General features: G+C 46.7%; 34 protein-coding genes and 2 pseudogenes (1 of these 36 cut by a window edge). 12 read left to right on the top strand and 24 right to left on the bottom strand.

Annotation, left to right across the window (positions count from 1 at the left end):
• On the bottom strand, window positions 1-902 hold the 5' portion of the coding sequence (locus tag NC997_RS20895) for a valine--pyruvate transaminase (protein WP_190525553.1). It extends 376 nt beyond the left edge of the window; only the first 902 of its 1278 coding nucleotides appear in the window; its start codon is at window positions 900-902; its stop codon lies beyond the left edge, outside the window.
• A gap of 468 nt (window positions 903-1370) precedes the next feature.
• Between NC997_RS20895 and glgP the strand changes: the two genes are divergently transcribed.
• The 6 genes from glgP (at window position 1371) to NC997_RS20925 (ending at window position 9462) form a co-directional block, all read left to right on the top strand.
• Window positions 1371-3566, top strand: coding sequence for an alpha-glucan family phosphorylase (gene glgP / locus NC997_RS20900; RefSeq protein ID WP_190525554.1), 2196 nt, complete (start codon window positions 1371-1373; stop codon window positions 3564-3566).
• 154 nt (window positions 3567-3720) lie between these two features.
• Complete coding sequence (locus NC997_RS20905; RefSeq protein ID WP_190525555.1) at window positions 3721-4557, top strand: Tab2/Atab2 family RNA-binding protein; 837 nt, start codon at window positions 3721-3723, stop codon at window positions 4555-4557.
• A 289-nt stretch (window positions 4558-4846) separates the two neighbouring features.
• Window positions 4847-5302, top strand: coding sequence for a pentapeptide repeat-containing protein (locus tag NC997_RS20910; RefSeq protein WP_190432405.1), 456 nt, complete (start codon window positions 4847-4849; stop codon window positions 5300-5302).
• A gap of 642 nt (window positions 5303-5944) precedes the next feature.
• Window positions 5945-7021, top strand: coding sequence for a GDP-mannose 4,6-dehydratase (locus NC997_RS20915; RefSeq protein ID WP_190525556.1), 1077 nt, complete (start codon window positions 5945-5947; stop codon window positions 7019-7021).
• Window positions 7022-7093: 72 nt separating this feature from the next.
• Entirely contained in the window at window positions 7094-7576 is a 483-nt protein-coding gene (locus NC997_RS20920) for a WbuC family cupin fold metalloprotein (RefSeq protein WP_190525557.1), read from the top strand.
• 296 nt (window positions 7577-7872) lie between these two features.
• Window positions 7873-9462, top strand: a complete 1590-nt coding sequence (locus NC997_RS20925) for a cytochrome P450 (RefSeq protein ID WP_190525558.1) — start codon at window positions 7873-7875, stop codon at window positions 9460-9462.
• 150 nt (window positions 9463-9612) lie between these two features.
• Here NC997_RS20925 and NC997_RS20930 read toward each other — a convergent pair whose 3' ends face one another.
• From NC997_RS20930 to NC997_RS20940, 3 genes are all read right to left on the bottom strand, one after another.
• Window positions 9613-10008: an SH3 domain-containing protein gene (locus NC997_RS20930; RefSeq protein ID WP_190525559.1), complete on the bottom strand. Its 396-nt coding sequence runs from the start codon at window positions 10006-10008 to the stop codon at window positions 9613-9615.
• Window positions 10009-10181: 173 nt separating this feature from the next.
• Complete coding sequence (locus NC997_RS20935; RefSeq protein ID WP_190525560.1) at window positions 10182-10385, bottom strand: hypothetical protein; 204 nt, start codon at window positions 10383-10385, stop codon at window positions 10182-10184.
• 84 nt (window positions 10386-10469) lie between these two features.
• Complete coding sequence (locus NC997_RS20940; RefSeq protein ID WP_190525561.1) at window positions 10470-10625, bottom strand: hypothetical protein; 156 nt, start codon at window positions 10623-10625, stop codon at window positions 10470-10472.
• A gap of 4 nt (window positions 10626-10629) precedes the next feature.
• Between NC997_RS20940 and NC997_RS20945 the strand changes: the two genes are divergently transcribed.
• Window positions 10630-11502, top strand: a complete 873-nt coding sequence (locus tag NC997_RS20945; protein ID WP_190525562.1) for an S-methyl-5'-thioadenosine phosphorylase — start codon at window positions 10630-10632, stop codon at window positions 11500-11502.
• A gap of 27 nt (window positions 11503-11529) precedes the next feature.
• On the opposite strand, the gene NC997_RS20950 is transcribed toward NC997_RS20945, so the two are convergent.
• The 16 genes from NC997_RS20950 to NC997_RS21025 all read right to left on the bottom strand — a co-directional run bounded on the left by NC997_RS20950 (window position 11530) and on the right by NC997_RS21025 (window position 43262).
• On the bottom strand, window positions 11530-22719 hold the full coding sequence (locus NC997_RS20950; RefSeq protein WP_190525563.1) for a CHAT domain-containing protein: 11190 nt from the start codon (window positions 22717-22719) through the stop codon (window positions 11530-11532).
• A gap of 808 nt (window positions 22720-23527) precedes the next feature.
• A complete protein-coding gene (atpC, locus tag NC997_RS20955) occupies window positions 23528-23944 on the bottom strand; it encodes an ATP synthase F1 subunit epsilon (RefSeq protein WP_190428339.1) in 417 nt (138 codons plus the stop codon).
• 98 nt (window positions 23945-24042) lie between these two features.
• On the bottom strand, window positions 24043-25491 hold the full coding sequence (atpD, locus tag NC997_RS20960; RefSeq protein ID WP_190411654.1) for a F0F1 ATP synthase subunit beta: 1449 nt from the start codon (window positions 25489-25491) through the stop codon (window positions 24043-24045).
• Window positions 25492-25936: 445 nt separating this feature from the next.
• Window positions 25937-26755 (bottom strand): choice-of-anchor L domain-containing protein, encoded by an 819-nt coding sequence (locus NC997_RS20965; protein WP_190525564.1) that lies wholly within the window; start codon window positions 26753-26755, stop codon window positions 25937-25939.
• A 519-nt stretch (window positions 26756-27274) separates the two neighbouring features.
• Window positions 27275-27499: a hypothetical protein gene (locus tag NC997_RS20970; protein WP_348257823.1), complete on the bottom strand. Its 225-nt coding sequence runs from the start codon at window positions 27497-27499 to the stop codon at window positions 27275-27277.
• Window positions 27500-27671: 172 nt separating this feature from the next.
• Entirely contained in the window at window positions 27672-28490 is an 819-nt protein-coding gene (locus NC997_RS20975; RefSeq protein WP_190525566.1) for a choice-of-anchor L domain-containing protein, read from the bottom strand.
• A 1103-nt stretch (window positions 28491-29593) separates the two neighbouring features.
• Window positions 29594-30433, bottom strand: coding sequence for a choice-of-anchor L domain-containing protein (locus NC997_RS20980; RefSeq protein ID WP_190525567.1), 840 nt, complete (start codon window positions 30431-30433; stop codon window positions 29594-29596).
• A 1262-nt stretch (window positions 30434-31695) separates the two neighbouring features.
• Window positions 31696-32379, bottom strand: a complete 684-nt coding sequence (locus NC997_RS20985; RefSeq protein WP_199306081.1) for a hypothetical protein — start codon at window positions 32377-32379, stop codon at window positions 31696-31698.
• 1631 nt (window positions 32380-34010) lie between these two features.
• Window positions 34011-35582, bottom strand: coding sequence for a PKD domain-containing protein (locus tag NC997_RS20990; RefSeq protein WP_190525569.1), 1572 nt, complete (start codon window positions 35580-35582; stop codon window positions 34011-34013).
• 351 nt (window positions 35583-35933) lie between these two features.
• On the bottom strand, window positions 35934-36059 hold the full coding sequence (locus NC997_RS20995; RefSeq protein ID WP_277881791.1) for a hypothetical protein: 126 nt from the start codon (window positions 36057-36059) through the stop codon (window positions 35934-35936).
• A 60-nt stretch (window positions 36060-36119) separates the two neighbouring features.
• Window positions 36120-36407 (bottom strand): cell division topological specificity factor MinE, encoded by a 288-nt coding sequence (gene minE, locus NC997_RS21000; protein WP_190426276.1) that lies wholly within the window; start codon window positions 36405-36407, stop codon window positions 36120-36122.
• 20 nt (window positions 36408-36427) lie between these two features.
• Window positions 36428-37234, bottom strand: a complete 807-nt coding sequence (minD, locus tag NC997_RS21005; protein WP_190411646.1) for a septum site-determining protein MinD — start codon at window positions 37232-37234, stop codon at window positions 36428-36430.
• Between the two features lie 298 nt (window positions 37235-37532).
• Window positions 37533-38333: a septum site-determining protein MinC gene (gene minC, locus NC997_RS21010; RefSeq protein ID WP_190432437.1), complete on the bottom strand. Its 801-nt coding sequence runs from the start codon at window positions 38331-38333 to the stop codon at window positions 37533-37535.
• Window positions 38334-38458: 125 nt separating this feature from the next.
• Window positions 38459-39784, bottom strand: coding sequence for a four-carbon acid sugar kinase family protein (locus tag NC997_RS21015; RefSeq protein ID WP_190525570.1), 1326 nt, complete (start codon window positions 39782-39784; stop codon window positions 38459-38461).
• A gap of 472 nt (window positions 39785-40256) precedes the next feature.
• Window positions 40257-42470 (bottom strand): phosphoketolase, encoded by a 2214-nt coding sequence (locus tag NC997_RS21020; RefSeq protein ID WP_190525571.1) that lies wholly within the window; start codon window positions 42468-42470, stop codon window positions 40257-40259.
• Between the two features lie 357 nt (window positions 42471-42827).
• Window positions 42828-43262, bottom strand: coding sequence for an ATP-binding protein (locus NC997_RS21025; RefSeq protein WP_190411642.1), 435 nt, complete (start codon window positions 43260-43262; stop codon window positions 42828-42830).
• Window positions 43263-43735: 473 nt separating this feature from the next.
• Here NC997_RS21025 and NC997_RS21030 point away from each other — a divergent pair, with 473 nt between their 5' ends.
• Window positions 43736-44875, top strand: a complete 1140-nt coding sequence (locus NC997_RS21030; protein ID WP_190411641.1) for a SpoIIE family protein phosphatase — start codon at window positions 43736-43738, stop codon at window positions 44873-44875.
• Window positions 44876-44945: 70 nt separating this feature from the next.
• Here the strand turns inward: NC997_RS21030 and NC997_RS21035 are convergent, their stop codons facing one another.
• Window positions 44946-45266: an STAS domain-containing protein gene (locus tag NC997_RS21035; protein WP_190411640.1), complete on the bottom strand. Its 321-nt coding sequence runs from the start codon at window positions 45264-45266 to the stop codon at window positions 44946-44948.
• A 416-nt stretch (window positions 45267-45682) separates the two neighbouring features.
• On the opposite strand from NC997_RS21035, the gene crtO reads away from it, so the two are divergent.
• Complete coding sequence (gene crtO, locus NC997_RS21040; RefSeq protein WP_190430098.1) at window positions 45683-47377, top strand: beta-carotene ketolase CrtO; 1695 nt, start codon at window positions 45683-45685, stop codon at window positions 47375-47377.
• 47 nt (window positions 47378-47424) lie between these two features.
• On the opposite strand, the gene NC997_RS21045 is transcribed toward crtO, so the two are convergent.
• Complete coding sequence (locus NC997_RS21045; protein WP_190525572.1) at window positions 47425-49944, bottom strand: GAF domain-containing protein; 2520 nt, start codon at window positions 49942-49944, stop codon at window positions 47425-47427.
• Between the two features lie 442 nt (window positions 49945-50386).
• On the opposite strand from NC997_RS21045, the gene NC997_RS21050 reads away from it, so the two are divergent.
• Window positions 50387-51514 (top strand): saccharopine dehydrogenase NADP-binding domain-containing protein, encoded by a 1128-nt coding sequence (locus NC997_RS21050; protein WP_190525573.1) that lies wholly within the window; start codon window positions 50387-50389, stop codon window positions 51512-51514.
• Between the two features lie 137 nt (window positions 51515-51651).
• Entirely contained in the window at window positions 51652-52011 is a 360-nt protein-coding gene (locus NC997_RS21055) for a hypothetical protein (RefSeq protein WP_190430095.1), read from the top strand.
• Window positions 52012-52239: 228 nt separating this feature from the next.
• Here the strand turns inward: NC997_RS21055 and NC997_RS21060 are convergent, their stop codons facing one another.
• On the bottom strand, window positions 52240-52728 hold the full coding sequence (locus NC997_RS21060) for a hypothetical protein (protein WP_190525574.1): 489 nt from the start codon (window positions 52726-52728) through the stop codon (window positions 52240-52242).
• Window positions 52729-52780: 52 nt separating this feature from the next.
• Window positions 52781-54457: pseudogene (locus NC997_RS21065) on the bottom strand (efflux RND transporter permease subunit); the annotation flags it as partial.
• 78 nt (window positions 54458-54535) lie between these two features.
• Here NC997_RS21065 and NC997_RS21070 point away from each other — a divergent pair.
• Window positions 54536-54687: pseudogene (locus NC997_RS21070) on the top strand (IS701 family transposase); the annotation flags it as partial.

Here is a 54687-nt window from a genome sequence, read left to right on the forward strand (position 1 = left end):
GTTTCAATCGCACGGGCAGCGATCGCTTGTCCATACCGAGATGAATGAATACACATATTCGTCTGGAAACACTCCAGCGCCTGAATCCACTTTTCCTCCCCAATCGCAATCCCAATCCTTTCTCCGGGTAGCCCCGCTTTCGATAAGCTCATGCAGTGCAGGATGTTCTCTCCAAATACCGGCGTCATCTCGGTAAAATTTAACGCCGGAAACGGAGGTGCATACGCAGAATCGATTAAGACTGGCACATCATAAGGCGCAGCCAAATCGGCAATTTTTTTCACCTCGTCATCCGTGAGGACGTTGCCGGTTGGGTTACAAGGACGCGAGAATAACACGCAGCCCGTATCTTCTGTAATCTTCAGTTTGCTGAAGTCCGGACGATATTTGAAACTGTGGGCAGCGGCATCAATGTCCAAAGCGGGTTTATAGGCAAATAAGGCTTCTGGGGTTAAAGTCAGACCCCCATAACCCGTGTAATCTGGACTCAGCGGCAGGATAATTTGCTTTAATTTACCGCTTGTGGTGTAGCCCCCAAAGGCATTCGCGGCAAAGAAATAAAGCGTTTGACTGCCGGGGGTAATCAAAATATTGCGATGAGTCAGATTTAGCCCGTAGCGGCGATTAAAATCATTTTTTACCGCTTCGATTAACGGCTCATAGCCTTGAGAGTCACCATAGCGACAAACTACATTCCCGTAATTTGAGTTAGCGAGCAATTCTTCGGTGTAATCCCGCCATAACTGCTCTACTTCTGGCAAAATCACTGGATTCCCAGGACTTAAATTAATATATTCCTGTCCAATACCTGCTTGCAGAGTTTCCTTAATATCCTTCATAATTGCCCGCACCCCAGTGAGGTGGGACATACAATCGCCAAATTGAGTCAGGGCAGGATTCATAAGCTAAAGCGACTTTGAAAATTGAGAGTTTAACAACCGGGGTGCCGAGTCAGTTGAGGCTTTTTCCCCCTTAGTTAATTTAATGAATCGTTGGTACTCTAACCAATTTAACTGTAATTTTCATGACTAATTGGCACAACTACAGCCAGTCTAGGGTTGAGAAAGTCGCAAAACCGGCTGTTTAGATTAGGCACGGTTTGGGCGTTGTCTGATAAAACTTAACAAAACCATAATCTTCCTTAGATTACTTGACTAATTTTTGGGGGAAAAATGTAAAGAGTGTAAAAAAACACAGTTTATATAGGAAATCCTGTAAAGCTATAAATCGGGCTGGATAGCAGGATGTTTTTAGGCTCTTAGCGCCTCTACTTTTTTTAGCTAAAAGCCAAACAACCCGTAGAAGATAACACGCTCCCTATCCAGACGAACGTCAAGAGCAAGCCTGTCAAGTGTAGTGCAACGGAATTTATGACAACAATTGAAACGCTGCGTGCGAAGCTACCGTTTCCTCTCAAGCGATTGGCAGACCTGGCATATAACTATTGGTGGAGTTGGACGAGCGATCGCACTTCTCTATTTCAGAACATTAATCCTGATGAATGGCACCGCTGCGGACATAACGCTGTCGCCATCTTAGAATCAGCTTCTTTAGTGCGCCTCACCCAGCTCGCTCAAGACCCCGCTTATATCAAACGGGTGAATTCACTTGTCGAGCAATTTGACAAGTACATGAACGAAAAAAATGCTTGGGCGTCTCGCGTCGCGCCGCAAATTTCCCCACAGCGACCTGTCGCCTATTTTTGTGCGGAATTTGGCATCCACGAATCCCTCCCTATCTACTCCGGCGGTTTGGGAATTTTAGCCGGAGATCACCTGAAGTCCGCCTCTGATTTAGGCGTGCCGATGGTCGCGGTAGGGCTTTGTTATCGCCAAGGTTATTTCCGTCAACGGTTGAATAGTGGCGGTTGGCAGGAAGAAAACTACGTTAACAATCCCTTTGACCAGATGCCCCTGGAGTTGCTCAAAAACCAGCAAGGGGAACCCATCACCATTGAGATGGAAATCCGGCAACGGATTGTCAAAGCCCAAATTTGGCTGGCGCGAGTCGGTCGCGTCAATCTTTACCTACTAGATACCGACCGACACGACAACGATCCGATTGACCGCTGGCTGACAGGGCACCTGTACGGCGGCAACCAAGAAACACGCATCGCCCAGGAAGTCGTGCTGGGAATTGGCGGCGTTCGGGCGCTGACAGCATTGGGGATTACTCCGTCGGTGTGTCATCTGAACGAAGGTCATGCGGCATTCTGCACCCTAGAGATTGCGCGACAAGAAATTCAGCGTACCGGCAAGTCTTTCTATGATATCGAGGGATTGGTGCGCGATCGCTGCGTTTTCACCACCCACACCCCCGTTCCCGCAGGTCACGATGTCTTCTCCTCAGACCTGATGGATTCCTACTTCGCCCACTACTGGCCTACATTGGGTCTGTCGCGCGAACAGTTCCTCTCCTTAGGGGCACGCCGACTGGGCGACCCTTGGGAACCCTTCGGCATGACCGTCTTAGCTTTGCGGATGTGTCGCACTGCCAACGGCGTCAGCGAACTGCACGGTCAGGTTTCCCGCAAGATGTGGAACATTCTCTATCCCGACCGTAGCGAAGAGAAAGTACCCATTGGTCACATTACCAATGGTGTCCATGCGCGTACCTGGACAGCACCCCTCATGGGCGACCTATATTCCAAGTACCTGGGTGAAGATTGGTCAACCCGCATGGCTGACAAACAGATGTGGGCAAAGGTGGACGGAATTCCTGACGAGGAAATCTGGTGGCGGCACCAAGTTCTCAAAGAGTGCCTGATTGCTCATACCCGTTCTAAAGTGAAATTGGCACGGATTAGTCGCGGTGAAGAGCAATTCCGCATTGATGCCGCCGACAAGCTGCTAGACCCCAACGTGCTGACGATCGGATTTGCACGACGCTTCAGCCCTTACAAGCGGGGTGATTTGCTGCTGCGGGAAGCCGAACGCGCCTTGAGGATATTTGGAAATTCCCAACGACCCGTGCAAATTGTCTTTGCCGGAAAAGCGCACCCCCACGACGAAGAAGGCAAGCGGATTATCCAGCGGTTAATGGAGTGGTGCAAGCACCCAGACATTCTCAACCGAGTTGCCTTAGTTGAAGATTACGACATCTACACGGGTCAACATTTGGTGCAAGGTGTTGATGTTTGGTTGAACAACCCGCGTCGCCCTCTAGAAGCCTCCGGTACGAGTGGGCAAAAAGTCTGCTTCAACGGCGGCATTAATTGCAGTGTCCTCGATGGCTGGTGGTGCGAAGGCTATCAAGAAGGACAAGATGGTAAGGGAAGCAATGGCTGGGCAATCGGTGAAGATGCCCACACCAGCGACCAAGAGTTGCAAGACCGGATTGATTCGGAATCTCTCTACCACCTACTAGAAGAGGAAATCGTTCCTCTCTACTATGACCAAGATGAGAAGGGAGTTCCTCATCGCTGGATTCAAATGATGAAGGCGTCGATTAAGACAAATTCGCCGCTATTCAACACTGACCGAATGATTGCCGACTACGTGACTCAGGTGTACGCGCCGGGAACTTCCGTAGGCACTGAACCAATTCTGGCGAGTGCGCTGGCGTAGCAAATTTGTAGGGGCAAACGGCGCGCCCCTACATTAGGTATGAATTGACTCGATTTTGAGCTAAAAGTAGGGTGGGCAGTGCCCACCTGCTTTTTTTTGAACCGCAAAGAAGCAAACCGCAAAGAAGCAAAGGACGCAAAGGAACAGAGAACAGATGAATCGGGTTTGGCAAGCTGATTTTTATCGGCGTCCTCTCAAAGATGAAAAAGGGCAGGTGTTGTGGGAATTGTTGCTTTGCGACGCCACACGCAGCTTTAGTTATGACGCTTTTTGTCCTCAATCTGAAGCGAATGCTAGCTGGCTGGTTTCTCAGTTGCAGCAAGCAGCGGGTGGAAATCTGCCGCATCTCATCCAAGTGTTTCGTCCCCAGTCCTTGAGTTTGATTCAGGCAGCGGCGCAACAACTGGGTATTCAGGTGGAAGCGACTCGACGCACTGGGGCGCTGAAGGAATATTTGCAACAGAAGGCGAAACTATATCCCAATCTCGATAACTATACCTACACTGGCGAACTCCCATCGCTGGACAAACCGCCGCCAGTCCCATTGCCAGAAAACCTTTGGGGAGAACAATGGCGATTTGCCACGCTTCCGGCGGTTGCTGTGGTGGAGGCTTTTGCAGAACGCCCGATTCCGATTCTGGAGATGCCAGAATTTCTCTTGCCGATTAATCTGGGTTTAGCGTCTACGGTGCCAGTCCCCGGTGTGGTTATTTACGGTGGGCGGCAATCGATGCGTTTGGCGCGTTGGCTACAAGAAGCGCGTCCCGTGTCTCTTAATTACATTGCGGGTGCGCCGGATGGGTTGATATTAGAAGCGGGATTGGTTGACCGCTGGATTGTTGCCACTTTTGAGGATAAAGAAGTTACGGCAGCAGCTAAAGCTTATCAACAGCGCCAGCAGCAGAGTCGCGGATTGCACTTTTTGCTGGTGCAACCGGATGAGTCGGGGATGACGTATAGCGGCTTTTGGCTGTTACGAGGAGAGGATTGAGGTTCTTTCTCTACCAAAAGATAGATTAAAAGCAGATTGATGCGATTTAATGCGATCGCGCCTTGCACCCGGTACACTCAACCCAGATTGAAGATGCAAGAGCGGTAGAAATTCATCGCATCTTATCCCAATTAAGCACTATCGCAATCCTGCTAACGAGTGATTAAATCCTATGTTCTCTATCACAAGTTATATGTGGCATCAATCAATGTCTACCACAGAATCTTAGTGAGATAATAAAGGTGTGAGGAAGAAAACGGAACAACCTTTTTGATAAAGGGGGAGTATTATGAAACTCAAGCTATTCGCGACACTAACATTACTCGCTCCACTATTTTTAACTATGCCAGTGAAAGCGGAGAATCCGCTACACGTAAAACAGCTATTGTCAACGAGGGAATGTGTTCGGTGCGATTTATCAGGAGCCAATCTCAGCGGCGCACATTTGATTGGTGCGGACTTGAGAGAAGCCAATTTGCAAGGCGCTAACCTGACGAATGCAAACCTCGAAGGTGCCGATCTGACGAAGGCAAACTTGACAGCAGCTAATTTAACATCAGCTTTTGTAACGAATGCCAATTTTCAGCAAGCCAATCTCAACGCCGTGAATTTTACGAACGCTAAAATTTATGACGCTAATGTGTATGGGGCATCAATGGATGACCTGATTCTCACGGATGCTGAAATATTTAACACCGGAATCGGTATTGGTGGGGAAGATGCCGATATTCCTCGTTGGGACTAGATGGTGCTGATTAGCGCTTAGGATTTTACGGAGAATTGGGGAAGTCCAATAGATTTAAAACGAGCGGCTTCCCTATTTTCGCCATCAATTAAATTTATCTTCTGAGTATCTATTAATATCAGTATTTGAGTACCCAACCCTTGAGAGGTTTAACCACCTCCGGTGTCGCTCCAGGTTGTGATTTTACGCTTTCAGAGATTTGAACCTAGTTACCTTGTCTTCGCACCGCCTGAACAATATCGCTTCTATTGAGTTTGGCGATCGCTTGCGATGTAGTGCTGGGTCTTTTTCGGATATTGAGATTATTGTCGTTAATACAATGAACAGATGCCTTTGTTTTGTGCAAAGGCTCAAGCTTATATAAACAGCATCAGCAGGGTCGGGATTACATTTTTTACTTGTGCAACCTAATTGATGGTGGGATGACTTAGAGCAGCTTTTGGCTATTGGCAAGGGAAGATGGAAACTCCGAAGCCTTCAAAAACTAAGATTTTAAGCAGCTTTCAAGAAATTCTGCAATTTCTGGTTAAAGTTTTTGTTCGCCTATGGCTCATCTCATCAGTGCGCTCATCAGGGCGATCGCAAAATCCATAAAAAACTAATTCTCTCGCGAAAAAGTAGTGTGCATCACACTTTAGATAGATGTGCAAACTGTATATTAGTGCAGGTTTAGTTCTAAATTTAGGTGCATCAGTGATTGATATTCTGCGCGGTCATCGAGTGTTAGTAACCGGAGCTTCCGGTTTTATGGGTTCTTGGTTGACTGAGTGCTTATTAGAGCAGGGCGCGATGGTGACGACTATACTGGCTGACTGGAACCCGGACAGTCATTTTGTGCGTAGCGGAATCGTTCATCGTGTCAAAAACGTTGTCGGGTCAATCGAAGATTACGATTTACTTGAAAAGGTGATTGGCGACCACGGCATTGATACAGTGTTTCACTTAGCAGCAGTGTCGGTAGAAGGTTTGGCGTTTGAGAAACCTCGACTGGCATTTGAGATAAACATTCGTGGCACATACAACATATTGGAAGCCTGTCGCGTCCGTTCAGATTTAGTGCGGCGGGTGATAGTGGCATCGAGTGACAAAGCCTACGGTGATAGTCCCGTCTTACCCTATACAGAAGATATGCCAACGCTGGGCAGACATCCTTACGATGTCTCTAAAAGCTGCGCTGACCTAATTGCTCGAAGCTACTATCACAGCTACGGATTGCCTGTGGCTATAGGGCGGTTTGGTAATATCTACGGCGGTGGGGATTTAAACTGGAGCCGACTGATCCCAAATACGATTCGACGGCTACTGAGCAATGAAAGCCCTCTGGTTCGTATGCCCGAAATAGGGAATTTTATGCGGGACTTTTTATATGTCAAAGATGCAGCCTATGCCTATATTGCAATGTTTGAAGGGCTAGCTCGTCCAGAAGTTCATGGAGAGGCTTTCAACTTCGCAATGGGTGGTAGTTGGACGGTGCTAGAAATAGTGCAAAAGCTCCAGCAACTGATGAATTGCGAACACATAGAGCCTGTAATTATGAATCAAAGCCACGGGGAAATTTGGCACCAGCAGGTATCGGCAGAAAAGGCGCAAAAAATGCTTGGGTGGAGTCCCCGATATTCTTTTGATAAAGGACTAGCTGAAACAATTGAGTGGTATCTGGAGTATTTATCACCTTCAATGGTGGGCAATATTCCATCTTCAGTAATATTAAGTGTCTAGTTGCTCGGAAATATTTTTACCCTACCTTCTGACCAGACTTCTAAGTCTGGTCAGAAACTTCCTTGGAAAAAAATGTTTAAACGTCTCGACCAAAATTTAATAGACACAGTAGCCCAACAAGCATCCAGTAGCGATCGCTTACGACAAAGCTACAACTTCCACACCTTAGAAGAAAAAGTTCAGCGATCCCTGATTTGTCTACAACCAGGGACTTATGTGCGCCCCCATCGCCATAAACGGGTAGGTCTCAATGGATTCGAGCTGTGCCTGATTTTGCAGGGAGCTGTAGGAATGCTTTTATTTAACGAGCAAGGCGCAATTATTCACCAAGAACAGATTAGTGCCGATGGAAAAACTTCTGGGATTGAATTACTGGAAGGAACTTACCATACACTAATCGCTTTATTGCCAAATACTGTAATTTTTGAAGTTAAAGAAGGGCCTTACGATTCCACTACCGATAAAGAATTTCTTTCATGTTTCCCTTTGGAAGGAACGATAGCGGCTCAGAAACTGGTGCAAACCTGGCATAGTTACTTTGTTAGCCCAATATAATTCACTCCATACCATGCCTGTCTTGTGATGTTTTTGACTTGGAGCGGGGTACATTGATTATTTGTTCTTCATAACTCCCTGCTTTGAGCGATCGCTATTGTTTAAGCATGGATTCTTTGGTTTTTATTGATTAATTTATTGTTGGGAAGTCCCAAATCAATCGAGCGCAATCGCCGATATCTGCCCAGTTTCCCGCGCTTCATATCTGTCAAGTTTTTTGCCTTTCTCTAACCGTCGAACTCACGTTAAGTTAGTATCTGGGTAATCTGTAGTTTTTTGTGGACAAAGGCGGATTCATGCTTCAAGACATTACTACTGAGATTGCTTATTTCGACTCACTTCCATATTTAGCCACAGTCTTAGGCATTACTAGCATAGCGGGAATAATTGGGTGGCGCTGGTGGAAACAAAATAACACATACAAATCGCTGCGATCGCTCCCTTCACCTCCTCAACACTGGCTGTTAGGAAATCTTCCTCAACTATTAGCAGCAGTGAAACAGAAGAAATTATTCCAGCAAATGTTTGATTGGAGTCAAGAGCTAGGCCCAATGTATGTTATATGGAAGGTCAATCAGCCTGCTGTTATTTTAAGTAAAGCAAAAGTTATCGAAGATACCATTGTCAATGGGATGAAAGATGGTAGCTTAATCAGGTCGGAGCAATTACGCAAAGCTTGGAACGATGTCAGTGGTCCGATTCTATTAGGAGAAACTGGGGCTGAGTGGCAGTGGCGACGCAAAGCTTGGAATCCCGAATTCAGTTCTACCAGCCTCACGAAATATGCAGAAATTATTAGCGAGGCTTGCGAGCAAGTAATTGCTACATTGAAGGAAGTACCGCCATCAAAAGAAGTTCAGGTAGATCCTCTGTTTGTAGAACTTACAATGAGAGTGATTTCTTGTCTAGTGCTGGGAATTCCAGTGGATAGAAAGAGCGCTACTCCTGAAGGACCGCCCCTGGAAGTTTCCAAAGTGTACGAAGCGATGTCTGTTGTAGGCTATCGGTTCCTACGACAAGCTACTGGCGAGAAGATATGGATGAAATATTTGCCCTCTAAAAATTCACAAGATTATTGGGCAGCAAGGCGATATTTAGAGGAATTCTTAACTCCCCGTGTAGACTTAGCTTTACGGTTTAGAGAACAAAACAAGACCGATTTACCACAGGTAAGTTCTTGGTTCTCCGAATCAATGTTAGTCAAAATCGCTGCCAAAGAACCAAAATACAATCGCGACACATTAATAGCAGAATGTGTTGAACTCTTAATCGCTGGTACTGATACAACAGCCCATACTTTATCCTTTGCAGTAGGAGAGTTGAGCTTCAATAAAAGGGTTTTTCAGCAAGCACAAGACATCGTTGACCAAGTTTGGCAAAGCAAAGGCTTGATAAATACCGAAAGCCTCAAGGAATTGGCTTATATTAGCGCAATTATTAAGGAGACCTTGCGCCTTTATTCCGTAGCCTCAGGCTCGACTTCATTGGAGGCTCAACGCGACACCCTCATTGAGGGTAAAGTGATTCCTCGCGGTACAAAAATATCCTGGTCAATGCTTGCTGCGGGAAGAGATCCAGAAATCTATGCTAATCCAGAGGAATTTCTGCCAGAACGTTGGTTAGATAAAAGTAAGGAAAATAGTTCGCTGCCAATGATAGACTTTGGCTCAGGACCTCATCGTTGCTTGGGGGAGCATTTATCCATGCTCGAAGGAACGATGATGCTAGCATTATTGCTCCGCAACTTTGACTGGGAGTTAGTTAAGGGCCGTTCTTCTCTGGAACAATTACAGCAAAACCTGTTAATTTATCCGTCTGATAAAATGCCAGTGCGCTTTAAATTGAGAAATTCGCTTCCACAACAAAAACCTATATCCAAGGTTTGAATCAAACTGTTTCCAGTAGAGCGAAAAGTTTTGCCAACGCTAAAGAATATTAGTGTATGGGGTAGTGCTAAAAAATTAATTCATCATTACTTTTTTAGCACTATCCCATATTAGTTTAATTCAATAGAACGGAGAATTAAGTGGTATTTTTTATGTCCGCCATCGATCGAATTGATCTTCCGAGCATCCATTGATATAAGTATTGAGAACCCAACCCTTCAGAGGTTTAACCACCTCCGGAGTCACTCCGGGTTGTGAGGTTACTCTTCCAGAGATTTGAACCCAGCTACCCTGTTTTCGCACTGCCCGAACTGTATCGCCTCTATTGAGTTTAGCGACTACATTGGATTGAGTACTGGGGGCACTGCGGATATTGACATTATTTCCATTAATAAATGAACATACGCCTTGGTTTTGTGCAGGTCTCGATTGAGCCTGTAACGTTGGTGTAGATGCATTTGCCTTTGTTTGGGCGATTAGCTGCAAGCCAGTGGTATAGAAACATAGCAGTGCGATCGCTGTCAGAGAATTTCTCGAATTGCTCATGTTTATTGATAAGTATGTCTGCACTGATGTAAACTCAGTCTCACCTTAACTGACTCGATTCCAAATAACAGATTTGTTGATATTTATTTAAATTTTTTAAATACTACCCACCCCGCAAGCTTGCTACTTTGAGCGAGTTGATATAAATAAAGTCAAAAGTCAACCCTTCTTAATTAATCCACTACTTTCAGCAATCCTTGCTTCAGTGCATCAAACACCCGATTAATTAGCAGGTGTTCTGCTTCACTTAGGGTTTCCTGCGATAGGAATGTTGACATCAATAGACGTTGATCGGTACGAGAAATTTGGCGAAAGACAAAGATTCGCTCAACAATTTGTTGAACGGGGATTGTGGGTAAACTAGCTGAAGCTGGCATTGTTCTCTAGCAACTTTATGTAATACTGCTGCGAATCCTGCTGAACGAGATTTTGAGGACATATAAAGATATTGTAATATTTCTTTACAATCCTGCGCGATCGCTATCTTCCAGAGAATGTAACAATTCCTTCATAATTTGGTGATTCTCATCATTGACAAATCGGATACAAATCCGGCTGCCTATCCAAACACTCCCAAATATCCCGTAAAATAGCGTGGCGTTGTAGCAAGAAGGCAAAAAAATGACTCAGGCTCGGATTGGGATTATTGGTGGCAGCGGTCTCTACAAGATGGAGGCTCTCAAAGATGTGGAAGAGATGCAAATCTCCACGCCTTTTGGCTTCCCCTCTGATGCCTTGATATTGGGAACTTTGGAAGGAACGCGGGTGGCTTTCCTGGCACGTCACGGTCGCAATCACACGCTGTTGCCTTCTGAGTTGCCGTTTCGAGCCAATATCTACGCCATGAAGCAGCTAGGCGTCGAGTACCTGATCTCTGCATCGGCGGTAGGTTCTCTCAAAGAAGAAGCGAAACCTTTAGATATGGTAGTGCCGGATCAATTTATTGACCGCACCAAGAATCGAGTTTCTACCTTTTTTGGGGAAGGGATTGTGGCTCATATTGCGTTTGCCGATCCCGTGTGCAATCAATTGGCTGGAGTTGTAGCAGATGCGATCGCATCTTTAAACTTACCCGATGTCACGCTCCATCGCGGTGGCACTTATGTTTGTATGGAAGGGCCAGCATTTTCTACAAAAGCTGAATCCCATCTTTACCGCAGTTGGGGTGCCACAATTATTGGCATGACTAATTTACCAGAGGCGAAGTTAGCCAGAGAAGCAGAAATTGCTTATGCAACCTTAGCATTAGTAACCGATTACGATTGTTGGCACCCCGATCACGATAGCGTAACGGTAGAAATGGTGATTGCCAATCTGCAACGCAATGCAACCAATGCTCAAAAGGTGATTCAAGAAACTGTCCGGCGTCTGAGTGAAAATCCGCCAGTTTCTGATGCTCACTCTGCCTTAAAATATGCGATACTCACGCGGCTGGAGAACGTTCCGGCAGCAACGAAGGAGAAAATGGAGTTGCTGTTGAAGAAGTATTTGTAGTCAACGTTTTTTTTATGCATTGACCTTCTACCAAGGACTACCAATCATTGTGAAAGCTGACCAGAAATAAGGATGCTTTAGGTCTTTATCTCCGATTGATGCAAGAGAGGAAGGTAGAGGCATATTGCCATCAGAAGTATGCAGTTTTCCCCCTTCTAATCGCACCTTTCCCTTTAACATTGCTAGCTGTGCCTGTCGCAAAGCTTCTGCCTTGATAGGGGCTTTTTTCAATTCTTTGTAGAAATCTGTCATTAGCCCCAATGTGCCTTCATCGCTGACGTACCAAAGACTTGCCAGCGCTGACTTCACGCCTGCTTGCACGGCAAACCCGGCAAAGCCCAACTCGGCTTCTTCATTTCCCAGTGCGGAACGACAGGCACTCAGCACTAATAACTCTACCGCTGGTTTATTCCAGCCCAACTGACGCACTTGATCCAATCTCAATTGAGTGTCCCACAGCTGAATATAGGAGTTGCCGAGTGCCCCTGACTTAAATTCTGCATGAGTTGCGAGGTGGATAATTTCGTAGGGTGTAGAAGTGCGTTGTGCTTTTAAATTCTTGAGAGTGAAAGCTTCGTTGAGGAAGGATTTACCCTGCCATAGTTTAGAAGTAATCATCGACAATTCTACCGGCACAGCAGGCAAGGGATTTTGCGTTTTGTTGGTAAAGCGGTCGGCACCCATTGCCAGGACTTTGGCGTTTTTAATACTAGCGTAGCGGGTATCGGTGAGGCTGAGGCTGGGCATTAGACCGATGCTATATTTCTCGATTAAAAACTGTTGACCGTCGTGGAGGGCGGCGATAGGAAGCGATCGCAAGCCTGCATCCATAATGAAGACTAGATTCTGGATACCTTGGGCTTCTAATTCGTCCTTAATGGGTGCAATTAGCCACTGATACAGTTGTTCGGCGGGGGCACGATAGTCGTCATTCAGTTTATTTTTATTGGTAATGGCGTTTCGCAACTTTCCAGCGACTTTCAGGATTTGCGATCGCGAAGCGGATGCGCCAAGCGTTCCTCGCTTACTGCCAGGTACGCGCACCCGTTTGGTTTTCCCCTCTCCTGTTACCAAAATTAGCTCTAGTCGCTCATCGTCTTTGTTAATTTGAGTTTTTTGGCTACTAGAAACTTGATCCGGTGCAAAGACTGCATAAACAAATGCTGATTTGATGCTCGTCTGCTTCTCGATTTGGCTCAATAGGTTGGCGGCTGCTTTCGGATTGGTGATATTTCCCGTTTGCCCCAGATGTTGGTCAAATTTAGAGGTGATTGTGCTATCCAGGTCGCTCGTAGTATCAACCGTTACGTCAGAGACGCTAGTAGGCGTATTCAGAGGCATCGCGCCGAAGTAGGGAAGCAGGTTGTCTCCCGGACGGCGGGGAGTAATTTGAATATTGCCTTGGCGGTAAGGGCCAGGAAATTCTTTAGAGGGCAAAATCGTACTCAGGAACCCGGTTCCGGTGGTGAGAGCGCCAGCCGTCCCGTTTTCTGTCGCATCTCCTACCACGAAGGGAGTAAAGGAGGAACCGCCTCCGTGGGAAATCATAATCGCGCCGTCCCCAGCGCCTCCAATTGTGGAAATGCTGGTCGCAAATGGGTTTTTGGAATCGGTGAAAGTGCCTGTAGCGCGGAAGAACCGATCGGTTGTAATTTTAACAACGCCTCCGAAGGCGCTCCCTCCACTTTGGGCATTGATGGAGACAACTTGAATGTCATCAATTGGCTTTTTGTTGAGTTCGATCAGCGGGTTCGCCAAGGTGACATTTCCACCTTTCCCGAAGCTGGAACTAGAGTCGATAACTCCAGCAGTGATGATGCCTTGAGCGGAAACTTCAATATCCCCACCGCCTGCTGTTCCTTGGGAGAGCAAATTGCCGCTTTGAATGGCTGCTGCATCGCTTAGGAGAGCGTGAAGCGGAGCTATCGCCGTTAGGCGAATCGCGCCGCCGGTGCCATTGGTAGAAGATGTGTCAATATTTGCCGTGGTGATGCTACCTGGAGCCGCAACGGTGACGGCACCCCCGCCGGTTGTACCTTTGGAGGTCAAATTTGCAGCGGTAATGGCTCCGTTTTTGCTAGTAAGTGCGATCGCGCCGCCTTTGCCTTGTTCGGAAGCAGAGTCGATATTGCCAGCAGTGATGTTGTCTTGAGCGGAGACGGTGATGGGAGAACCGGAAGTTTTCACATTTCCCGTCTGTACGGCTGCGTTTTGGCTGGTAAGCGCGATCGCATTTCCAGCACCTTTAGTCGCTGTTGCGTCTAGATCCAGAGTCGTGATGCTGTCATTGGCGATAACTGTAATTCCCCCAGAATCCGTATCGCCTTTGGATATCAAACTTCCCGTTTGTATCGCGCCTTGTTTGCTATTGAGAGCGATCGCGCCGCCAGCACCCGTTGCAGAAGAGGAGTCCAAGGCTGCGGTATTAATGGCTCCCGTGTCGCTGGTAAGGCTAATTCCCCCACCCTTAGAGCTGATATTGTTAGTGGTGATTTTTTGATTGGCGGTGAGATTAACCTTGCCACCGGATGAATCTAAAGTGCCGTTACTAGCGATCGCGCCAGAGCTACTATTTAGAGCAATTTCCCCACCTTTAGAAGTGATATTCGCTGCGGTGACGCCAGTCTTACCATTTAGATTAACGTTGCCGCCGGATGAATCTAAAGTGCCGTTACTAGCGATCGCGCCAGAGCTACTATTTAGAGCAATTTCCCCACCTTTGGAAGTAATATTAGCTGCGGTGACGCCTTGATTGGCAGTGAGATTAACCTTGCCACCGGATGAATCTAAAGTGCCATTACTAGCGATCGCACCTTGAGTGCTATTGAGGCTAATTTCCCCACCTTTGGAAGTAATATTAGCTGCGGTGACGCCTTGATTGGCAGTGAGATTAACCTTGCCACCGGATGAATCTAAAGTGCCATTACTAGCGATCGCACCTTGAGTGCTATTGAGGCTAATTTCCCCACCTTTGGAAGTAATATTGGCTGCGGTAACGCCTTGATTGGCGGTGAGATTAACCTTGCCGCCAGATGAATCTAAAGTGCCATTACTAGCGATCGCACCTTGAGCGCTATTGAGGTTAATTTCCCCACCTTTGGAAGTAATATTGCTAGCGCTGACTCCGCCATTACCATTTAGATTTACCTTGCCACCATTAGTGTTGAGACTGCCTCCCGCCTGAATATTATTGGCGGTAATATTTACACCAGCTGGCTTAGTTGTCGTCATGTCACCCGCCAGCGTCGTAGTGCTACCAGATAATTGCGTCAGACTGTCTGCAACAATTGTCGAAAGGGCGGTCACATCGGTAGCATTCTCAATTAAGATTGCGCCTAACCCTTTACCTTCTCCCGCACCCACCGTTTTGCCGAAGAAGATGTTGCCGGTGCCTGCGATCATCTTTAGGTCATTATATTCGCCCTTTTCGCTATCCAGAGTGCCATTGAAAGAAATGTTACCCGCACCCAAAGCACCTGTATTCAGGAAAGTATCATCCATCAGGGTGACATCACCGTTAAAAATGATGTTGCCTTCCAAAGTTGTAATGATACCTGATAAGAATGTCTGCTTGGCGTTGACAGTCAGTTCCTGGTATACATCGGCGCTGTTGCCTTTTAAGGTTGCATTTTCGCCACCGATAATCACAACGCCCAAGTCATTATTGATAGTCAAATACTTCAAAAGATACGGACTACCGACGTTCCCTTTAAAAATTGCTTGACCTGCACCCGGATTGAGCGTCAGTCCCTGTCCCTGCTTGTTATTAGGTGGTTGTTGAGCGCTAACATTGCCTTCAAAGATGATGTTACCACCGCCGCTTGCAAGTGCAATATCGGTCTGAAGCTCCACAGTTTTGCCGAGTTGACCGAGGGTAATGTCTTGCCCCTGGGTGGAAATGTTTGCCCCCAAGTTGGTTGTTGCACCGTTGAGAGCGATCGCGGCATCATCCACTCCCTGAATTGTCCCGTTGACGTTAATCGTGCCATTCGGAGACTGAATTTTCACCGGATCGTCGAAGGTGACAGCATTGACATCAATCGTCCCAGTTCCGCTGTCACTACCAATGATGATGGGCTTAAAGCCACCCAAGGCATTAATATCTTTTTGGGTGATATCCAGCGCCGGTGTTTCTTCAAATCCGCCAATTGCGATCGCTTGATTGGGTTTTGCAGGCTGAAGCTGAACGGTACCGCCGCCAACGATTGTATTGTCTCCCCCGTCAAAGTTAATTTCAGCAGCTGTCAAATTGAGATTTCCGGTCAGATTGGCAGTGCTTTTAAATGCGACCAATGCTGCATTACTCACAGTCAAATTGCTGAGTGCAGCGCTTTTTCCCACCCAATTATTAAAGATAACGTTGCCAGTACCTGCTGCTAGATTCAGATTCTGACTTCCATTGACAGTGTTGCCGAAGCTGATATCACCTACTCCCGCACCTGTGTTGAGAGAGACTGCGCCGGTTAGGTTCACCGCACCGCTGAAGCTAATAGTGTCGTTGGTGGTAGTAATATCCCCAGCGGTAATGACTCCTCCCGTGCCACCTTGACTGAAGGCTCCATCGAGGTTCATATCTGCGGCAGCATCAATTGTCAGCGTTCCAGTATTGTTGATACTGACGCCACCATTATTCGTCGTGGTAACTGGGTTTTTGAAAACAACGTTTTGGGCACTGTTAATGGTTACAGAACCGAATTTGCTGCTACCTCCGACCGCATCTGTAAAATTGATGTTGCCAGTACCGGCAGTCAAAGTTAGGTCGTGACTGCCATTCAAGGTGTTGCCAAAGCTAATATCGCCTGCACCCGTTTGTAGGGAGATAGAACCTGTAAGATTTACGCCTTGGTTAAATTGAATGCTGCTAGCAGTGATATTTCCTGCGGTGGAAACGCTACCCGTGCCATTTTGCACAAAGGCTCCGCTTAAGGTCATCTTTGTACCCGAAGCAATCTTCAGCACATCACTGTTGGTGAGGGTAAGATTGCCTCCGTCTGTGGTACTAATGCCTGAATTAAGAGTCGTTGCACCGCCGATGAGATGAATCGATGCATTACTTGTTATTCCCGGCGATGTTCCTTGCACCGTCAGCGCCCCTGTGCCCGCTTGAATGGTTACAGCATCTTTGAAGGTTGCCGAATCTACAATGATGTCTTGGCTTCCGCTGGCATTGCCAATGGTGATGCTGCTAAATCCGTCATGTAAAGCAGCTAGGTCGGTATCGTTGATATTTAGAGAAGCATCTTGATCGAAACCAATTGCGATCGCTTTCCCCACCGTTGCTGTCTGAAGTGTCAGATTTCCCGTGCCAGCAACCGAATCCGTTCCACCCAAAAAGTCAATTTCATCCCCCTTTAGGATGATATCCCCGGTCAACAGGACATTATTCCCATAGCTTTGACTATTAGCAGTGGTCACGTTGCCGTTGAGCTTGGTTGCCCCACCAACTCCAGTGGTAGATAGGCTAGTAGTATTGACAGTGCTGCTAAAGGTAGTGATTCCGGTGCTATTTGCTACTAAGTTTCCGAGTGCAGTTGTACCGCCTACGGTGTTGCTGAAGGTGATGTCACCGCTACCAGCGTTTAAGATGAGATTTTGCTTGCCATCAACTGTATTGTTGAAAGCGATCGCACCATTGCTAGCGCTGGTATCAAAATTGACATGATCGCTTAAGCTAACGCCTTGGTTAAACTGAATGCCGCTAGCGGTAATATTTCCACCCGCAGACACTTTACCCGTGCCGTTTTGCAAGAAGGCTCCCGCCAGATTCATGTCTGCGGCAGGGTCAATCGTCAGTTGTCCGCTGTTCTTGATAGTGATGCCGCCACTCTCAGTATTGATGGCACCATTGAGGTTAAAAACGTTACCAGTTAGATTGATACTGTAGGCCGTTATAGGACTGTAAGTACCGCTGCCAGCATTTTGAGTCAGGCTAGCGGCGTTGATAGCAGCAGTGGCGTTGACATTGCCGCTTTCAATTTTCAGGTTGCCTAAAGGGGTAACAGTGCCAAGGTTGTCCTTGAAGTTGATACTGCCACTGCCTGCTTTCAGGGTGAGATTGTGCTTGCCATCAATTGTGCTGTTGAAGGCGATCGCGCCATTACTGCCACTGGTATTAAAAGAGACGCTATCAGTTAAACTAACGCCTTGGTCAAACTGAATACTGCTAGCGGTAATATCTCCACCCGTAACAACATTACCCGTGCCATTCTGCACAAACTTTCCCGCCAAATTCATGTCGGCGGCAGGTGCAATGGTCAGCAAACCGCTGTTAGTAATCGTAACGCCCCCACCCGTGGTCTTGATAGCATCGTTGAGGTTAAAAATGTTGCCCTTCAGGTTAATATCACCCGCAGCGTTCAGCGTACTGTAGGTGGTGGTGCCAGTCGTCGGTGTGACAGCTCCCTGAGTAATGCTAGTTGCTGTAATTGCCCCAGCTTGTACGTCGCTAGCACTGTTAATTTTAAAATTGCCCAGTCCGGAAGCATTGCTCAGCGTAATATTTCCCGTACCTGCGCTCAGTTCTAAGTCTTTGCCACCGCCTGTAATGGCTCCGGTGAAAGCAATATCACCGGAGCCAGTTCCAGTATTAAGTTTGACACCTCCGGTTAGGGTGACATTTCCACTAAAGCTGATGCCGGATTCTGCTTGAATATCACCAGCAGTGGAAACAGTTCCAGACCCCATTTGCTGAAACGCTCCTCCTAAGTTCATGTCTGCGTCAGCAGCAATCGTCAGTTTCTGGCTGTTATTGATAGTGATGCCGCCACTGGTGGTATTGATGGCACCGTTGAGGTTAAAAATATTACCAGTTAGCTGAATGTCGCTGGCAGTTATCGCACTGTAAGTACCGTTGCCAGCTTTTTGAGTAAGGCTAGCGGCGTTGATCGCAGCATCGGCGTTGACATTGCCGCTGTTGATGGTGAGGTTGCCGAGAGGTGTGGTAGTACCGACGGCATTTTTGAATTGGATGGTGCCGTTCCCTGCCTCTAAAGTCAGGTTTTGACCACCTGGGTTTGTCCCGTTCAGGGTGCTATTAAAGGTGATATTACCCGTCCCTGTACCCGTTTTGAAAGCGATGTCCGCTCCAGTAAGAGTGACTGCACTTGTAAAGCTGATGCCCTTTTCGGCGGTAATATTGCTTGCAGTAGCGACCGATCCGGAGCCATTTTGCACGAAGGCTCCCCCCAAATTTATGTCTGCATTAGGGGCAATTGTCAGCTTGCCACCGTTGGTAATCGTCAAATTATTGATTACAGATAGCGGTAGCGGTAGCGGTGCAGTGATATCTACAGTCCCTTTACTAATAAAGGTGAGATTCTCGGTAAGCGGGTTGAGAAGTGTCCCGATCTGGATGCTGGTGGTATTGGTAGCATCCCCGATAATCAAATTACTAGCTGTAATATTTTTCAGTTGATCGAGGGTGAAGTTAATTCCTTCGACACCAATTCCTACACCAATCGTCTTGCCTGACGTACCGGGTTTCAGGGTGACACCCGCAGCGTTGATTGATGGAGCTAGATTGATGGTGTTAGCGCCAATGGTCAAGTTGCCAATTGGGGTGCCACTACTACCTACTGCACCACCCAAGTCCACCTTACCCGTGCCTGCGATCAGTTCTAGGTTTTTACCGCTGCCTACTACTGTTTGAGAAAAGTTAATGTCACCCGCACCAGTGTCAAGTTTGACGTTATCTGTAAGAGTAACAGCACCTTTGAAGCTGATATTGCTACTGGTAGTGGTAATGTTGCCTGCTGTGGAGACTGCCCCCGTCCCAGTTTGGCTGAAGCCTCCGGCAAGATTCATGTCTGCGTTTGCCGCAACGGTCAAATTGCCACTGTTGTTAATGGTGACAGTGCCATTGGAGGTAGTTGTGACAGGGCTGTTGAAGATAAATTTAGTGCCACTTAAGTGAATCCCAGTGACGGTATTTGTCTTCAATTCTCCATTAAAGGTGGTGGTGCCTGTGCCTGCTGTTTGGGTAATGCTGGCGGCAGCAATCGCTTTTGTCTCTACATCTTTGGCGCTGGTGAAAGTGAGGTTGCCTATCGGGGTATCACTACCCACTGCACCATCAAGCTTAATGTTACCCGTGCCTGCGGTTAGGGACAGGTCTTGGGCACCGTCAACCTTGCCACTAATGCTGATACTGCCGTTACTAGAACCTGTGGTAAGGGAAACATCGCTACCCACCGACACATTCCCTTTGATGGTTAGATCGCCAGTATTAGTAGCAATATTTGTATTAATTGCGACGCCATTTTTGGAATCCACACTTAAGGCCTTGAAAGTGGAGGCGGTCTTGTCAAAGGTGACTGTGCTATTCACCCCAGTAGCATTCAGCGCCAGTGGGCCAATGTTGTTGCTGTTGCCGGCTGAGATGCCATTGACGGTGATGTTGCCACTGGTAGCGATCGCTAAATTCTTGGCTGTAATATTTTCAAGCTGCTCACCTGTGATAGTTGCGCCGCTGCTTACTGCATTGCTCAAGCTAAGGCTTTTGTCCTTGGCATCCAAACTGGTTTTGCCACCGCCGCTGTTGACCTTCCCAAACAAGTCAAAGTCAGTTGCTGTGATAGCAAGGTCGCCATTGGTTGTTGACAGGGTTGCGCCAGAGGCAATCTCAAACTGACCTGCGCCAGCGTCCAGCGTCGTCATGCCGTTGGTAGTAAAGTTGGCCTTCAGCTCAATTTTATTTTTAGCTGTGAGCGTAGCCGTACTGCCAACGCTCACAGCTGCGCTGTTGCTAATATCCCCAGTTGTGGCAGTGACCTCTAGTTTGCCACCAATGCTGGAAGCTGCCAGCTTAACTCCTGTGGCATTTTTGATGGTAACATCACCCGTTCCTGTCGTGTTGAGCGCGATCGCACCTGTAAGTGTTAATTGATCCAGGTTTATGTCAGCATCCGCTTCGCTCGTTTTAAAGCTGCCTGTGCCGCTTATTTTAACAGTATCGCTGTCGGTAATATCCCCACTTGTGGTAGTAACACTCAAGTTGCCAGTGATGTCCAAACTACCCAGATCAAGTGTTCCATTATTGGTTAGGAAAACATCATTTGATACTGAAGTTCCTGCCAGTTTCTCAATCTTTGTAGAGAGGGGATTTGTTGCCTCTCCTACTGATCCTTTTGCATTTAGTATTAGTTTTCCAGTTCCGCCGATAGTAATATCTGTGCCTGTTACCGCACTCGTTATTGCTCCAGTATTGAGGGTCAAGGTTTTGTCAGCATCTACAATCAGACCCTCAATGAAGGTTAATGCCCCACCATTCAGGGTCAAGTTAAACTCTTCGCTACTCAGATTAATCGTCCCCGAACCGCCACTAGAACCGATGCTAATCGCACCTGTTGCTCCAAGTTGACCAATTGTTACGGTACCGGAGGAATTGAGGCGGTTAGTCAGTTCATTGGTGTTCAGATTGAATGTGCCAGTAGCACCATTTCCTATGCCGATCGTGGAAGTCGGATGGGTTGATTGGAAGGTGATATCTCCAGCACCTGCATTAATCAGCGAGCCATCATTGAGATCAACATCAGTGGCTGTAATTAAAACATTACCGTTATTTGTTTTGATGGTAGCGTTGTTAATAACTTGACCCGAACCCGTTACTGTGCCACTTGAATCATTAGCACTTAGGTTGACTGAACCACCGTTGGTCGTAATATTTTTATTAACTGTAATGTTGTTGCCAGCTTGAGCAGTTAACCCAACCTTATCAGTAGTAATCTTGACTTCCGCATCAAAAGTAATATCATTTTTGGCTTGCAAGGTGACATTAGAAGTCGCACCATTGATCAAAGCTACGTTTAATTTTGTGCTATTTGTGCCGATATCGGCGTCAGCAAACTGATCGACTTTATCTAAAGTAGCAGTATCAAAACCTGCATTCACAACGGTTATATTTGTCGGATCGAGCAACAAGGTTCCGATATTACCGTTTGGTGCCAGAGTGTTAACATTCCCCTGAAAGTCTAGAAATTTAAATCCTGAAACTTCGACAAAGCCACCATTTCCACCTTGAGTGCCGCCACGGGCTGTAATATTGCCGTAGAAACGGGTTGTCTCATCTGCCCAAACAATTACCTTACCGCCGTTGCCGTTGAGGAGGGCATCTGCGGCAATCAGAGAGTCGCTACTGACGTAGGTGCGAGATGCATTGGGTACGGTGCCCTTCCCTTGATAATCGCCGCCAATTCGCACTGTGCCGCCGCCGAGGGTGCCGGAAGCATTAATGTTGGCACCCACCAATCCCACTTTATTGCCGACAATTTGGACGGTGCCTCCGGTTTGTCCTGGGGCAGTGTTTGAGGTATTCAGGGAACCAGAAGCAATTACAGTACCTGTATCTGTGGGTATCGCCGTGCCGGAACCTGTTAAATAAACCGTGCCGTCAGCGGCGACAGTCATTTTCGTGGCTCCCACATCCCCAGCACCTGTCAACATCTGAGGTAAGGAGGCAATCGGAAGCTTCCAGTCATTCGGTTGATTGCCTGCTGCTGCTAGGGGTTGAATTTCTACACTCAGTAAACTTCCTGCCTGAGAAATGCGTACTACGCTCTCACCAGGCACTGCTGCCACCGTGATATTACCTCCCGGTGCTGACAATTGCCCGGTACTGACTACGGTGCCACCGAGTAAGGTTAAATTCTGTCCGGCGTTGACTGCCAAGTTTCCAGCATTTGCGATCGCTCCCGGCTGACTCATTGCGAAGGCAAAGCCGTTGGGCGTACCCACTAAAGCGTTATAGTCGTTGGCACCCGTGGCGCTGAACCAATTGCTCCCAAAGCCAATGCCGTTAGCAGTGGTGGCGGTGAAGGAGGCAGGCACATTTAGGCTGGCTCCTGCGCCAAAGATAATGCCTGCGGGGTTCATCAAGAACAGGTTTGAATTCCCACCCGTAACCTGGATGAGACCGTTAATTACTGAGGCATTTCCCCCATTGACACGACCCAGGATGTTTTGAATGGATGGGTTTGAGAGGAAGTTGCCTATCTCGTTTTGATTCAGCCCAAACTGAGTGAAGCTGTGGAAGAGATTCGAGCCATTACTAGAAAGGGTGCCGCCACTAATGTCAATCTGGTTTCCATTCTGGTTAACCAGAGTATTCGTGTCATTGGGAGCCGGAATGATTGACTGTGCTGAGGTGGATGTGGCACCTACAGAACCCCCATACAACAACAGGGCTAACAGGGCACCGATTCTGCTGGTAAATACTGACATCAATCTCTTCCTTAGGGGTGATGAAAAATTTGCGGCAACTCTACAGTCCCCAATTTTTCTGGGTCACTCCGTAATATCACAGCTTTGATGAAGGAATGATTAATTAGATATTGAATACTTTAAAGAGTTGATAAAGATGGGTATTTTGCTTTAGGAAATTTTCATAAAGCTGGCTATTTTTGCTTTGGTTTTTATAGGCTGCTTGTTGAATTCATTGCAACTGAAGCCTTTTTGAGACCTGCCTCAACTTTGCATTTTTTAACTTTCGACAGGTAGCAGGATTAATATTCGACCATTCAGCAGCAAACCTGATTTTTTAGACAAAGCAGGCTAGTGGTTAATCATTTTTCGTCAAAAGCAGATGTGGAAGTGTAAAAATAATTATTAATTAGTAAAAATATTTGTGTATTTATTTATAGTATTTTTTAGCCGAAATATACATTATGAATTGGCTCGATCATTTAAGCGTGAACAGATGGAAAGATTCTCAGGTATGGGAATATTTTATAAATATTGTTTTTTATGGCTAATTGTTCATTGATTAGCAATCTTGCCATTAGCTGTCCCAAATTAGTTGCAGATGAATTGAGAAGTGGGATACATCTGTAAAGACATGACAGTCAAAAAGTCCCTACCGAACGTTAGAGCTGCACTATATTCCACCCAACTGACAAACGCTCTAAATTTCTCAAGCAAGCGATCGCTTCGCTGAGTGCAATACTCATGATTGTTAACCTCTCCCAAACGAAAAACTTCTCCCGTTGAGTTACAGGAGAAGCTTTTCAGAAGACTTGAGTGTTGACAGATTTTAGGCTTGAACCATGCCACCAGCAGCTTGAAAACGAGCGCGGGCACGTCTGAGGGCTTGAGTTGCCTGAATTTGCTCTTGACGGGAACCACCACCCTCAACCTGATTAAGCCTCGCCTCAGCTTCGGTATAAGCAGCACGGGCTTGTTCCCGATCGATTTTGTCGCCGCGCTCGGCACCGTTAACCAGAATGGTTACTTCATTCTCATCCACTTCTGCAAAGCCACCCATGAGGGCGATGGGCACCCAATCTTTACCAGAACGGACACGCATGACACCGATATCCAGTGCGGTCAATAAAGGAGCATGACCGCTGAGGATACCGAGTTGACCTGTAGTGCTAGGCAGAATTACTTCTTCAGCACTAGAATCCCAGACAGTTCTGTCGGGAGAAACAACGCGAACAGTTAAAGCCATAATTTGTGAGTTGTCAGTTGTTAGTTGGTCATTGGTCATTGGTCATTAGTCATTAGCCAGTGAAAAAAGGCTAATGACTAATGGCAAATGCCTATGGACTAGCTTTTGATTTTTTCAGCTTTAGCGATCGCTTCTTCAATATTGCCGACCATGTAGAAAGCCTGCTCTGGCAATGAATCCAGCTCTCCAGACAGAATCTTCTTGAAACCGTTGATTGTTTCTTGCAGATTCACGTATTTCCCTGGAGAGCCGGTGAAGACTTCTGCCACGAAGAACGGCTGAGACAAGAAACGCTCAATCTTACGCGCACGAGCCACCGTTAAGCGGTCATCTTCAGACAATTCATCCAGACCCAGAATGGCGATGATGTCTTGCAGCTCTTTGTAGCGCTGTAGCGTTGCCTGAACTTCACGAGCAATCGCGTAGTGTTCCTCACCAACAACACTGGGTTGCAACATGGTGGAAGTGGAATCTAGCGGGTCAACAGCGGGATAAATTCCCTTCGCTGCTAAGCCACGAGACAACACAGTGGTTCCGTCCAAGTGAGCAAAGGTGGTTGCTGGCGCGGGGTCGGTCAAGTCGTCGGCTGGTACGTAGACGGCCTGAATTGAGGTAATCGAACCTTCGGTGGTGGAGGTGATTCGCTCTTGCAGGTCGCCCATATCTGTTGCCAGAGTCGGCTGATATCCCACAGCAGAAGGCATCCGTCCCAGTAGCGCTGATACTTCCGAACCCGCTTGCACAAACCGGAAGATGTTGTCGATAAACAGCAGCACGTCTTGCTTACTGACATCGCGGAAATACTCAGCCATTGTCAGTGCGGCTAAGCCTACGCGCATTCTCGCTCCGGGTGGCTCGTTCATCTGACCGTAGACTAGAGCGATTTTCGATTCGCTGAGGTTATCTTCTTTGATAACCCCAGATTCTTTCATTTCGTTGTAGAGGTCATTTCCCTCGCGGGTACGCTCTCCCACACCGCCGAACACAGACACACCACCGTGATTGATCGCGATGTTGTTGATCAGTTCCATCATAATGACGGTTTTACCAACACCAGCACCGCCGAATAAACCAATCTTGCCACCACGGCGATAAGGAGCCAGCAGGTCTAACACCTTGATTCCGGTTTCAAACACCGATGGCTTCGTTTCCAAGTCAGTGAACTTGGGAGCCGGACGGTGGATGGGGAAGGTTTCTTCAGTATTGACTGGCCCTTTATTGTCTACGGGTTCGCCAAGAACGTTGAAAATCCGACCCAGAGTGGCAGGGCCAACGGGTACGGTAATGGCAGCGCCGGTGTCTACTACTTCCATGCCGCGCACCAAACCATCGGTGGAACTCATGGAAACAGCACGCACTTGGTTGTCACCCAAAAGTTGCTGCACTTCGCAGGTTACGGACACGTCCTGTCCGGCTTCGTTTTTGCCTTCAACTTTTAAGGCATTGTAAATCTGCGGCATTTTGCCGCTGGGAAACTCCGCATCGATAACGGGACCGATGATTTGGGTAATACGCCCTACGTTTGTCTTGTCTGTGGTGGCTACCATGCTTGTGCCTATGTTGTGAATCTATCTGTATAGATACGGGAAAACAGTCTTAACATTTAGCAATGCCATTTTCCAGAGTACCACTGAAAGGATGCCGAATCTGTCTGGCGGCTTGAGTTGATCCCCATATAGGAATATAGGATGCGATCGCGCTCATGCGAAGCGAGGCGTTAGCCTAGCGCAGAAAAAGTCAGTTCGCTCTTTCGTGTTCTGAATCGAGAGAGAGTACCGTATCATCTTTGGATTTCTGCCAGTGGCGGAGATTGCTCTAATTGTTGAATCAGTAGCCAGATGACGGCACCAAGAGCAAGTTAGTAGCCATAAAAAAATGGCTGTGCCTCCTGAAAGACACAGCACTATCAAAAATTATGCTTCGGATCTAAGGTCTTACTCTTGTGCCTGAGATAGGCAAACCACCTAAACTATCTTTGCCATCCCAGCCAAATTAAGCTTTTAGTGCTTTTTGCTTGTGGCGACGGCTCATCAAAGTCATACCACCGACACTCAGCAAGCCGAGCATTAAGCTGGGTTCTGGAACATCCTGCGGAGGCGCTACGACTCCCACAGACTTACCTTTAATGAACACAGCGGAATCGAATGAAGTATCTCCTACATCCTTAATCTTGATGCTAAGAGTGTTCTTGGCGTTTTTGTTCAGCAAACCTTCAAACGTCAAGGTTTTGGTGTAACCATCTAACTCAGTACCAAGACTCCCTAGGGGATTGTTAATGTAGTCGGCATGATAAGGACCAGCCGCATTGGGAACAAGGTTGTTAATCGTGACGGTTTTGCCATCGGTCAACTTCGCTAGGTTGACGCCATTGAGCAACAGTTCAAAAGAGTCGTTGTACGCAGAACCACCCCACTCTACGAACTCTTCCGAGCCGAAGACATATTGGAAGAACAGCTTCTCTACTGAAGCGCCAGCATCAAAGCTAATATCGAGCTGAGCCAACGTTCCAGAACCTGAAGTACCTTCAGAATCATTAGGACCGACTACATCGGTGACATTCCCGGTACTCAAGACGATGCCGTCTTTCAAACCGAAGGGGTCGTCACTGAAAAGACCAAAAGCATCAGTATTGCCTGTGGCATTGACCGAAAAGTTACTCAATCCAGTCGTATCGCCCAACAGAGCATTCAGCAAAGCATTCGTATTGTTGTTTGGAGTTACCGTGAATGCCATTGCTGAATTCCCAAACATCGTCAGGGCAGCAGTAACACCAATAGCGGCTGAAGCAGAGATTTTACTAATAAGATTCATGGTTCGTCTCATACAAGATAGATGCTGACAGTGAAAATACCCAGGCGTTCGCAGCTTTTTTATAAACAGAAGCTGTAACTACTTAGAAAGTTTGTTCCTTAGGCTTACTTTTACTACAGGTACAAGTATGCGTATTTCGTAAAAGCTACTGATTAATTTTGATAATTCTTCAGCGCTTATACAAATGTATATTCGGCTCAAAATGTCAATAAGTGAATCTTATAAAGTTGGAGAAAGACGAACTGTAGAAATTACTTAGGCTTTAATGTTGTTTTTGCTTACCAGCTATCAAGGCATGAAAGCCTTTTCAGGTAAGGTGTCTGCTCATCAATATTTATCCGCAGCTTTACAGAAAACTTACAATTATAAAATAACTTACAAGGGAAGAATAGTTGCGGAATTTCTTATCCAATAAAGCTTTAATAGTAATTTGCTGCTGAAAAATAAATGAAGATTCTATGAAGCTCTAAGTTGACAAGTACGTAAATTTACTTAAAAAGTATTACGTAGAACAGGTTTTTATTGGCTGCAATCTGCCTGCAAGAGCTTGGCTTCATCGTCGGGCGATCGCTTGTAAGGCATTCTTAGGCAAGACGCGATCGCGTACAGCTCTTTGGGTATGAAAACAGCGAAGCGAGGCGTTAGCCTAGCGCTGAAAGAGTCAATTCGCTCTCTTATATACTCAATCGAGAGAGAATACCGTCTCACCTTTGGGTTTCTGCCAGCAGCGGAGATTGCCCTCATCGTTGAATCAGTAACGAGATCACAGCAGCAAGAGCAAGTTAGTAGCCATAAAAAAAATCGCTGTGCCTTCTGTAAAGACACAGCGCTGTCAAAACTTATGCTTCGGATTTAAGGTCTTATTCTTACGCCTGAGATAAGTGCTTAAGCATCTATCTTTGCCATTCCAGTCAGATTAAGCCTTCAGTGCTTTTTGCTTATTGCGACGGCTCATCAAAGTCATACCACCGACGCTCAGCAAGCCGAGCATTAAGCTGGGTTCCGGAACATCCTTCGGAGGCGCTACGACTCCCACAGAATTCCCTTTAATGAACACTGCGGAATCTAATGCACTATCTCCTACATCCTGAATCTTGATACTGAGAGTGTTCTTGGCGTTTTTGTTGAGCAAACCTTCAAACGTCAAGGTTTTGGTGTAACCATCTAACTGAGTGCCAGGACTCCCTGCGGGATTGTTAATGTAGTCGGCGTTATAAGGACCGTTAGGATTGGGAACGAGGTTGTTGATCGTGACTGTGTTCCCATCGGTCAACTTCGCTAGGTTGACACCATTGAGCAACAGTTCAAACGAGTCGTTGAATGAGGAACCACCGTACTCTACGAACTCTTCCGAGCCGAAGACATACTGGAAGAACAGCTTCTCTACGGTCGCGCCAGCGTCAAAGCTAATATCGAGCTGAGCCAAGGTTCCGGCACCTGAAGTACCTGTAGAATCATTAGGACCCACTACATTGCTGACATCCCCGGTACTCAAGACGATGCCGTCTTTCAAACCGAAGGGGTCATCATTGAAAAGACCAAAAGCATCAGTATTGCCTGTGGCATTGACCGAAAAGTTACTCAATCCAGTCGTATCGCCCAATAGGGCATTCAGCAAAGCATTCGTATTGTTGTTTGGAGTTACTGTGAATGCCATTGCTGAATTCCCAAACATTGTCAGGGCAGCAGTAACACCAATAGCGGCTGAAGCAGAGATTTTACTAATAAGATTCATGGTTTGTCTCACACAAGAATTAGATGTTGCCAGGGAAAATACCCTGGTGTGCGAACTGACAAGTCAGCGCTTCGCTATCGCAGCTTTTCTATTAACAGAAGCTGCAAATACTTAGGAACTTCAGTATTTAATCGGCCTTTCGTTCCAGTGCAAATTTATTGCTGTATCTACTGTGTCATTCAGAAAACCGCATTGCCAGTACGATTGCCTAAAATTCATCAAAAAAACATACCCTTAGCCGGTAGAAATTTTGACGGTTAGTAGCTATCAATGGGCAAATTACTTACGCTGCAACTATTTCATCTGTCCTAAGGCTTACCTTTACTAAAGCTTAAAGTATGAAATTTCCGTAAAGGCTAGTCCTTATTCCTGATATTTCTTCAGTATCAAGATAAGTATTTATTTGATCCCAGATGTCAATCAGTAAATTCCTAGAAAATGAGAAAAAAGGCTCTGTAGAATTTACTTAGGTTTTAATCTTGCTTTTATCTTTCAGTCATCAAGGCATGAAACGTGCGTTCCATCTAGCAGAGAGTCATCAATCGCTTATTGGTCGCTTTACAGAAAACTTACAATCAGAAAATCAACTGTAAGGGAAAATATTTGCCGAGTGTCCTATCAAATCAAGCTTTAACACTAATTCTTCACGAAACACTAAATGAAGATTTGATAAAGCTTAAAATTGCAGAGTACGTGAAATTACTTAAGCATTATTACGTAAAAAATAGGTTCTAATTGCTCACAATGTCTCCGTAAGACCTTGGCTTCATCGTTAGGCGATCGCTTGTAAGGCATTCTTAGGCAGGACGCAATCGCACCTTTGAGTGAGGCAAGTGAATTCAGAGCGATCGCTTGATAATAGACACTCTCACTCCGAGTGTCGTATCATCTTTGGGTTCCTACCAGCGCTAGCGATCGCCCTAATCGTTGAATCAGTATCAAGATGACGGCACCAAGAGCCAGTGAGTAGCCATAAAAAAAGCTGTGCCTCCTAAAAGACACAGCTAGCTAGCAGTCAAAATTGGGTTTTGCGTTAAAGGTCGTACTCTTATGCCTAAGATAGGCACTCAACCACCTGAACTATCTTTGCCATCCCAGCCGGATTAAGCCTTCAGTGCTTTTTGCTTGTGGCGACGGCTCATCAAGGTCATACCACCAACGCTCAGCAAGCCAAGCATTAAGCTGGGTTCAGGAACATCCTTCGGAGGCGCTACGACTCCCACAGATTTCCCTTTGATGAACACTGCGGAATCGTATATACCATCACCGACATCCTTAATCTTGATGCTGAGAGTGTTCGTAGCGTTTTTGTTCACTAAACCTTCAAAGGTCAAGGTTTTAGTGTAGCCATCTAATTGAGTGCTAGCGCTCCCTTGGGGATTGTTAATGTAGTCGGCGTGATAAGGACCGTTGGGATTGGGAACAAGGTTGTTAATCGTGACGGTTTTGCCATCGTTCAACTTCGCTAGGTTGACGCCATTGAGCAGAAGTTCAAAAGAGTCGTTGAACGAGGAGCCACCCCACTCTACGAACTCTTCCGAGCCGAAGACATATTGGAAGAACAGCTTGTCTACGGTCGCGCCAGCGTCAAAGCTGATATCCAGTTGAGCCAAGTCACCAGCACTGCCACCGCTTCCCAAATCCGTACCCTTCGATGAAGTATTATTGGGACCGACTACATCGATGACTTTTCCGGTACTTAAAACAATACCCTGATTCAAACCGAAGGGGTCGTCACTGAAAAGACCAAAAGCCGCAGCATTGCCTGTGGCATTGATCGAAAAGTTACTCAGTCCCGTCGTGTCACCCAACAAAGCATTCAGCAAACTATTCGTATTGCTGTTTTGAGTCACTGTGAATGCCATTGCTGAATTCCCAAGCAAAGCGAGAGCAGCAGTAACACTAACGGCGGTTGAGGCAGCGATTTTAGCAAGAAGATTCATGGTTTGTCTCACACAAGTTAGAGTTGGCAGTAAAAATTGACTGGGGTGAAGATGGCAGTTTTTCTATTTATGGAAGCTGCAAATAAGTAGGAACTTATAGTAGTTAACTAACCTTGGCTTCCCCGGATTTCTTTTCTGTATCTAATTTGCCATCCTCAAAAAGAAATTGCTAGTCCGTTTGTCTAATATTCATCAAAAAAATATGCACGTAGGTAGTTACGTTGCGGATTGCTTAACTATGTTTATCTACGCCAAATAGCTTACGGAGTAAGCTATCTATTCATAAATAAACTTATTTTTGTAAGCAAGCGTATACAAAGTTCCAGTAAAGAGAAAATGTTTGCCAAAACATTCCCCCCTTTCTTTAGGAAGTAGTTATTTGTAGCAAAATCCAAGGGCGTAAATTTTCGGATTATTCAGTAAAAACACGCTATAGAAAACTTAAACAATTCAATTTCTATCTTTTCTGGAGGCATTCAAAAATCTAAATTACTTACGCATTACGGATGCCACCATTAATATTTATTTGTTGTTTTATGCCAAAAATTACATAAAACAAGTTAACAGCTATAAGGAAGAATCTGTCCCATGCCTTACTCAATAAAGCTTTGAGACAAATTAAAAGCTTAAAGACGAGAGACCATTTATGTGAAACTTCAGCTTTGCTTTTAAGTGAAATTAAGTAAGTAAGATTTCTAATGCCAGGAATTTGTCCGGAATACATTCGCTTCATCGTAGGGCGATCGCTTGTAAGGCATTTTAGGCAAGACGCGATCGCACTGGTGAATGAGCCTCTAGCGCGATAGCGAAGCGCTGACTTGTCAGTTCGCACCTTTGGGTGAGGCAAGTGAATTCAGAGCGATCGCTCCTTTGTGTCCTCAATCAAGAGAGAGTACCGTATCGTTTGTGGATTTCTGCCAGTGGCGGATATTGCCCTCATCGTTGAATCAGTAACGAGATGACGGCACCAAGAGCAAGTTAATAGCCGTAAAAAAATCGCTGTGCCTTCAACGCTCGACAAGCCAAGGATTAAGCTGGGTTCAAGAACATCCTTCGGAGGCTGTACGATTCCCAGAGACTTCCCCTTAATACAGCGGAAGGCAATACACGCTGCGATCGCTATCCTTCATGCAGCGATGGATGCGATCGCTGTGATAGGGACACTCAAATTCAACATCCCTTCTCAAAAAAACTGCCGTGTCTCCGGATGGAAGACACAGCAGTTCTCAATATTGGTTTTATATTCACTTAGGACTGTTTTCCTATTTGTGTTGCCGTTTCCGCAATAGCCACGAAATGGAACCTAACGCACCAAACGCTAACAGACCCAATCCAAAAGAGGATTCAGGAACAACAGCAACTGTACGGGATGCGAGACGGAACTCAGCCATGCCAAACCCATGAGCAGCACCGTTCGAGAGATCAGTAATTTTGATGGTGGAAAGCAAATCTCCCTCAGTGGCGTAGAACCCAAAATACTTAGCACCTGACAAACCACTGACTTTCTGCAACAGGGTGGTCGAGGTACCATTCATACCCGTTACGGCGATGTCGAATAAGCCAAAGAGGTTTGGCTCCACATATAAATCAAATGCACTAATACCGCCAGGCAGTGTAATCGTCGTGGTTAAGACATTCCAGCCGCTAAAATATACCTCCCCGGTGTAGCCATGACTCCAGGTTGTCCAACCGGAATTAATATTTATTTTCTGAACCTGGGGGCTGAAGGTCAAATTGCCCAACGGCGACGAGAGAGTCGAGAGAATCGAAAACTCTGGTAGGGAACTATTTTCTACCTGAACCATATTGAAACCCAGCTTAGATAGGGCATTTGACCCTGTTGCCCATGACGCTGAATCATCCACTGCGAGAATTGCCGCTTTGAGGGGGGGTGCATTCGCGCACATCCCTCCCACGGAGACACAGGCTACTCCAGCAGCTGTCATAGATAGTTTTTTCATAAAACTCAAGGCACTCATAAAACTTTTTTCTAAAAAAGTGAATATTGACTGTATAGGTTGCCCGTTCGGATTGAGGGAATCTTGAGGATTTCGTGGCGATCGCAAGCCCAAGCACCGGCAAGGATGACTAATGAGGATTTCGGTTACTCTCAGATAGAATCAATCGCTACAGAAGAATTTTGAAGGTTTTGTGTCAACCGTTCGTCAAAGCCGCTCTGGATATAACTTTTTACAACTTCGTGCCTATACAGTTAAATGTTGATAACCGTATATTCTCTGACGTGCCAATATCACTGTTGTTTCAATAAAACCTACAAATCTCCTTGTGTCTTTGTATACTTTTAAAAATCAAAATTTTGTTGTACATATTTCTGTGCAAAGTCTGGCATATTTTTTGAATAGATTACCAGTACCTTTCGATAATCTTTATTGAAACAATATATTAAAATCGCTAATTTGAATCAAAATCGGAAGCCGAAATCAGCCCTCAGACTGAATTTATATGACTCGGTTAATGCTAATTCGTAAAAAATTATACGAAGGCTTCATGAATTTTTAATAAAGGCTCGCTGTTGAGAATAGGAGTTTAATAGCCTTTCAGCGCGATCGCCCTGCAACTTTACTTTCTAGAGGCGCTCGCATCGGGTTTTAGGGATGCAGAACGCTGATTTGGCGCTGATTTGGCGCTTTTTCGGCTCGCGCCGTGCAGATACTCCCCAATCCGCCATAAACTACGCAAAGTCGTTATTGGATATCCCCCACCCCCCCTTAAATAAGAGGCTTTGACGAAATTTTCTCCTTTGAAAAAGAGGTTTGGGGAGAGCAGCCAAATCATTGCGGCATAGGCTAACTGCAAAGTAGCTGCTTTGCAGCTAGCGTGTTGGATGTAACGTGAAGTAGCAAATAGTATTGCCCAATACACCTCTCATCTCTGGGAACAATTGCGATGCCTTCCAAGGAAGATCCGGCAATTGCTAATTTTTCCTTGCAGTTAGTTAAGGATGTTTATCCCTAGCTTTCTGTTCCCATTTTCGCTTCAGCATTTCATTGTGATTATTAGCACTAATCACCCATCCCCTGAATGCAGAATCTGGTTCTCCAGACACTTCCTAAACCTGTGGATTCCACGTCATCCCATTTTGAACTTTAGATTTGGGATTATTGATTTGGAAATGCCGCTTGATAGGCAGTTTCAGAGATTCAAACCATACAAGGGTCGCACCAAATATATGACTTTCCCACATGGTTGCTACCTAGCCATTTGAAAAGCTACTGTACGATTTGTAACTGAAATTTTTCCCTTTTTTAGTCCTACATAAACTTATATGGAATTTCCCGTTTATAAATTGGGGAGAAGCAATATGCTCCTAGCATTCGCTTCGCTACGCTTTTTTAGGAAGACTCTACCCCAATCTAAAGGGGTCCTGCTTCCCTTTCCCTTGCGCTCACGGTGGTTGAGGGTGTTAAGTTTGCTGTACCCAAATTGGGTTGGAGCCGTTCAGATGCGTAGCGAAGCGGATGCTAGGAGCATATCGCTTTTTGACAAAATTTTTATCTAGATATGAGAAATCAGCAGGTTGGGCTGTGCCAACCTGCCTAACAAAGAAGCTAATTTTTTAGGGATGTTTGCGCTTGCGGATAGCACCCGCACCAACAGCACCAAACGCCAATAGAGCGATCGCACTCGAAGGTTCGGGGACGTGTTCAACCGTCACATCAAAAGAACTGAAAGCAAATCCACCATCGCCATCAGAGACTCTCAAGCCAACGGTATAAGTCCCGCTATTGCTAAAAGCCCACTGCCCCGCCGTGCCGGTGAAGTCAGCAAAAATGCCATCATTATTGATGTCCCAGTCAAAGCTGAGCAGATCCAGGATGCCCGGATCGGTTGCGGTAGCCGCAAAATCAAACTTCTGGTTTTCTAAAACCGTGAGTGCTGAAGTGATGCTAGTAATGGTGGGGGCAACGTTCTCAACAGTCACGTTAAAACCACCGTTAGCATACCCGCCATCGCCATCTGAGACTTGCAGCCCGATGGGGTTGAAACCTTCATCGGCAAAGGAAGATTGCCCGTTGGGTCCAGTGAAGTTATCAAACAGACCGTTGTTATCTAAGTCCCAATTGTAGGTGAGAACATCATAGATTCCCGGATCGGTTGCGGTGCCATCAAAATTAAAGCGATCGCCTTCTTTAATGGTTAAATTTGGGGTCAGGCTAGTGATGGTGGGGGCAACATTCAGAACCGTCAGCGTTCGAGTGACGGGCAAACTATTCTCACCTCGACTATCCTGTGCTTGCGCTGTCAAGGCAAAACTTCCCTCATCTGCATAAGTCCCTAAGGGTACGGACAATGCACGGACTCCTGAAGTATTTGGATCGCTACCAACGACATTGCCATTTAGCAAGAAAGCGATCGAGTCGGGATCGGGATCGGTCGCATACAGTATCGGCGATACCGATTGACCCTCATAAATTGTGTAATTGTCGAAACTTAGAATCGGCGCAATGTTTGGAGGTGGGGGCGGCGGCGGTGGTGGCGGTGGTGGCGGTGGTGGCGGTGGGGGTGGCGGTGGGGGTGGCGGTGGTGGTGGTTCTAAGGGCTTCACTGGATCGGCTGTAGTGCCGCTATCCGTATCGGCGATAAATCGCATTGTCCCGTTAAATCCGCCGTTCCAGGACATCGAAAGTGCCCCAAATAAGTCGCCTTTTGAAATGTCAATCGGGACTGAGTAGGCATAGGCAGAGGGAGATTGCCCTGATAGTACCTGGAACTCCCAACCCTCTGCTGACCCAGGCGTATTCTGGGGACCATTTAAATAAGGATAAGTATCAAAAACGGCATTTCCAGGAATTGCATTGATTAGCAGCGAGGCAATGGGGCTGACGCCGGAGTGGGTCAATCTCCAGCCGTATGCACCATAGTCTGGATCGTAACCGTATGTGTTACCCGCTTGGGTGAGAGACCAGCCACTCCCAAATGCTCCTCCCGAAATAGAATCTGTGACCCCCCAAGTTGCCGTTTGGGAAGTTCCATCCAGGAAACCAACTGTAATCTGCATCCCACTCATCATGTTTCCGGTCGTTGCATAACCGGAGAGAGTGGTTGCTAGGGAGGGTGCGGCTGTTCCCAAAGCGATAAAGGTGGTCGCGACACCGGCTGATAGATGTTTCCACAAAGAGGTAGTCATTAAACCGGCTCATCCTCAAAAGTAGATATTATTAATGCTGCAACGGGTTTTATCGATGCCCCGATCAACCGACTCCTGAAAAGCTCTTTTTTTGTGGAAAAAGAGTTTTAAATGCTGGAGTGATTCTCTTTTTATTGTTAAAGGCAACCCATAAATTTCCTATCCACCCACAGCAGTAAAAACAGCCAATCCGTTTAAGATGAGCTTTAGACAGAGGATTAAGTTAGATGACGAATTAGACCAATTCGCCCTAAGTTTGCATGAAAACTTAGTTTGCTCTTAGGAGATAGGAGAGCATAAAAGCCTGAAAAAGAAGCCGATTTATTTTAGTTTCAAGAAATAAAAATAGGATTAAAAACTTGGTGAAGGCATTGATAGGATGGGTGCCGCACTCCCGCAGATGTCAGGAAGTTCCGATGCAGAGTAGCGAACTGACTCTTTCAGCGATAGGCTAACGCCTCGCTTCGCTGTTTTCATGCCCAAAGGGCTGTACGCGATCGCTCCTGAATGCGCTCAATGCGCTCAATGCGATCGCTATTATGTATCCCCAGGCTCCGCATCTGCTTTGACCCGCCGGATGGGCAAATTGGCAATCAATGCCGTCGCCCGTTGGTTACTTTCTAGAGAAAACTCCAACCCCTCTGCCTCGATTTCGACATAGCGAGAGACGACTTCCAGGATTTCCTTCCGCATTGACTCCACCATCTCTGGTGTTAAATCAGCTCGATCGTGGGCAATGACCAGTTGCAGGCGGCGCTTGACTTCCGCGCGGCTGTTGTCAGCACTAATGCGAGGAAAAAGTCGTTCTAAAAGTTCGCTAATCATGGATCGGGCAGATGTGAAGGTTAGATAATCTTAGACCACAATAATTTTCGGATGCGAGAAAAGAAGTTGTCATTCCCAGCATCCAAATTCAGAAACTCAATTGGCTCCCCTTCTAGGCGGCGGGCAATGTTGAAAAATGCCGTTCCCGGTAGGGTGGGATTTTCAGCCAGTACCAGAGGTTCGCCCCGATTGGTGGAGACAATGACCCGCTCATCGTCAGGAATCACACCAATTAAAGGAATGGCGAGAAGTTCCTGCACATCTTCTACCGACATCATGTCATTGGCTTGCACCATTGCCGGTCGAATGCGGTTGACGATCAGGTGGGCACGCTTAATGTTTTGGGCTTCTAGTAAGCCGACAACCCGGTCAGCATCCCGCACCGCGGCAATTTCTGGCGTTGTCACAATCAAGGCTTCCTGGGCGGCAGCGATCGCATTCTTGAAGCCCATCTCAATCCCCGCCGGAGAGTCAATCAAGACATATTCGTACTTCGCAGCTAATTCATTAACCAGCTGTTTCATCTGATCTGGGCTAATTGACTCCTTGGTTCGGGTTTGGGCAGCGGGTAATAATACCAGTCCCGGTTGCCGCTTATCTTTCACCAACGCTTGATCTAACCGACATTCGCCTGCCAGGACTTCAACCGCCGTGTAGACAATCCGATTTTCCAGCCCCAGCAGCAAATCCAAATTTCTCAAGCCAAAATCCGCATCGACTAGAGCAACTTGACGCCCCGCCCTAGCTAAAGCCATACCTAAATTTGCCGTTACGGTGGTTTTCCCCACCCCTCCTTTGCCGGAGGAAATCACAATAATGCGACTCATGTTGAAAAGTTCTTAGCTTCGTTTTAGTGCGTGAATGTATAGGGGCGAGTTTAATCGAATTGTCTATTCTCCCACAGCTATGCCTAGTAAATTCGCCCTTGAGAGAGTTTTGATTTTGGTGTTTTAAATTAGGTCAATCAATTATTTTTGAGTTTTTTTGTTTTGAGTTCAGTATATACTTACTCCTCAAAAATAATAACGCCTTAACTTAAAACTAGCGCCAAACTGAGGGCAGGCACCAAGTAGACATCGCCCTTACAACCCCTACAGAACTTATCACTCGCCCTAGATTGCCTCTTTAACGTCCAACCCCCATCGATAAAGACTGAGTTTTAGAAAACTCAGTTGTTCTTGCGATCCGAATTCCTTCCGGCGTTACGTAGGCAACTTCCGGATAAAATTGAGCGGGTGGATTTTCCGGTGCCCTCGCCAGATAATCAGCGATTCGCAGTTGGGTGGGTTCCATCTGTAGCGCCATAATTAAACACTCTTGATTGCCCTCGGCACCAGCATGAGCAATCCCGCGCAGACGTCCCCACACTAAGATATCGCCGGATGCGATGATGCTGCCGCCCGGATTCACTTCTCCCAGGATAATGACAGTACCGGGATGACGAATTTCCACTCCCGAACGCACGGTCGTTTGCACATATAAGGGTTCAGCTAATACAGTCGTTGGCGGCGAAGGCGGTTGATTGAGGGGGGAAACTGGGGGTGCTTGTTCCACCGAGTAACCGGCAGCAGCAGCAGCAACAGCGGTTTGACGGCGACTGGTGTAGACACGCTTGAGTTGTAGCCGATCTTCGGCAAGGGCATCTGCGATCGCTTGCAGCTGGCGTCCATCTAATAAGCGATCTTTTGCCACCAAATGCACCTCTGTATTCGGCTGCCAGAAGCGTTCACCGGCATTGAGGCGCTGCTTCAGCTGTTGCCAAAGGTCAGACCAGCTAGCCGTGGTGGGTGTCTCCGCTTCCGGGGGCAAAATTAATGTCAGCCACCTCTGGTCGCTTTTGATGCGGACTTGTTCGTGGCAATTTACTTCCCCTGTATTTTCGGGAACAACTGAAACAGCTATCGGAACGGACGAATCAGAAGTCATGGACGAAAAGCCTGACCTGGGTGGATTGACTAATTATCCATGATATAGGCAAGCGGCATCAGGGCAAGGAGACAAGAGGGCAACAGGAGAACTTCTTATCACTCAACCTTCAACCTTCCTGATGACTAACGATGCTGGCTCAGACGCCGATAAACCGTGGCTAACCCATCGGCATCCCCCACGTTGCCGGGAAACAGCACCACGGGCAAATTTGGAAATTGGGGATGATTCTCTGAAGTCCGTACCATTGAACATCCGGGCAAAATTTGACCGAGTAACCGCGCTGAAGTTAACGCTAAACCTGTACTCAACACATCATTAGAAGTTATGCCGCCTTTGCTGATGAGAAACCCAATATTCGCAGGTAAACCCTGTACGATATCCATCAACAAAGCAGAAACATCTTCCCCAAACAGTAACCGCGTTTGTACATCCTTAAAAGTAAGTTCTTTGCGGCTAGTGTAAATTACAGGCGTTTTCCCCGAATTGTACGCTGCGTGAACCTTTTCCAGTGTTTCATTGAGGAGACTTTCTAACGCAGTGACAGAATCATCAAGTAAACGTTCAATCTCTACTTCAATGCCAACTGTACCTGGTTCTTTTAGCAGTTGTTCTAGCTGTTGTGTCGTCTTTTTGACATGAGAACCGACAATCACTGCGCCCGGTTTGCCTTCCCGCACATATTGCGCCATATCTTCTGCTGCTACAGGTTGCGGAGGCAAAGCAGCCAAGGCGGTTAAGATACTGGCAGCACTGCGAAATAGGAAGCGTTTTCCCTGACTGGCTGCTGCTAGAATATCTTCTGCAAAGCGGTTTAAATCTGCTTGAATTTCCCCATCTACGACGCCGCACCGATTGCCACTGAGGTTCATCAGCCGTTCCAAACTTCCAGCCCGAATATCTGCAAGTAAAAAGCGTTCTACTTCGTTAGCTGGAATTCTACCTTTTGTCTTTTCCTCCACATAATCAGGCAAATAACTATGGTGGTAGCCAAAGACTGAATCGCGGGCAAACTCAGTTTCATGAACAGGTGTCGGATCGCCGTCAATTATCAAATAATGTACGCTGTCGCGGGTCACTCGTCCCCCCTCGAAGAAGGCAGGAACTAGAAAATGGGCATCAAAGGAACCCAATTCTTCGGCAATTACATCTGTCTCGACTGGGTAATGTCCGCGCAGGGTGGAGTCAGAACGACTGACAATTAGAAAATCATGGATGTTTGATTGGGTAATCGCTTCCTTCAAGTTATGGCAAGCTTCTCTAGTAACCTTTGCCGCTTCCTCTGGAGTCAGCGCCCTCGTATTCGTCAGCACAAAGAAAATCGGGGACTCGTCCGCCAACCCCAACTGCAAGGTATCTACATCCCAGCGCGTCAGCAGCAAGCAGCCGTGAACCGTCTGAGAACCAGTAGGGTCATCATCAAGGACAATAATTTTTGGTTTGGTTGTCATGCTAAATCCGAACGCTGCCCCTATAATTTTCTCATCTCTTTCTGCACGCTGACGCCAATCTCCAACGCTTCAAATTCGTGCCAGAAAGTTTTAATTTATTAGTATAGGCGATCGCCTGCAATAATTTGTTTGAATAAAAGGATAGAATTGCTTTTCTATTTTTAGAACTACTTCAAATTTTAGGGTTATCTTGAATTAAATTTAGTTTATAAAATTAAACACTATCAAAGATTCACTTAATTAAAATCAACAATAAAAAAGCTAAGCATCTCCAATCTTGAGTAGTTTTGTCTCTTATTTTCTAAAATCAATTAAATTTAAAATAAGATAAGCAAAAATTGTTCTTGTTGTATTTAAAATATTAGTTTTAAATTTGTGTTTAGCTGCTACTAACTTTAAATAATACAACAAGTAGTGATATCGCTCTCCTGAATAAACAAGAGAGCGATCAAACTTTATGAGCTAACTAAACTTAATGCACTAACTCAATCGCACGTTTTGTTAACGCTTCAGCCGTTAATCCATTAAATGCCATCAATTCACCCGCACTCGCTGTCGTTTCGCCACGCTTCCAGGCGAAAGTATCGCGCTTGCAGTTACTCCGAAGCATGATGGGTTCTAGCATCCCAGAAGCGCCACCCGTGACGCCAACTAAGGCATCACCATTAAATAGCTTGGCAAAGCCAGCATCGTCCAAAAAGTCGCCATCGGATTCGGAACAGGTATCCCAGGAGACATCATGGGGACGATACAAGCGGCGGGGATTAACAATCGAGACAATCCGCGCCCCAATTCCTTCGGTTTCTAAAAACGCGGCGGCTTCAAAGACTGGCATCAGCGTCATATCGCCAATCACGGCAAACACCACCATCTTGTCACCGGGGATTTCATGCAGCACAATGGCACCGTCGCGCAACCCTTGGCGAGTTTGTTCAAAAGTCGTGCGAATCGGTAGCGGCGATTTGCTGGCAGTAATCACAATTCCCTTATTCTTCGTTGTCAGCGCCCAGTCGTAGCAGACTTGGATACTATTCGCATCAGGGGGGAATAGGGGGAAAACGTTGCCATTCCGCATCATGGCGGCGAAATACGCTTCGATTTCCGGACGTTGGTGCGTCCAACCATTGCGCCCTTGTTCCAAGGCTCCAGCAGTGTATAAGGTAATCGTAGAGGGAGTGGGACGGCGCAATTCTGCCATCGCTTGCGTTACGGTTTGCCAAATCGGTAAGCCGTTGATGGCAAAGGATTCGTAGGAACACCAGAGAGTTCTAGCACCCATGAGGCATAAGCCAACCGCTAACCCGGCACAAGCATCTTCACTCAGGGGTTCGTAAACTTGCCCTTGGGGTGTTTGATTGTAAAGATCGTCCACTGTGGGGTGGATAATCTTTAAGGCTTGGTTAATATTGGCAATCCCAGAGGCTTCGTTGCCGTCAGCGTTGGTAACGAGGAAATTGCGATCGCTTTCTCCCACTTTCCCCACCAAACGCCCCATTGCTGTCGTTGACACCTTTGCCTCGCCACCGACAGAATATTCTTCCAAGGGCAATTCACCCAAGTCTGGCAACGGTAACTCAAATTCTGTCACAACGGTCTTAGCTGCGGGACCACCACCGGCGCGTTCGCAATTCGTCCGCACCAATTCCCACGCCGCAGAGGATAAGGCGCGTGCTTTCAAGGCGTTGGAGATGTGGGGACTATCCAGGGTGTCTTTGGGATAGAGGTTGTGGGATTTTGCGCCTTTGGCGTGGACACCCGCACCCTTGAGCTGTTTAATAATCAATACGGTGAGTTTGCCGCCAAGTGCAGATTTCGCTGCTTTATCTACTGCCAGTAGCACCGCTTTGGTGAATTCCAGTCGCTTCTCGAAGGAAAAGGCTGTGCTATCAACATAATCTCCTGGCTGGTTTTGATCGTCGAAGTCTTTGGCGTTAATTAAGACAACTTCTTCAAACCCATTGCCACGCCAGTAACCGATCATCTGCTCGTTGGACTTAGTGGACACCATGCTATGGTGTTCCTGGCTGTAGCCGTTCCAAACCAGCACCGGCAAGAAATTCGTGGCTTCGGGGTAAGCCGTGTGGAAGTGTCCCATCCCACTCATAATGTAGGGTTCGCCTAAGCCTCCGTCACCCAGAGTGAAGGGGAAAAGCTTGTCGCGATGCAGCTTTGCTGCTGCCATTGCGAAGTGTTGCCCTTGTCCCAAGGGACCCGCGGGTGCGAGAATGCCAGGAATGTAGCCGGAGAGGTGTCCTAAGAGTCCGTGCTTTTCCCGGAAGCGATCGCGCAATTGCTGCACGGTCGTGATTCCCATGTCCTCTAGCGACCGATCCAAGAACATGGCACTATAAAATCCGGGGGCGTGATGCCCGACTTCGGTGATGATATTCTTGTAACCGAGCATAACCAATGCGGCATACGCTTCCGCTTGACTCGCAAAACCGCCAGGGTGCCCAGACGCCTTACTTGCAGTGACTTGCAGGGTCAAATAGCGTAAAGCATCTGCATACAATAAAGTTTGGAAGACAGCAGCCGGATCGGTGGGAGATGCGATGCTTGGCTTACCTTCTTCTATGGCAGGAGATTTTCCAGCCGTCTCAAATCCTGGCAAATTCTCGCCAAAATATTGAATTCCATCGCAAAAAGCAGGCGTCGCTAACATCGCCTCTTGAGTCGGTGCGGTCATAATCTCAGATTCCTCTTGTAAATTAAGTGCGCGAGAAGCTAAAAACGTAAAATGGCGTTGGCTTCCCGTAGGGTAGGTTCGTCAGCAGTGCTAGGATTGCGCGATCGCTACTCGCACCCATCCCATTGCTCGCTCTGTTGTATGGTTATTTCAGCCGGTAGGCGCTCATCAACCCAAAAACCGTTTTCCTGAAGACATTCGTACTCCAGACGCTTAGAAGTCCGTCCTTCAGCAAACTCCTAGCCTCTTAACCCTCGATCCTACAGCCTTCTAGGTCTATAAATCTCTTTTCTTTCTCCAGTTGTGAAGATTAAAATCTTATTAGAAATTAAACTTCTACTTATCTTTGTGTGAAATTCAATCAGAGGCTAACAAATTAGAATAATTTTTTACAACTAACAGGCAATTCCGGTTGTCAGTGCGGGTATAACTCAGATAGTCCGCGATTTTTTGTAAAATGGCGATACCCCGCCCCCCCGTGGCATTCTTGCTGATCTCCTCTGGTTTTTTAAGGCGGGCTTCTAAATTAAAAGGCGGTCCTTGATCCCAAATTCGGATTTCTAAACATTCCGAAAACAAATTAACTTCAATATCAATTGGAACATCTGAAGTTTTGCCTTTGTGGGCATGACGAACTGCGTTAGTAAAGCCTTCAGCTAGAGCTAATTGGCACTGTAGCCAAACTTTTTTAGGAATCTCAGGTTGATTTAAACCTTCAAACCATGACAAAACACCATCTAACGCCTTGAGGTCGCTGGAAACTTGTACAGAGATTTTTTTGATGAGTTTCAACTGTTCAAAGCCTTTTTAATCAACGACACTGAAACTTTGTATTAAACATCGGCACAAATTAGAGAGAATCCAGTCTAGCCTATAGGTAATCGTTGCGATCGCAATGAATTTTCTGGTTAGTGGGCAGCGTGCCACTTTCTCATTAGCCTCATGAATGGGTGGCATGAGTCAAGAAGTCGGAGGTGCTTAGACTGGAAGTATTGATAGCTTTGGGCGTAGAACTTGCTAGATTTGGTGATGACGGCTCTCAAAATATCTACATGAGCATTTTCGATCGCAGTAACAATGTTGATCATCATAATGCGAGTCAGTAACGAGTGGAAAGCCTAGATAACTTCGAGCAACCGATGACTATACTTGTTTATGATTGTGCATATTTTCGGTGAAGTTTAGCGATCTTCACACTTGCCTCAGGTGTCATCCTTCAGTTTTAACTGCCTTCCATCTTAAGCGACCTGTAGTCCCTCTATCTCATGGTTCAAGTTCTGATTATTGATGATGACCCGGCGATTCAGCTATTGCTCAAAAGAACGCTAAAAAGCGAGGGTTATGAATTAACCGTCGCCAGCGATGGCGAAGCCGGTTTGACCCTAGCGCAAAAGTTACGACCTGCACTGGTAATTTGCGATTGGATCATGCCGCGCATGAACGGACTGGAAGTGTGCCGTCAGGTCAAGGCAACCGCAGAACTTTCAACAACTTTCTTTATTTTGCTGACATCGATGGGTTCCGTCGAGGATCGGGTGAAAGGGCTGGATGCTGGGGCGGATGATTTTTTGTGCAAGCCCATCGATATGTATGAGTTGAAGGCGCGAGTGCGGGCCGGCTTGAGGTTACACCAACTCAGCCACGACTTGCAGCACCAAAAACTGCTGTTGGAGGCGGAATTAGCAGAAGCAGCCGAGTATGTGTGTTCCATCCTTCCTTCTCCGCTGACCTCACCTCCTGTAACCATTGATTCTCGTTTTGTTCCTTCCCGCCAATTAGGAGGGGATGGCTTTGATTATTACTGGCTAGATCCAGATCATTTAGCGATTTATCTGCTAGATGTCGCCGGACATGGATTGCGGGCTGCTTTACCGTCTCTTTCTGTAATGAACTTACTCAAAAGCCAAGCCCTTCCTAAAATTAATTACTATGAGCCTAGCGATGTCCTGAAGGCGTTGAATGAAACGTTCCAGATGACTCAGCGAAATGATAAATATTTCACTATCTGGTACGGAGTCTATAACCGAGTTAAGCGCACCCTAGTTTACGCCAGCGCTGGGCATCCACCGGCAGTTTTAATCTCTGCAAACTCGAATTTAGTAACCCAAGTCAAACGCTTAAAAACCCCAGGGTTGCCAGTTGGGATGTTTCCTGATGCTGAATTTATGGATGGTAGCTGCGAGGTGGAAAAATCCAGCACACTTTACATTTTCAGTGATGGGATTTATGAAATTAACCAACCAGATGGCACGATTTGGGGTCTTGATGCATTCATCGATCTGCTGACGGAATTTCCGAAAAATCATCAGAATAATCTAGATCGGATAGTAAATTCTGTTCAAGATAGGAATCCAAAAGACTATTTTGACGATGATTTATCGTTGCTGCAAATCAACTTTGATTAGTCAAGTGCTAAGTGCTAATTGCTAAGTGCTAATTGTCGATCGCGATTAGCCATTAGCGATTAGCCATTAGCTATTGACTAATCGCGTTATTGAATTCTTCACGATTAGGAAAGATTTCAAAAACGCGATCCATACTCGTCAGTTCAAATAACATTCTTACTTGCTCATTAATCGAGCAAATAAAGAGTTTACCACCAGCGGCGCGAACAGTTTTGAGTGCAAGCACTAGCGCCCCCAACCCAGAACTATCCATAAAGGTAACGTCCTTAAAGTCAATTAACACCATATTGCCTCCGTTTTCAACAATATCGCTAATTTCTTGACGAAACTGAGTCGCCTTCATACCGTCTAAAATGCCAGAGGGTTGAACAATTTTGACAACAGGATTCATATTCTGTAGTGCTGACCCGTTCCAAGACGATGTAGACCTAGCCAGTATAACTGCGAGAATTGCTTTGGGCTAGAGTTTAGCCGCGGTTAACGAAGAAAATCAGCGAACTGACTTTTTCTGCGCTAGGCTAACGCCTCGCTTGGCATGAGCGCGATCGCGCCTCTTACCATCTCTCACCACCTCTCACGATTCTGTCCGCTTTGCCCTACGCCTCTCCGAGTAGACGCCATGCCCTTAGCGGCTGCTTGCCCTGTGCTTGCCCTGATATTCGCGCCTCATCACAAACAGCCCTAAAGGCGTTTTCTCCCGCGTCTAGCTGGCGGCTCCGGGCGGAGGATATCCTTCGAGTGATAGACCCTTTAAAGTTCTTAACTTTCTTAGAATCGGGGATATACACGGGTCTGAGAGTATTGTCCATGCAAGAGTACGATGTTGTCATTATTGGTGCCGGTCACAACGGACTTGTCTGTGCCGCCTATCTGCTCAAAGCAGGCTATAGCGTTCTGTTACTAGAAAAGCGCTCCATTCCGGGCGGCGGCGCAACAACCGAAGAAATCTTACCGAAAGAGGCACCGGGTTTTAAGTTCAACCTCTGCTCGATTGACCACGAGTTCATTCACTTGGGTCCGGTAGTCGAAGAGTTAGAACTCACTAAATATGGCTTGGAATATTTATATTGCGACCCAGTCGCTTTTTGCCCCCATCCTGATGGCAAATACTTTTTAGGTCACAAATCCGTTGAAAAAACTTGTGCAGAGATTGCACGTTATAGCGATCGCGATGCCAAAAAATATGCCGAATATACCGAGTACTGGCAGCGCGTACTGGGTGCAATGATCCCGGTGTTCAACGCACCGCCAAAATCGATCGTTGACATTGCTGGCAATTACGACCTCAAAAAGCTGCAAGATTTATTCTCCGTCTTGGGTGGGCCAAATAAGACGTTGGATCTGATTCGTACCATGCTCACCAGCCCGGAAGATATCCTCAACGAGTGGTTTGATTCCGAGTTTCTGAAAGCGCCCTTGGCTCGACTCTCCGCAGAGCTTGGCGCACCTCCGTCCCAAAAAACCATTTCTGTCGGTTCAATCATGATGGCGATGCGCCATGACCCTGGAATGGCGCGACCTAAAGGTGGTAGCGGCGCACTGGTTGATGCTTTGCTGAAGTTAGTGAAAAGTAAAGGCGGTGTCGTCCTGTGCGACCAGACCGTTGAAAAAGTATTAATCGATGACGGTCGTGCAGTGGGCGTGCGGGTGGCAGGTGGCACCGAATACCGCGCTAAAACTGGGGTGATCTCCAACATTGATGCCAAGCGCTTGTTCCTACGCCACATGGATGAGAGCGATGTTGATTCAGCCGACCCGAATTTAAGGGAACGCTTAGAGCGCAGAATTGTCAACAACAACGAAACGATTCTCAAGATCGATTGCGCCCTATCCGAGCCTTTGCGTTTTGAACACCACAACCACCAGGATGAGTACCTGATTGGCTCAGTTCTAATTGCTGACTCGGTGCGCCATGTGGAAATCGCTCACAGCGAGGCTTCTATCGGCAATATTCCCGATGCCGATCCCTCAATGTATGTGGTCGTACCCACGGTACTCGATCCGTCAATGGCTCCGGAAGGCAAGCATACGCTGTGGATTGAGTTTTTCGCACCTTATCAGATTGCCGGTGCAGAAGGTACGGGTTTGCATGGTACTGGCTGGACAGATGAACTGAAAAACAAAGTCGCAGACCGCGTGTTAGATAAGCTAGCCGATTATTCGCCGAATCTCAAGCACTCCATTATCGCTCGTGCTGTTGAAAGTCCAGCGGAACTCGGCGATCGCTTGGGCGCTTACAAAGGCAACTACTACCACGTTGATATGACCCTCGACCAAATGGTCTTTTTCCGTCCGTTGCCGGAATTGGCAAACTACAAAACTCCGATTGAAGGGTTATTTCTCAGCGGTGCGGGTACTCATCCAGGCGGTTCTATTTCCGGGATGCCGGGACGCAACTGCGCTCGTGTGTTCCTGCATACTCAGCAGCCAATTGCCCAAAAGCTGAAGGATGCGGGAAATTCTCTCAAATCTACGGTTGAGTCTGTGTTTAAAATTTCGTAGCGATAAATCGGGGCACGGCATTGCCCGTGCCCCTACCAATGGAAGGATTAGGAGATAATTTGAGCTGAGCGATCGCTCGGTAAATCGAGGATAAAGCAGGTCTGACGATCCTTACTTTCCACTCGCAGAGTCCCTTTCAAATGGGCGATTAATCTTTTCACGATCGTCAACCCTAATCCCGTTCCCCCTTGCTTCCACGGGTCATTACTGGGAATGCGGTAAAACTTGTCAAAGATATGCGGAAGTTCGCGTTCCGGAATCTCCACGCCGGAATTGCTGACGCTAAACTGAACGCTCCCTGGCTGACTCTGGACTTTGAATGCGATCGTTTCTGATGCGGGGGTGTACTTGCAGGCGTTTTCTAGTAACTCGCTCAAAATCCTGCCTAGCGTCGTGGGGTCGCAGATGAAGCGAGGGAGGTCGGCAGGAAGGTCAAGGAGCAAGGTTTGCTGGTGGTTTCTGGCTCGCTCTTGAAAAGGTTCTACAATGGGCGGCAGCCATTCCTGGAGCTGAATCGCACTCAGTAATAAAGGGTGAGCGCCTGCATAGAGTTTTTGTAAATCCAGCAGGTCATCAATCAGGCGAATTTCTCGTTCGCACTCGTTCTGTAAAATCTGAAAGTAGCGAGCGACTTTGCTTTGTTGTTCCCTCGGCTTGCCCATTTCGGCAAATAAGGCATAGTCACGATTCAAAGCAATGGACAACATCTGAATCGCCATTTTCATGTTAGAGACTGGTGTGCGTAACTCGTGGGGAACGGTATTGAGAAAGTCATCTTTGAGGCGATTGAGTTTTTCCAGTTCCTCGACTTGCGATCGCGCTGCTTGATGCAGCCGGGCTTGCCGAAGGGCGATCGCGCACTGATTCGCGACCTGTTGCACCAGTCGAATTTCTAGCTCGCTGAAGGCTTCTTGATGGGGCTTAAATAACCATAAATCCCCCAGTACCCCTTGGTCATCAACAATGGGGCAAGCGAGTCTGGTCAGCGCACCTCGACTATCGGGCACCATCTGACAAAATTGGAAATATTTGCCTTGCAGCAGCTGAGAATAACCCTCCCAGAAGTCTGCCATCTGCACTACCTGTCCCTGAGCAGAAGGGATTCCTAGGGTGTATTCGTAGCTGATGGTAGACGTGGTCTGGTCGGCATCGTATAAACCTGTATCGCAGCCATCAATATTCAACCCGACACCTAATTCCCAGACGACAACTTGTAAAATCTGGTTTTCATCAAGGCGATCGCGGACATCGTCGGTGATGCGTTTGAGCAGTGCTTCAAAGTCGAGCGCTTGTTGCAATTGGGCAGTGCGATCGCGTACCTGGCGTTCCAGGTTCGTATTCAGTTGCTGGACTTGCCGATACAGTTCTGATTGCTGAATGCCAATAGATACTTGGATTGCCAATTGCTTGAGCAGATCGATCTCTAGCGGTTCCCAGTGACGCGGTGCCGAACATTGATGAGCTGCAAGTAACCCCCAAAACCGACCGCCATGCATGATGGGAACGCCTAAGGCGGCGTTGACTTGCGACGAGTGGAAAAACTCAGTGATATCTGCTGGAAACCCTACTTGTTGAATGTCATCAATTACTCTAGCGTTCCCCTGCCGATAGAGGGGCATACATTCTCTAAACATGGCTGCGGGTGCGGTATTGCCTAAGAATGAGAGCCAATCTGCATCTACTGATTCAGCCACCACGACGCCATCCCCATTCGGCTCTGTGCGGAAAATCAGTACGCGATCGCTCCCTAGAACTTGTCGAATTTCTGCCACCGTTGTGTTGAGAATTTCCTCTAGGTTGAGCGACTGGCGGATGCGTTCGGTAATCACCCGGATCGCCCATTCCCCTTCCGCCCGCTGCCACAGCGCTTTTTCAGCCCGCTGACGCTTAGCGATCTCCTGTTTGAGTTGCTCGTTAGTTTCCACAAGCTCAGCCGTTCGTTGTTCAACCTGGGTTTCGAGAAGATGGCGATCGCTCTGAAAAGCCGCTTCGTGCTGCTTGCGCTCGGTAATGTCTTGTAACAGCCAGAGCAGTTCTACCACCCGCCCGCTTGAGTCGCGCACTGCTTTAACTTTGAAGGTGGCGGGAAAGCGCGTACCCTGCCGGGTTTGAATCTCAACCTCCCATTTGCTTACTTGGTCAGTTGCGAGGAATTGGCTTAAGTTTGTATAAAAGTTTTGCAAAGCCTTACCCGTTACAAAAATAACTAACGGTTTGCCGAGCAAGTGTTCCTGAGAAATATTCAGCAAGTGCGCTACCGCTTGGTTGGCTTCTAGAATCACGGCATCAAGATTCGTCGCCAAGTAAGCGTCTGGAGCCAGCTCGAATAAATCTTGGTAGCGCTGTCGCTGGATTTCCACAGTCTGACGGCTGGCGATTAGCTCTTCATTCTGCGATCGCAGTTCCTCTAAAGTTACTTGCAATTCTTCTAGAGTTTGGTCGTGTTCTTGCAAACTTTCCACCAGTAGTTGCTTGTCCTGGGTGGGAAATTCCTCAGTTCGTTGCCAAAGCTCTTTCCGGCGTTGTGAGGTCGCCTCAATCTGCTGCTCGAAAATTTCCTTTTTCACCGCTGGACACTTCCATTGAGAAGTTATACCAAATCCAGCTAATTACTCCCTTCATTCGCAACTCAATGATGCCAACCTAAAGTTATCTTTAGAATTTAGGAGTTCTTAGCAATTAAAAAAAAGATTTTATTTTCCTTGATTCACGAACGATTGATGCCCGCTTTATGGGTACTTCATGGGTATTTGTTTGTTTATCATAGAAGATTTTTTTATACATCTTTCTTAAGTATAGTGTAACAAAGTGAAGTTTTCGGGTAGATACTACTTCCCAAAGCTGGGTGTGAAAGTCATCTAATATCTCATGTAGGTCAGCCGATCGACAAATTGATCTTCCGGATTTCGATAAAATTTGTCTGTTCTACTGAAAAAAAGTCTGCCTTGGTACCGATGGAGAGAAGCAGGCAAACCTGATGAACTGAAGATAGCGTTAACAACTTGATTAATGACACGGGTTTTAATTCTGGGAGGAAGCGGACGGATTGGTAGCAATGTGGCGGCGGATATCGTCGCTCACACACAGGCGCAAATTACCGTTACTGGCAGAAACCCAATCGGGGCGCACGGTGTTGCAAGCTTGCCAACGTTGGTCAGCGAAAAGCTGGGATCGCAAGTGCAATTCCAGGTTTTAGATTTAGCGGATCGAGAAGTGTTGAGGGATGCGATCGCTGCTTGCGATCTTGTAATCCACTGTGCGGGACCATTTCACTACCGAGATGCCCAAGTCCTAAAAACTTGTATAGAAGTGGGTGTCAACTATCTGGATGTCAGCGATCACCCATCTTTTACTCGCAAAGCATTGGATTTCCGAGACGAAGCTGCTGCTGCTGGAGTTACAGCAATTATTAATACGGGTATTTTCCCCGGTATTTCTAATAGCATGGTACGCCAGGGCGTCGAGCAACTAGATGAGACAGAACGCATTCATCTGAGCTATCTAGTATCGGGGTCGGGGGGCGCTGGCATTACGGTGATGCGAACAACATTTTTAGGGCTACAAAGCCCTTTTAAAGCTTGGATAAATGGTCAGTGGCAGATAATCAAGCCGTATAGCGATCGCGAAACCATTGAATTTCCTGCTCCCTATGGTCGCATCGGCGTTTACTGGTTTGATATGCCAGAAGCCTTCACGCTACCCGACACTTTTCCTGTTAAAACCGTCATTACCAAATTTGGTACAGTTCCCGATTTTTACAATTATCTAACTTGGAGCGTTGCCCACTGGTGGCCCTCTAGCTGGCTCAACAATCCAAAAGTCATCGAATTTTTAGCTCGCGTCAGCCACCGAATGACAGATGTTAGCGATCGCTTCACTGGCATCGGTGTAGCAATTCGCTCTGAAGTCAACGGTTATAAAGATGATCAGCCAGCAAGTTATTGCTCAACTTTAGTGCATGAAAATACAGCCGTGGCAGCCGGTTATGGCACCGGCACCCTTGCCGAATTATTGCTAGCAGGCAAACTCAAAAAACCAGGCGTCTGGCCTGTAGAACAGGCACTTTCCACCGATTTATTTGAACAAACTATGCAGAGCCGAGGAATAAAAATTCATCATGAATGGTTAAAAAAATAAACGAATGTATCCTGCGGCAGACGGCATAGATGTAACTAGATAAGTACGATTCATTTCGTACTTAATAAATTGTGTTAGTAGTCCTATCTACTCGCGCATCATCAATTCTCACAAAAAGCAATTGGGAGGAAATTTTCATGCAACGAATTTTAGTAACTTTAAAACAAAAACTCCATAAAAATATTTTTGTTTTAAGTTTAATGACTTTAATCAGTGTGGCAAGTTTATTCATCGCCGCACAGCCTAGTTATGCAGTATTACATTCAAGAGATAAGCTGACATCAGACGACCGAGTTGACCGCGCCTATCAATATAGCGAAGCAACAGGTTTTCTTGAAGAGGATAAGCAGCAAAAATCAGCAAACCCCAATGAACCCTTTGACTATAGCGAAAAGGCAAACGAAAAGACTGTACTCAATTCCACAGAAAACAATAACGACTCTAATTTAATCGAAAAAGCACAAGACTTGATTCAAAAGGTCACAGGCAACGACTAAATCCAATCTTTAGCATTCTAAGAGTACGGGATTTTCAGTAAAAGAGCTGAATGAAACGATGTCATTTTTTAGTATTAGGTTGGGTTTAATTCCTAAACCTAACCTACAACAGCAGTCCCAAATGATTCGTTAAAGCGAGATACCCGACTTCTCTAAGAAGTCGGGTATCTAAACCACTGGATCTCACAACTCAAATAGGATTGCTATAGCTTCGTACCCCTAGCATTGCTAGCGATTAAAAGTAAAACGACCGTTCGCCTTTTCGCCATTAATTTCAGAGAGGATAACCACTTTATACTCTCCTGATGCTTGTTCGGGTAGCAAAACAGCGTAGTGCTTACCCTGAACATCGTATTTCATGTCTAAGGTTTTTTGGCTCCCATTGGGTAACTGAACTTGAGCCGTCACGTTGGCATTAGAAACTGCTTCGTGGGTGTCCCCTTTCTGTAGATATAAATCTAAGTGAGTGCCGTTCGCTTCTTTTTCAGGCACAAACTCTAAATGATATTTTCCTGTCTCGACGACTTTACCGCCTTTGGAGGGTTGTGAGTGATCGGGTTTGGCTGCTGTTTTTGAAGGAGAAACAGCAGGAAGATTAGTTTTCGCTTCTGTGGGAGTATTATCAGGTTGTGCTGCCTGCTGTTCCCCAGTGCAAGCTCCTAAAATAAGCACTCCGACACTTCCCAAAATAATTAAATTTGCCTTCAATAATTTCATTTTCTTTTCATGTCCTTTACGTCTTTGTGGTTTAAATTCTTCTTTTCGCAACTTATAGATCGGACACCGGATTTACCTGTTTCGGCAGCAAAACTTTGCCAAACTTGGCATACAAAGCGGGTAAAACTAACAGCGTTAACGCTGTAGAAGTAAACAACCCTCCTAACACAACCACCGCCAACGGTTGCAGGATTTCCTTTCCTGCGCCACCTCCCACGACCAGAGGTGCTAACCCCAAAGCGGAGGTAAAAGCCGTCATTAGAATGGCATTGAGCCTTTCCATCGAACCTTGAATGATTACTTCCCAAAAAGGCATTCCCGTGGCAAATTTAGCGTTGTAATTATCAACTAATAACAATCCGTTGCGAGTGGCAACTCCAAAGAGAGTAATGAAGCCAACTAGAGAGGCGACGGAAATAATCCCACCCGTTAGTGCTACTGAAATTACACCTCCCACCAATGCCAAGGGCAAATTAATCATAATCATCGCGGTTGAGGAGATAGACTTAACAGACAAGTAGATTAAGACCGTAATCACCACAAATGCGATCGCACTGAATATCAAGATGTTTTGAGTAGCGCGTTGTTCCGACTCAAATTGACCGCCGTATTCGATAAAGTAACCAGCTGGTAATTGTACTTGTTGTTTAACTTTGCCTCTGATTTCATCAACGACAGAGCGCAAATCTCGACCGCTAGCATTAGACGAGACGACAATTAAGCGGGAAACATTCTCGCGGTTGATGGTATTCGGGCCAGTGCCGTAGCCAATTTGTGCTAACTGAGCTAAGGGAATCTTTTGATTTGTTGGTGTACTCACTAATAAATTGCGGATGGTTTCTAGATTGCTCCGAGCATCTTCTTTTAACCATACAACCAGGTCAAAAGTTTGTTGTTCCTCCAAAACTTGAGAAACTACACGTCCATTGAGCGCAGTTTCAATCGTTTCGGAAAGTTCTCCGACCGTTAATCCATAACGAGCCGCTTGTTGCCGATCGAACTGGATTTGTACCTGTCTAATTGGCAGCTGGGGTTCGAGTTGCAAGTCTACGACACCCTCAACAGTTTTCATAATCTCTTCGACTTGTTTACCAAGCGTGCGGAGTTGTTCTAAATCCGGGCCAAAAATTTTGACAGCGATCGCGCTCCTCACCCCAGACAGCACTTCATCCATCCGGTGAGAGATAAATCCGCCAATATTCGGCGCAACTCCTGGTAATCTGGCAAATTCCGCTCGCAACTTTTCAATACTTCCTTTCCGGTCTTTTATCCCCTTTTCACTCAGTTCTACATCTAAGTGCGCCAAGTTGACACCCGCCGCATCCGCATCTCCCGGCGCACGCCCCGATCGCAACTGGATAAAATCAAAGCGCGGGTCATCCTTAAGCGCATCCTGAAGGGCAAAACCGGCGCGATTAGTCGATTCTAGGGAGACACCGGGATAGAGAGTCAGGGTGTTGACGAGCGATCGCTCTTGGAACTCCGGCAAAAACACCCGTCCCAAGGAAGGGACAATTAAAATTGCAGCCACCAAACTAGCAGTCGCAACTCCCAAAATCAGCTGAGAATTCCGCAAAGAAAACATTAAAAACGGACGATAAAGTCCTTTAAAAAATCTCGCCACCCACGGTTCTTTTTCTGGCAAACGACTGTGAGGGAGTAAGATGGCACACAAAGCTGGAGTGATGGTAAGTGCGGTCACGCTAGAAGCCAGAACTGCCACTAAATAACGGTGCTTAAACGAAAAACAAGACTCTAAAAAGGTATAATACAGGCATGGCAACCATTTCACGTTATGGTGTGATAAATGAAAGAGACAACTCCCGCCGCCATGCCCCCTTGCTTCAATAGATGGTGCAAACGCTTTGATGATATATTGACGCATCAAGCCCAAAAACGGGAGTTTAGGAACTATATAGGCGGATTATTGGGGGAAAGTGAACGAAAAAACCTGTCTCA

The organism is Trichocoleus sp. DQ-A2, assembly GCF_039961915.1.
Classification (GTDB): domain Bacteria; phylum Cyanobacteriota; class Cyanobacteriia; order Cyanobacteriales; family FACHB-T130; genus FACHB-T130.

What these genes read in the sequence shown, in the direction of transcription:
- NC997_RS21035 (WP_190411640.1), bottom strand. Translation starts at nt 45,266, where the DNA reads ATGAATCCTGTTGTCAAAATTGTTCAACCCTCTGGCATTTTAGACGGT.
- NC997_RS20995 (WP_277881791.1), bottom strand. Translation starts at nt 36,059, where the DNA reads ATGAAAACAGCGAAGCGAGGCGTTAGCCTATCGCTGAAAGAGTCAGTT.
- minE (WP_190426276.1), bottom strand. Translation starts at nt 36,407, where the DNA reads ATGATTAGCGAACTTTTAGAACGACTTTTTCCTCGCATTAGTGCTGAC.
- NC997_RS20905 (WP_190525555.1), top strand. Translation starts at nt 3,721, where the DNA reads ATGAATCGGGTTTGGCAAGCTGATTTTTATCGGCGTCCTCTCAAAGAT.
- NC997_RS20975 (WP_190525566.1), bottom strand. Translation starts at nt 28,490, where the DNA reads ATGAATCTTATTAGTAAAATCTCTGCTTCAGCCGCTATTGGTGTTACT.
- NC997_RS20950 (WP_190525563.1), bottom strand. Translation starts at nt 22,719, where the DNA reads ATGTCAGTATTTACCAGCAGAATCGGTGCCCTGTTAGCCCTGTTGTTG.
- NC997_RS20970 (WP_348257823.1), bottom strand. Translation starts at nt 27,499, where the DNA reads ATGAGGGCAATCTCCGCTGCTGGCAGAAACCCAAAGGTGAGACGGTAT.
- glgP (WP_190525554.1), top strand. Translation starts at nt 1,371, where the DNA reads ATGACAACAATTGAAACGCTGCGTGCGAAGCTACCGTTTCCTCTCAAG.
- atpC (WP_190428339.1), bottom strand. Translation starts at nt 23,944, where the DNA reads ATGGCTTTAACTGTTCGCGTTGTTTCTCCCGACAGAACTGTCTGGGAT.
- atpD (WP_190411654.1), bottom strand. Translation starts at nt 25,491, where the DNA reads ATGGTAGCCACCACAGACAAGACAAACGTAGGGCGTATTACCCAAATC.
- minC (WP_190432437.1), bottom strand. Translation starts at nt 38,333, where the DNA reads ATGACTTCTGATTCGTCCGTTCCGATAGCTGTTTCAGTTGTTCCCGAA.
- NC997_RS20920 (WP_190525557.1), top strand. Translation starts at nt 7,094, where the DNA reads ATGTTTAAACGTCTCGACCAAAATTTAATAGACACAGTAGCCCAACAA.
- NC997_RS20990 (WP_190525569.1), bottom strand. Translation starts at nt 35,582, where the DNA reads ATGACTACCTCTTTGTGGAAACATCTATCAGCCGGTGTCGCGACCACC.
- NC997_RS21050 (WP_190525573.1), top strand. Translation starts at nt 50,387, where the DNA reads ATGACACGGGTTTTAATTCTGGGAGGAAGCGGACGGATTGGTAGCAAT.
- NC997_RS20985 (WP_199306081.1), bottom strand. Translation starts at nt 32,379, where the DNA reads ATGACAGCTGCTGGAGTAGCCTGTGTCTCCGTGGGAGGGATGTGCGCG.
- minD (WP_190411646.1), bottom strand. Translation starts at nt 37,234, where the DNA reads ATGAGTCGCATTATTGTGATTTCCTCCGGCAAAGGAGGGGTGGGGAAA.
- NC997_RS21060 (WP_190525574.1), bottom strand. Translation starts at nt 52,728, where the DNA reads ATGAAATTATTGAAGGCAAATTTAATTATTTTGGGAAGTGTCGGAGTG.
- NC997_RS20935 (WP_190525560.1), bottom strand. Translation starts at nt 10,385, where the DNA reads ATGCCAGCTTCAGCTAGTTTACCCACAATCCCCGTTCAACAAATTGTT.
- NC997_RS20965 (WP_190525564.1), bottom strand. Translation starts at nt 26,755, where the DNA reads ATGAATCTTATTAGTAAAATCTCTGCTTCAGCCGCTATTGGTGTTACT.
- NC997_RS21055 (WP_190430095.1), top strand. Translation starts at nt 51,652, where the DNA reads ATGCAACGAATTTTAGTAACTTTAAAACAAAAACTCCATAAAAATATT.
- NC997_RS20930 (WP_190525559.1), bottom strand. Translation starts at nt 10,008, where the DNA reads ATGAGCAATTCGAGAAATTCTCTGACAGCGATCGCACTGCTATGTTTC.
- NC997_RS21030 (WP_190411641.1), top strand. Translation starts at nt 43,736, where the DNA reads ATGGTTCAAGTTCTGATTATTGATGATGACCCGGCGATTCAGCTATTG.
- NC997_RS21015 (WP_190525570.1), bottom strand. Translation starts at nt 39,784, where the DNA reads ATGACAACCAAACCAAAAATTATTGTCCTTGATGATGACCCTACTGGT.
- NC997_RS21020 (WP_190525571.1), bottom strand. Translation starts at nt 42,470, where the DNA reads ATGACCGCACCGACTCAAGAGGCGATGTTAGCGACGCCTGCTTTTTGC.
- crtO (WP_190430098.1), top strand. Translation starts at nt 45,683, where the DNA reads ATGCAAGAGTACGATGTTGTCATTATTGGTGCCGGTCACAACGGACTT.
- NC997_RS20945 (WP_190525562.1), top strand. Translation starts at nt 10,630, where the DNA reads ATGACTCAGGCTCGGATTGGGATTATTGGTGGCAGCGGTCTCTACAAG.
- NC997_RS20915 (WP_190525556.1), top strand. Translation starts at nt 5,945, where the DNA reads ATGTGCAAACTGTATATTAGTGCAGGTTTAGTTCTAAATTTAGGTGCA.
- NC997_RS20910 (WP_190432405.1), top strand. Translation starts at nt 4,847, where the DNA reads ATGAAACTCAAGCTATTCGCGACACTAACATTACTCGCTCCACTATTT.
- NC997_RS20980 (WP_190525567.1), bottom strand. Translation starts at nt 30,433, where the DNA reads ATGAATCTTCTTGCTAAAATCGCTGCCTCAACCGCCGTTAGTGTTACT.
- NC997_RS20925 (WP_190525558.1), top strand. Translation starts at nt 7,873, where the DNA reads ATGCTTCAAGACATTACTACTGAGATTGCTTATTTCGACTCACTTCCA.